The 56,561-nt window shown below is 68.1% G+C and carries 50 protein-coding genes and 1 tRNA gene (2 of these 51 running past the window's edge); 18 read left to right on the top strand and 33 right to left on the bottom strand.

Annotated elements, in window-relative coordinates:
• From ACZYZ3_RS00765 to ACZYZ3_RS00690, 16 genes are all read right to left on the bottom strand, one after another.
• Nucleotides 1–1,825 carry the 5' portion of a DEAD/DEAH box helicase gene (locus ACZYZ3_RS00765; RefSeq protein ID WP_463961960.1) on the bottom strand. The gene continues 1,064 nt to the left of window position 1, outside the view, so 1,825 of the gene's 2,889 nt are visible here — the first part of the coding sequence; it begins with the start codon at nt 1,823–1,825; the stop codon falls past the left edge of the window.
• Nucleotides 1,826–1,849: 24 nt separating this feature from the next.
• On the bottom strand, nt 1,850–2,644 hold the full coding sequence (tatC, locus tag ACZYZ3_RS00760; RefSeq protein WP_463961959.1) for a twin-arginine translocase subunit TatC: 795 nt from the start codon (nt 2,642–2,644) through the stop codon (nt 1,850–1,852).
• 48 nt (nt 2,645–2,692) lie between these two features.
• Nucleotides 2,693–2,962 (bottom strand): Sec-independent protein translocase subunit TatA, encoded by a 270-nt coding sequence (gene tatA, locus ACZYZ3_RS00755; protein WP_463961958.1) that lies wholly within the window; start codon nt 2,960–2,962, stop codon nt 2,693–2,695.
• A gap of 35 nt (nt 2,963–2,997) precedes the next feature.
• Nucleotides 2,998–3,396 (bottom strand): hypothetical protein, encoded by a 399-nt coding sequence (locus ACZYZ3_RS00750; protein ID WP_463961957.1) that lies wholly within the window; start codon nt 3,394–3,396, stop codon nt 2,998–3,000.
• 26 nt (nt 3,397–3,422) lie between these two features.
• A complete protein-coding gene (locus ACZYZ3_RS00745) occupies nt 3,423–5,483 on the bottom strand; it encodes a helix-turn-helix transcriptional regulator (protein ID WP_463961956.1) in 2,061 nt (686 codons plus the stop codon).
• A 194-nt stretch (nt 5,484–5,677) separates the two neighbouring features.
• Complete coding sequence (locus ACZYZ3_RS00740; protein WP_354170650.1) at nt 5,678–6,073, bottom strand: FKBP-type peptidyl-prolyl cis-trans isomerase; 396 nt, start codon at nt 6,071–6,073, stop codon at nt 5,678–5,680.
• A 44-nt stretch (nt 6,074–6,117) separates the two neighbouring features.
• On the bottom strand, nt 6,118–7,050 hold the full coding sequence (locus tag ACZYZ3_RS00735; RefSeq protein ID WP_463961955.1) for an FKBP-type peptidyl-prolyl cis-trans isomerase: 933 nt from the start codon (nt 7,048–7,050) through the stop codon (nt 6,118–6,120).
• 110 nt (nt 7,051–7,160) lie between these two features.
• On the bottom strand, nt 7,161–8,525 hold the full coding sequence (pafA, locus tag ACZYZ3_RS00730) for a Pup--protein ligase (RefSeq protein WP_463961954.1): 1,365 nt from the start codon (nt 8,523–8,525) through the stop codon (nt 7,161–7,163).
• A gap of 1 nt (nt 8,526) precedes the next feature.
• Nucleotides 8,527–9,234 (bottom strand): proteasome subunit alpha, encoded by a 708-nt coding sequence (gene prcA, locus ACZYZ3_RS00725; protein ID WP_463961953.1) that lies wholly within the window; start codon nt 9,232–9,234, stop codon nt 8,527–8,529.
• A gap of 1 nt (nt 9,235) precedes the next feature.
• Entirely contained in the window at nt 9,236–10,069 is an 834-nt protein-coding gene (gene prcB / locus ACZYZ3_RS00720) for a proteasome subunit beta (protein WP_463961952.1), read from the bottom strand.
• 89 nt (nt 10,070–10,158) lie between these two features.
• On the bottom strand, nt 10,159–10,362 hold the full coding sequence (locus ACZYZ3_RS00715) for a ubiquitin-like protein Pup (protein ID WP_024365265.1): 204 nt from the start codon (nt 10,360–10,362) through the stop codon (nt 10,159–10,161).
• A 90-nt stretch (nt 10,363–10,452) separates the two neighbouring features.
• Nucleotides 10,453–12,063, bottom strand: coding sequence for a depupylase/deamidase Dop (gene dop, locus ACZYZ3_RS00710; protein ID WP_463962170.1), 1,611 nt, complete (start codon nt 12,061–12,063; stop codon nt 10,453–10,455).
• 59 nt (nt 12,064–12,122) lie between these two features.
• Nucleotides 12,123–13,898 (bottom strand): proteasome ATPase, encoded by a 1,776-nt coding sequence (gene arc, locus ACZYZ3_RS00705; protein WP_463961951.1) that lies wholly within the window; start codon nt 13,896–13,898, stop codon nt 12,123–12,125.
• 81 nt (nt 13,899–13,979) lie between these two features.
• Nucleotides 13,980–15,092 carry a tRNA (adenine-N1)-methyltransferase gene (locus ACZYZ3_RS00700; protein ID WP_463961950.1) on the bottom strand — a complete coding sequence of 371 codons (1,113 nt, stop codon included), beginning with the start codon at nt 15,090–15,092 and terminating at the stop codon, nt 13,980–13,982.
• A 113-nt stretch (nt 15,093–15,205) separates the two neighbouring features.
• Complete coding sequence (locus ACZYZ3_RS00695) at nt 15,206–16,414, bottom strand: site-2 protease family protein (protein ID WP_463961949.1); 1,209 nt, start codon at nt 16,412–16,414, stop codon at nt 15,206–15,208.
• Nucleotides 16,407–17,186 (bottom strand): HAD family hydrolase, encoded by a 780-nt coding sequence (locus ACZYZ3_RS00690; protein ID WP_463961948.1) that lies wholly within the window; start codon nt 17,184–17,186, stop codon nt 16,407–16,409. The genes ACZYZ3_RS00695 and ACZYZ3_RS00690 overlap by 8 nt, the downstream gene beginning before the upstream one ends.
• A 130-nt stretch (nt 17,187–17,316) precedes the next feature.
• On the opposite strand from ACZYZ3_RS00690, the gene ACZYZ3_RS00685 reads away from it, so the two are divergent.
• Nucleotides 17,317–18,222: a PAC2 family protein gene (locus tag ACZYZ3_RS00685; protein WP_463961947.1), complete on the top strand. Its 906-nt coding sequence runs from the start codon at nt 17,317–17,319 to the stop codon at nt 18,220–18,222.
• On the opposite strand, the gene mshC is transcribed toward ACZYZ3_RS00685, so the two are convergent.
• Nucleotides 18,219–19,499, bottom strand: a complete 1,281-nt coding sequence (mshC, locus tag ACZYZ3_RS00680) for a cysteine--1-D-myo-inosityl 2-amino-2-deoxy-alpha-D-glucopyranoside ligase (protein WP_463961946.1) — start codon at nt 19,497–19,499, stop codon at nt 18,219–18,221. The two genes, ACZYZ3_RS00685 and mshC, sit on opposite strands and share 4 nt — an antisense overlap.
• 15 nt (nt 19,500–19,514) lie before the next feature.
• Entirely contained in the window at nt 19,515–20,348 is an 834-nt protein-coding gene (locus ACZYZ3_RS00675; RefSeq protein WP_463961945.1) for an undecaprenyl-diphosphate phosphatase, read from the bottom strand.
• Nucleotides 20,349–20,400: 52 nt separating this feature from the next.
• Here ACZYZ3_RS00675 and ACZYZ3_RS00670 point away from each other — a divergent pair, with 52 nt between their 5' ends.
• Nucleotides 20,401–21,336 (top strand): aldo/keto reductase, encoded by a 936-nt coding sequence (locus ACZYZ3_RS00670; RefSeq protein WP_463961944.1) that lies wholly within the window; start codon nt 20,401–20,403, stop codon nt 21,334–21,336.
• A 33-nt stretch (nt 21,337–21,369) separates the two neighbouring features.
• On the opposite strand, the gene ACZYZ3_RS00665 is transcribed toward ACZYZ3_RS00670, so the two are convergent.
• The gene (locus ACZYZ3_RS00665) at nt 21,370–21,621 is read right to left on the bottom strand and encodes a hypothetical protein (protein ID WP_463961943.1); all 252 of its coding nucleotides are present in this window, start codon (nt 21,619–21,621) and stop codon (nt 21,370–21,372) included.
• A 39-nt stretch (nt 21,622–21,660) separates the two neighbouring features.
• On the opposite strand from ACZYZ3_RS00665, the gene ACZYZ3_RS00660 reads away from it, so the two are divergent.
• On the top strand, nt 21,661–21,894 hold the full coding sequence (locus ACZYZ3_RS00660) for a DUF5703 family protein (protein ID WP_024366712.1): 234 nt from the start codon (nt 21,661–21,663) through the stop codon (nt 21,892–21,894).
• Between the two features lie 47 nt (nt 21,895–21,941).
• On the opposite strand, the gene ACZYZ3_RS00655 is transcribed toward ACZYZ3_RS00660, so the two are convergent.
• Together ACZYZ3_RS00655 and ACZYZ3_RS00650 are read right to left on the bottom strand one after the other, a co-directional pair.
• Complete coding sequence (locus ACZYZ3_RS00655; protein WP_463961942.1) at nt 21,942–23,129, bottom strand: acyl-CoA dehydrogenase family protein; 1,188 nt, start codon at nt 23,127–23,129, stop codon at nt 21,942–21,944.
• A gap of 20 nt (nt 23,130–23,149) precedes the next feature.
• Nucleotides 23,150–24,454, bottom strand: a complete 1,305-nt coding sequence (locus ACZYZ3_RS00650) for a M20/M25/M40 family metallo-hydrolase (protein WP_463961941.1) — start codon at nt 24,452–24,454, stop codon at nt 23,150–23,152.
• Between the two features lie 163 nt (nt 24,455–24,617).
• On the opposite strand from ACZYZ3_RS00650, the gene ACZYZ3_RS00645 reads away from it, so the two are divergent.
• Nucleotides 24,618–24,700 (top strand) — tRNA-Leu (locus ACZYZ3_RS00645).
• Between the two features lie 601 nt (nt 24,701–25,301).
• Nucleotides 25,302–26,033, top strand: a complete 732-nt coding sequence (locus tag ACZYZ3_RS00640; protein ID WP_463961940.1) for a neutral zinc metallopeptidase — start codon at nt 25,302–25,304, stop codon at nt 26,031–26,033.
• Nucleotides 26,034–26,287: 254 nt separating this feature from the next.
• Here ACZYZ3_RS00640 and malQ read toward each other — a convergent pair whose 3' ends face one another.
• The gene (gene malQ / locus ACZYZ3_RS00635) at nt 26,288–28,459 is read right to left on the bottom strand and encodes a 4-alpha-glucanotransferase (RefSeq protein ID WP_463961939.1); all 2,172 of its coding nucleotides are present in this window, start codon (nt 28,457–28,459) and stop codon (nt 26,288–26,290) included.
• A gap of 9 nt (nt 28,460–28,468) precedes the next feature.
• Nucleotides 28,469–29,008 carry a hemerythrin domain-containing protein gene (locus tag ACZYZ3_RS00630; RefSeq protein WP_463961938.1) on the bottom strand — a complete coding sequence of 180 codons (540 nt, stop codon included), beginning with the start codon at nt 29,006–29,008 and terminating at the stop codon, nt 28,469–28,471.
• A gap of 223 nt (nt 29,009–29,231) precedes the next feature.
• Between ACZYZ3_RS00630 and ACZYZ3_RS00625 the strand changes: the two genes are divergently transcribed.
• The 4 genes from ACZYZ3_RS00625 (at nt 29,232) to ACZYZ3_RS00610 (ending at nt 32,666) form a co-directional block, all read left to right on the top strand.
• Nucleotides 29,232–29,618, top strand: a complete 387-nt coding sequence (locus tag ACZYZ3_RS00625) for a TraR/DksA family transcriptional regulator (protein WP_463961937.1) — start codon at nt 29,232–29,234, stop codon at nt 29,616–29,618.
• Entirely contained in the window at nt 29,615–30,394 is a 780-nt protein-coding gene (locus ACZYZ3_RS00620) for a M50 family metallopeptidase (RefSeq protein ID WP_463961936.1), read from the top strand. Before ACZYZ3_RS00625 ends, ACZYZ3_RS00620 begins: the two co-directional genes overlap by 4 nt.
• 9 nt (nt 30,395–30,403) lie before the next feature.
• Entirely contained in the window at nt 30,404–31,468 is a 1,065-nt protein-coding gene (locus ACZYZ3_RS00615) for a glutathione S-transferase family protein (RefSeq protein WP_463961935.1), read from the top strand.
• A gap of 160 nt (nt 31,469–31,628) precedes the next feature.
• Nucleotides 31,629–32,666, top strand: coding sequence for an FUSC family protein (locus tag ACZYZ3_RS00610; protein ID WP_463962169.1), 1,038 nt, complete (start codon nt 31,629–31,631; stop codon nt 32,664–32,666).
• A 98-nt stretch (nt 32,667–32,764) separates the two neighbouring features.
• Here the strand turns inward: ACZYZ3_RS00610 and ACZYZ3_RS00605 are convergent, their stop codons facing one another.
• The 3 genes from ACZYZ3_RS00605 to ACZYZ3_RS00595 are packed head-to-tail and all read right to left on the bottom strand — an operon-like array spanning nt 32,765 to nt 36,474.
• On the bottom strand, nt 32,765–33,676 hold the full coding sequence (locus tag ACZYZ3_RS00605) for a MaoC family dehydratase (RefSeq protein WP_463961934.1): 912 nt from the start codon (nt 33,674–33,676) through the stop codon (nt 32,765–32,767).
• Nucleotides 33,673–35,028, bottom strand: coding sequence for a 3-oxoacyl-ACP reductase (locus tag ACZYZ3_RS00600; protein WP_463961933.1), 1,356 nt, complete (start codon nt 35,026–35,028; stop codon nt 33,673–33,675). The genes ACZYZ3_RS00605 and ACZYZ3_RS00600 overlap by 4 nt, the downstream gene beginning before the upstream one ends.
• A gap of 9 nt (nt 35,029–35,037) precedes the next feature.
• Nucleotides 35,038–36,474: an acetyl-CoA C-acetyltransferase gene (locus tag ACZYZ3_RS00595; protein WP_463961932.1), complete on the bottom strand. Its 1,437-nt coding sequence runs from the start codon at nt 36,472–36,474 to the stop codon at nt 35,038–35,040.
• 61 nt (nt 36,475–36,535) lie between these two features.
• Here ACZYZ3_RS00595 and ACZYZ3_RS00590 point away from each other — a divergent pair, with 61 nt between their 5' ends.
• Together ACZYZ3_RS00590 and ACZYZ3_RS00585 are read left to right on the top strand one after the other, a co-directional pair.
• The gene (locus ACZYZ3_RS00590; protein WP_463961931.1) at nt 36,536–37,300 is read left to right on the top strand and encodes a TetR/AcrR family transcriptional regulator; all 765 of its coding nucleotides are present in this window, start codon (nt 36,536–36,538) and stop codon (nt 37,298–37,300) included.
• Nucleotides 37,297–39,441, top strand: coding sequence for an acyl-CoA dehydrogenase family protein (locus ACZYZ3_RS00585; protein ID WP_463961930.1), 2,145 nt, complete (start codon nt 37,297–37,299; stop codon nt 39,439–39,441). The genes ACZYZ3_RS00590 and ACZYZ3_RS00585 overlap by 4 nt, the downstream gene beginning before the upstream one ends.
• A 93-nt stretch (nt 39,442–39,534) precedes the next feature.
• Here ACZYZ3_RS00585 and glgA read toward each other — a convergent pair whose 3' ends face one another.
• On the bottom strand, nt 39,535–40,740 hold the full coding sequence (gene glgA, locus ACZYZ3_RS00580; protein ID WP_463961929.1) for a glycogen synthase: 1,206 nt from the start codon (nt 40,738–40,740) through the stop codon (nt 39,535–39,537).
• A gap of 96 nt (nt 40,741–40,836) precedes the next feature.
• Here glgA and glgC point away from each other — a divergent pair, with 96 nt between their 5' ends.
• From glgC to ACZYZ3_RS00565, 3 genes are all read left to right on the top strand, one after another.
• Nucleotides 40,837–42,258, top strand: coding sequence for a glucose-1-phosphate adenylyltransferase (gene glgC, locus ACZYZ3_RS00575; RefSeq protein WP_463962168.1), 1,422 nt, complete (start codon nt 40,837–40,839; stop codon nt 42,256–42,258).
• A 66-nt stretch (nt 42,259–42,324) separates the two neighbouring features.
• Nucleotides 42,325–43,788: an SDR family NAD(P)-dependent oxidoreductase gene (locus ACZYZ3_RS00570; RefSeq protein WP_463961928.1), complete on the top strand. Its 1,464-nt coding sequence runs from the start codon at nt 42,325–42,327 to the stop codon at nt 43,786–43,788.
• Between the two features lie 88 nt (nt 43,789–43,876).
• A complete protein-coding gene (locus tag ACZYZ3_RS00565) occupies nt 43,877–44,347 on the top strand; it encodes a pyridoxamine 5'-phosphate oxidase family protein (RefSeq protein WP_463961927.1) in 471 nt (156 codons plus the stop codon).
• Nucleotides 44,348–44,410: 63 nt separating this feature from the next.
• Here the strand turns inward: ACZYZ3_RS00565 and ACZYZ3_RS00560 are convergent, their stop codons facing one another.
• Complete coding sequence (locus tag ACZYZ3_RS00560) at nt 44,411–44,863, bottom strand: universal stress protein (protein WP_463961926.1); 453 nt, start codon at nt 44,861–44,863, stop codon at nt 44,411–44,413.
• Between the two features lie 368 nt (nt 44,864–45,231).
• Between ACZYZ3_RS00560 and ACZYZ3_RS00555 the strand changes: the two genes are divergently transcribed.
• A complete protein-coding gene (locus ACZYZ3_RS00555) occupies nt 45,232–45,981 on the top strand; it encodes a response regulator (protein WP_463961925.1) in 750 nt (249 codons plus the stop codon).
• Nucleotides 45,982–46,014: 33 nt separating this feature from the next.
• Here the strand turns inward: ACZYZ3_RS00555 and ACZYZ3_RS00550 are convergent, their stop codons facing one another.
• Nucleotides 46,015–47,706, bottom strand: coding sequence for a GAF domain-containing sensor histidine kinase (locus tag ACZYZ3_RS00550; RefSeq protein WP_463961924.1), 1,692 nt, complete (start codon nt 47,704–47,706; stop codon nt 46,015–46,017).
• A gap of 178 nt (nt 47,707–47,884) precedes the next feature.
• Here ACZYZ3_RS00550 and ACZYZ3_RS00545 point away from each other — a divergent pair, with 178 nt between their 5' ends.
• Nucleotides 47,885–48,373, top strand: coding sequence for a pyridoxamine 5'-phosphate oxidase family protein (locus tag ACZYZ3_RS00545; protein ID WP_463961923.1), 489 nt, complete (start codon nt 47,885–47,887; stop codon nt 48,371–48,373).
• Between the two features lie 85 nt (nt 48,374–48,458).
• On the opposite strand, the gene ACZYZ3_RS00540 is transcribed toward ACZYZ3_RS00545, so the two are convergent.
• The 3 genes from ACZYZ3_RS00540 to ACZYZ3_RS00530 form a co-directional block, all read right to left on the bottom strand.
• Entirely contained in the window at nt 48,459–49,310 is an 852-nt protein-coding gene (locus ACZYZ3_RS00540; protein WP_463961922.1) for a transglutaminase family protein, read from the bottom strand.
• On the bottom strand, nt 49,307–50,233 hold the full coding sequence (locus ACZYZ3_RS00535) for an alpha-E domain-containing protein (protein WP_226762129.1): 927 nt from the start codon (nt 50,231–50,233) through the stop codon (nt 49,307–49,309). Before ACZYZ3_RS00535 ends, ACZYZ3_RS00540 begins: the two co-directional genes overlap by 4 nt.
• A gap of 75 nt (nt 50,234–50,308) precedes the next feature.
• Nucleotides 50,309–51,865, bottom strand: a complete 1,557-nt coding sequence (locus ACZYZ3_RS00530) for a circularly permuted type 2 ATP-grasp protein (protein WP_463961921.1) — start codon at nt 51,863–51,865, stop codon at nt 50,309–50,311.
• 106 nt (nt 51,866–51,971) lie between these two features.
• On the opposite strand from ACZYZ3_RS00530, the gene ACZYZ3_RS00525 reads away from it, so the two are divergent.
• Together ACZYZ3_RS00525 and pepN are read left to right on the top strand one after the other, a co-directional pair.
• Nucleotides 51,972–53,003: a YeiH family protein gene (locus ACZYZ3_RS00525; RefSeq protein ID WP_463961920.1), complete on the top strand. Its 1,032-nt coding sequence runs from the start codon at nt 51,972–51,974 to the stop codon at nt 53,001–53,003.
• A gap of 4 nt (nt 53,004–53,007) precedes the next feature.
• A complete protein-coding gene (gene pepN / locus ACZYZ3_RS00520; protein ID WP_463961919.1) occupies nt 53,008–55,635 on the top strand; it encodes an aminopeptidase N in 2,628 nt (875 codons plus the stop codon).
• 58 nt (nt 55,636–55,693) lie between these two features.
• Here pepN and lplAB read toward each other — a convergent pair whose 3' ends face one another.
• Nucleotides 55,694–56,561 carry the 3' portion of a lipoate-protein ligase LplAB gene (lplAB, locus tag ACZYZ3_RS00515; protein WP_463961918.1) on the bottom strand. 239 nt of this gene lie beyond the right edge of the window, so 868 of the gene's 1,107 nt are visible here — the last part of the coding sequence; the start codon falls outside the window, past its right edge; its stop codon occupies nt 55,694–55,696.

The following is a 56,561-nucleotide window of genomic DNA, read 5'->3' as shown; positions in this document are numbered from 1 at the left end:
GGAGCAGCCGGCTCAGGGAGTCCTCCGTCACGGATTTCCTGGCCCGGGAGCTGGTCTGGGAGGCGTTTTTCTCGGCGTCCGAGAGTGCCCGCCGGATCCGGGAGTAGTCGGTGAAGTCGCCCAAGTGGCAGTTCATCGCCTTGCTGAAGCCGGCCAGGGATTCCTCCCGGCTGCGGACCTGTCTGGCCAGCCCGACGACGGAGCGGTCGGCCTGGAACTGCGCGAAGGAGGACTCGAGGATTTCCCGGGCCCGGGGCCGGCCGAATTGCGCCAGCAGGTTGATCGACATGTTGTAGGTGGGCCGGAAGCTGGAGTTCAGCGGGTAGGTGCGGCGCGAGGCGAGGCCGGCGACGGACGCCGGGTCCGTGCCGGGCTGCCAGAGGACGACGGCATGGCCCTCGACGTCGATTCCGCGGCGGCCCGCGCGCCCGGTCAGCTGGGTGTACTCCCCCGCGGTGATGTTGACGTGCGCTTCCCCGTTGAACTTCTCGAGCTTCTCCAGCACCACCGAGCGGGCCGGCATGTTGACGCCGAGCGCCAGGGTTTCGGTGGCGAAGACGGCCTTGACGAGCCCGTCGACGAAGAGCTTTTCGACGACTTCCTTGAAGGTGGGCAGCATGCCGGCATGGTGGGCGGCCAGTCCGCGGAGCAGCCCGTCGCGCCAGCTCCAGAAACCGAGCACGTCCAGGTCGTCGGAGGGGATGTCCTGGGCGGCCTCGTCGACGCGCCGGGCAATGATGAGCTGTTCCTGCTCCGTGGTCAGCCAGAGACCGGCAGCAACGCACTGTGCCACCGCGGCGTCGCAGCCTGCACGGGAAAAGATGAAGGTGATGGCCGGCAACAGGTCCTGCCGGTCCAGGCTGGCGATGACCTGGGGGCGGCTGGCCTTCCGGACCGGGCTGCGGGGGCCGCCCTGGGGTGCGTCGTCGCGCTGGTTCCGCTGGCGCCGGACGCTGCGGCCGCTCTGGCCGAAGCGTCCGCGGAAGTTCATCTGGCTCTCGGCGCGGGCCATGGAAAGCAGCTCGGGGTTGACCTCGAAGCCGGGGCGGGCAGTCAGGTCGGCGGTGTCCGCGGTCGCGGTCACCGCGGCGGACTCACCGGCGGGGGCGATCTCATCGAAGCTGGTGTCACCGGCGAAGAGATCCACGATCTTCCGTCCCACCATCACGTGCTGCCACAGCGGCACCGGCCGGTGCTCGGACACAATGACGTCGGTCTGGCCGCGCACCGTGTCCAGCCAGGCGCCGAACTCCTCCGCGTTGGAGACAGTGGCGCTGAGCGAGGCGACCTGGACTTCGCTGGGCAGGTGGATGATGACCTCTTCCCAGACGGCGCCACGGAAGCGGTCCGCGAGGTAGTGCACCTCGTCCATCACGACGTAGCCGAGGTCTGCCAGGGTGCTGGAGTCGGCGTAGAGCATGTTGCGCAGCACCTCGGTGGTCATCACCACCACCGGGGCGTCGCCGTTGATGCTGGTGTCGCCGGTCAGCAGCCCCACGCGGTCGGCACCGTACTTGTCCGCGAGTTCCGAGTACTTCTGGTTGGACAGGGCCTTGATCGGGGTGGTGTAGAAGGCCTTGAGCCCGCGCTGGAGCGCCAGGTAGATGGCGAACTCCCCCACGATGGTCTTGCCGGCACCCGTGGGGGCGGCGACCAGGACCCCGCGGCCGGCCTGCAGGGACAGGCACGCTTCGCGCTGGAAGTCGTCGAGTTCGAAGGCGAGCGAACGGATGAAGCCGCCCAGATAGGTTTTGGCTTCTGCGGCCCGCTCGACGCTGGCCCGGTAGCGTTCAGACGGCGATTCCGGCCCGGGGATAGAAGACATGGTTCCAGCCTAGTGCGCCAGGGGCTAGAGATTCTCCAGCTCGGAACTGGGAGTCGCCCGGTCCGCGGTCGCTTCGGTCTCCGCGGCCCGCTTGACGGCGCGCCGTTCCCGCCGGCGGTCGTTGAGCAGGCACAGTCCGATGGCGGCGAAGAACAGGAGCAGCATGGGGCCGGCAAGATAGAACATGCTCATCGCGTCGGCTCCGGGCGCGGCCATGGCGGCAAAGAGGCAGACCAGGAACACCGTGATGCGCCAGCTCTTGACGAGCTGCTTGCCCTTGATGACGCCCGCCAGGTTCAGCCCGACGAGGACCACCGGCAGCAGGAATGCGATGCCGAAGGCCAGCAGGAGCCGCAGCACAAACGACAGATACACCTGGGCGCTGATGAAGTTGGAGCCCCCGGAGGGGGTGAAATCAGTCAGTACCCGGACCGCGTTCGGAAGGACCAGCCAGGCCAGCAGGACGCCGCCCACAAACAGCGGAACGGCTGCCGCCACGAAGGACAGCGCCATCCGGCGTTCCTTCTTGTGCAGGCCAGGGACGATGAATGCCCACAGCTGGTACAGCCAGACCGGGCTGGCCACGATCAGGCCCAGGAAGACGGAAACCTGGATCATAAGGTCAAAAGAGCTGGCCACACCATCGAAGTTCAGCGTCGCCTGCCGGCCCTCGTGTTCATTAAGATCAGCGATCGGTTTGATCAGCGCCGCAAGCATGGGCTGGTAAACGAGGAACCCGACGACGGTCCCCAGGACGACGGCGATCGCGGACTTGAAGAGACGGTTCCGCAGCTCTTTTAGGTGATCGAGGAGCGCCATCCTCCCCTCGGGGTTCGACCGGTGGCCCATGGTTACTGCCACGCGGTGTTAGGCGCGGTTCGGCGGCGGAACGTCGGTTCCGTCTCCGGTGCGGGTTTCCGTGCCGGTGGACTTCGGGTGGTTGACGACCCGGCCTTCGACGGGCTCAGAGCCGTCTGCGGTGTCCGTGGCGCCGTCCTTCTTCATCTCCCGGACTTCCGACTTGAAGATGCGCATCGACTGGCCAAGGCTGCGGGCCATGCCGGGCAGCTTGGGTGCAGCAAAAAGCACCAGCGCCAGAACGATGATGATGATGAGATGCCAGCCTTCAAGCCTCATAACGGGAGGTCCTTTCGTTTGAATACATCCTACGTCTAACTCAATTCGATGTCGTGCAGCCGCTGGGGCTGCCCGCGGTCCCGCTTGCGCTGGACGCGGCGACGGCGGCGGGATTCCTGGCGGGCGATTTTGGCCGCGCGGTAGTCATGCCCCATCTGTACGGGAGAGGCGAAAACGGCGGATCCGGGTCCTACGCGCGGACCGGATCCGTCCCCCGCATCGTCGCCGTCCGAGCCTATGCGGCCCGGATGAACACCGGCTGAACCGGAGGTGGCCGGGCCGGCCGGCAACGTGGAAAACCGCCTCCCGGCTTCGCCGAGTTCCTTAACCGTGGCCATGAACTTCCGGAACAACCGGGCGCCGAGCACAACAAAGAACAACAGTGACAGCGCAACGAGCGCTATCCAGATCACGATCCAGGACCACCAAGGCATGCTGAGTAGTCTAGCCGCCGCACTGGCTAGTCTTCATAATTGGCCAGGCCGGCGGCCAGCCATTCGCGGGAAGCTTCCGCCAGCTCCTCGGGCTGCAGGATCCGGGCCGTCCCGCCGTGCTGGGCCACGAACATCGGCAGCCAGGCGGTGCTGCCGAAGCGGATTTCGGCGAGCAGACCGCCGCCGGGAAGTTCCGCCGTCCGCTCCGCGTAGTACTCATCGGCCAGGCCGGTGCCGCGGCGGGTCAGTTCAACCACCACCACGGTGTCGTCGTCGTTCGGGGTGAAGAGCTTGACGGGGAAACTGCCGCCCGGCGCCGCCGTCTCCGAGACGGGCAGGCCCGTGCTTTCCAGTGCTTCGATCCGGTCCAGCCGGAAGTTGCGCAGCCCCAGCGCGGAATGGCAGTAGGCCTCGAGGTACCAGGTGTTGTCCAGCGAGTAGAGCCGCAGCGGATCGATGCTGCGTTCGGAGACTGTGTCCAGCAGTGGCGAGAAGTAGCGCAGCCGCAGCTGGGTGCCGGTCCGGATGGCTTCGCGCGCCGTTTCCAGCGCCGCGGAATTCCCGGGCCCCACTTCGGGACCGGACAGAGCGGCCGCTTTGAGGCCCTCCTCCCCCGCCGCTGCCATGAGTTTGAGCGTGACGGATTCCAGGGCGCTGCCCTCGGCCAGCTCGGGCAGGCCGTTGAGCGTCTCCAGCCCCGTCAGCAGGGCGCAGGCCTCCTCCACGGTGAAACGGACGGGCCGGTTCAGGTCGAGGTGCTCGGAGATCGTGACGTGGTCGTCATCCCACTGGATGTCCAGCAGGTCGTCCGGGTAGCCCTCGGGCAGGCCGGAGCAGATCAGGATCCGCAGGTCCGCTTCCAGTTCCTGGCGGGTGATCCCGAATTTCTGCGCCACGTCGCTGATGTGCAGGCCCTGGTTGTGCACCAGGAACGGCACCAGCTGGAGCATCCGGCTCAGCTGGTCCTCGGAAGTGCGTTTGCGGCCGTGCCGGGGCTTCCCCGGGGAAAAAGCGGGCGCAAGGGAAGAGACCGCCGGGAAAGCGGCAGCCGGGGAGGAGACCGCCGGGAAAGCGACCGGCGGAACGGGCGCCACGGCGAAGTCGGCCGCGGCGGCCAGGCGGCGCCGCACGGAGCTGACGAGTTCGGGCGGGGACACCGCGACAGCCAGGGGACCGTAGGAGGCGAGTTCCTCGGCGAGCGTCTCGATGTCCCGGAACGGCACGCTGAGACGGTCCCGGCCCGTGCCGGGCATCACGGCGCCGGATTCGGCGCCGGTTTCGGCGGCGGGGCCGGGGAGGGCGCGTTTGCGGAGTCCGCGGAGCCTGCCGGGCTGGACATCAACGGCGGCTGTCCAAACCGGCAGCTCCTCGAGTCGGGCCAGTTCTGCACGCATGTTGAAGCCCGCCGGCGGGGTGAAACGCTCCTTCTCCAGGACGGTCACGGCGGACGTGAGGCGGGAGAGGCGGAAGAAGCGCTTCTCCCCCCGGGCCCTGTCGTGGGCCACGAGGTACCACTGGCCGAAGCGGCTGCCGAGCCCCCAGGGTTCCACCAGCCGTTCCTCTTCCCTGCCGGTGCTGCCGGCGAGGTAGCGGAAACTGACGGGGTGCTGGGCGTGCATGGCTGCGACGAGATCCTCGAACGCCTGTCCCGCGGGGCGGATCCGCGGCTGGACCCCGGCGGGGAGTTCGGCGTCGACCAGGCCGCCGGAGGCCTGCAGCTTGCGCACCGCGTTGAGCGCGGCGGAGCCCAGGGCGGCGTGCTCCCAGAGTTGGGCCGCGAGCATGAGCACGGTGCACTCTGCCGGGGTGAGGCTGACGTCCGGAAGCCGGTTGGAGTCCTTGCCGATCCGGTAGCGGGTGGTGGCCGGATCATCCGAACCCCAGCCCTTGTCCGTGACGGTCTCGACGTCGAAGCCGAACCGCCGCAGCTCCCCCTTGTCGCGTTCGAACATCCGGCCGAAGGCGACGTCGGTGCTGCTGGTGTCGTGGTAGACCTTCTCGCGCAGTTCACTGCGGCGCAGGCCGTAGGTGGTGTTGAGCAGGGCAATGAGCAGATTCAGGAGGCGTTCGGTACGGGAGGCTGACACCCCGCAAGGGTACTAAAGTCTCCGCCCGAAACCGACAAAAGCGCGGCAACAGCCGGGAGAACTTTCCCGATTGTTACCGCGCTTCGTGATGCAGGACGGCGTCCGGTCAGGACGGCCGCGGGTGGTTCCGCTGAGTGGGCCCACGCCGGCGAGGGCCCCGGCCCGAGCTTGCGAGGGCAGGGAGCCGGTGGTGACTAGCGGACGGCGACGAGGTCGACGACGAAGATCAGGGCCTCGTTGGGGCCGATCGCGCCGCCGGCGCCGCGCGGGCCGTAGGCCAGCTCGGAGGGGATTTCAAGCCGGCGGCGGCCGCCGACCTTCATGCCCAGCAGGCCCTGGTCCCAGCCCTGGATGACCTGGCCGACGCCGACGCGGAAGTCGAGCGGCGCGCCGCGGCCCCAGGAAGCGTCGAACTCTTCGCCGGTGGACCAGGCCACGCCGACGTAGTGGGTGGAGACGGTGTCGCCGGCCTTGGCTTCGGCGCCGTCGCCCTCGATGAGGTCGGTAATGACCAGTTCGGTGGGCACGGCGCCCTCCGGGAAGTCAATTTCCGGCTTCTGGCGGTCAATGTTGCGCTGTCCAAATGACATGGTTGCTCCTTCTAGCGTGGTGGGGGGTAATGCGGGTGTGGTGGTTACTTGACGCCGAGGATGTCGACGACGAAGACGAGGTCGCCCTTCGCCTCGCCCTGGCCTTCATCGCCGTACGCGAGGTCCTTGGGGATGACCAGGAGGACACGGGAGCCGACCGTCTTGCCGGTCAGGCCCTGGGTCCAGCCCTTGATGACGCCGGTGAGCGGGAAGGTGGCCTTCTCGCCGCGGTCGAAGCTGGAGTCGAAGACCTTGCCGCCTTCCAGTGCCACACCGACGTAGTTCACGGTGAGGGTGTCGGTTTCCTTGACCTCGGGGCCGGTGCCCTTGATGAGGTCCTGGGTCACGAGGGCGGTCGGGGCGGCGACGCCTTCGACGGAGATCTCCGGGATGCCCTTGTCATTGTCCTTGACGGTCGGCAGGCCGGCCGGCGGGGTGACCGTTTCGCCCTCGGGCTTGTCCAGGACCTTGGGTGCGTCCTTGGCGGAGAGCACCTTGACGACGAGGAGCTGGGTGGGCTGCGCCTCGGCGCCTTCAGCGCCTGCCGCGCCGGGAACGGCCAAGGCGAGGTGCGTGCCGATCTTGGCGCCAACGAAGGCGTTGTAGATGACGGGGCTTTCGGTCTTGAGGGCGTCGGTGAGTTCGAGGTCCTCCGGCTCTCCCGGGAAGGTGTCCTCCAGGGTGGAGCCGTCTTTGCCGCTCAGGGCAACGATGGAGATCGAGGCGATCTGGTTGGCTTTGACCCGGTCGCCTTCACCTTCCATGACCACCTTGACGGTGGGTTCCGTGACCTCAAGGGGCTTGGTGAATTCAACACCTGGGGCCTTCTTGTCGCCGTTCTCCGTCAGCTTAAGGGAGTCCAGCTTGGCGGTCTCGCCGGCGGACTGGCTGGTGGGTTCCGGGGCGGCTGGTTCGCCGCCGCCGCAGGCGGTCAGCAGCAGCAGTCCGGGAAGAAGAATTGCTAGTAGTCGGCGCACTTAAGAACTTTCGTCGGGGCAGGATGGACGCCTCGCCGGGCAAGTGCCAGCGGCAAAGCAAGCGTTGGCCGCGAACGGCACCCCTCCAGAATAACGTGGAAAGCTGGGTATCAGCCCATAGAGTCCAGCAGGGCATCCACCCTCTCGTCCACACTGCGGAACGGGTCCTTGCAGAGAAGGGTCTGGTGGGCGCGGTCGTTGAGCTTCAGGTGCACCCAGTCCACGGTGTAGTCGCGGCCCAGTTCCTGCGCCCGCCGGACGAAATCGCCGCGGAGCTTCGCGCGGGTCGTCTGTGGCGGGGCGTCCACCGCATCCTTGACCGCGGTGTCATCGACCACGCGGCGCACGGCACCGCGGGACTGGAGCAGGTAGTAGAGTCCGCGGGTCCGGGAGATGTCGTGATAGGTCAGGTCCAGCTGGGCAATCCGGGGCGCGTCGAGGCCCAGGTTGTGCCGTTCGCGGTAGTTGTCCATGAGCTTTTTCTTGATCGCCCAGTCCACTTCGGTGTCGATCCTGCTGGTGTCGCCGCTCTCGATCGCATCGAGGGTGCGTTCCCAGAGGTCCAGGATCAGCGGTACGTGGGGGTTGTGGGCGCCCTGTTCCGCGACGAAGGCCGTGACCTTGCCCAGGTATTCGCGCTGGATTTCCAGGGCGGTGAGCTGCCGGCCGTTGGCGAGCCGGACCAGCGCGCGGCCGCTGAGGTCATGGGAGATTTCCCGGATGCTGCGGATCGGGTTCTCCATCCGCATGTCGCGCATGATGACCCCGGCTTCGATCATCCGCAGGATCAGGTCCACGGTTCCAACCTTGAGCAGCGCCGTGGTTTCGGACATGTTGGAGTCGCCTACGATCACGTGCAGCCGGCGGTAGAACTCGGCATCGGCGTGCGGCTCGTCGCGGGTGTTGATGATCGGGCGGGACCTGGTGGTGGCGGAGGAGACGCCTTCCCAGATGTGGTCGGCCCGCTGGGAGAACGCGAAGGTGGCCCCGTGCGGGGTCTTGAGGATCTTCCCGGCACCGGCGATCAGCTGCCGGGTCACGAGGAACGGAATCAGGATTTCGGCCAGCCGGGAGAATTCGCCGCGCCGCGGGATGAGGTAGTTTTCGTGGCTACCGTAGGAGTTCCCGGCGGAGTCGGTGTTGTTCTTGAACAGGTATACGGTGCCGTTGAAGCCTTCCGCCGCGAGGCGTTCCTGCGCCTCGTCCACGAGGTCATCGAGGATGAGTTCCCCGGCCCGGTCGTGCGCGATCAGCTGGGCCAGGTCGTCGCATTCCGCGGTGGCGTATTCCGGGTGGGACCCGACGTCGAGGTAGAGCCTGGAGCCGTTGGTCAGGAAAACATTGGAGGACCTCCCCCAGCTGACCACCTTCCGGAACAGGTAACGGGCCACCTCTTCGGGGGCCAGCGGGCGTGACTCCGGGCTCGAATAGGAAATCCCGAACTCGGTTTCGATGCCGAAAATGCGCTTGTCCATTTCAGTTCTCCTCAGCCAGCAATGCCGTGATGTCTGCGTCCTCAAGCCGGCGGAACGCACGGCGGGTGCCGCGGCTGCTTTCCGAGCCGCGGTCCAGCACCGCCACCTCCACGGCCGAGGGCGGCAGGGTGGTGGTCTCCTTGTCCGCCACGAGGCCGGCCAGGGCAAGCCTGACCGCACCGGCGAAGTCCAGGGCGCCCTGCCAGCCTGCTGCGACGGCCTCGGAGACCTTGTCCGCCTGGCCGCCCATCACGATGAAGCCGTTCTCGTCGGCAATCGAGCCGTCGAAGGTCAGCCGGTAGAGGTGGTCCTCTTCCGTGGAGGACCCCACCTCGGCAACGGCCAGTTCGACTTCGAAGGGCTTCTGTTCCGCGGTGAAAACCGCCCCCAGGCTCTGTGCATAGACACTGGCGAGGCCCCTGGCCGTGACATCCTCCCGGTCGTAGGAGTAGCCGCGCACATCCGCGTACCGGACCCCGGCCTGCCGGAGGCTTTCGAACTCGTTGTACTTGCCCACGGCTGCGAAGGCAATCTTGTCGTAGATCTCGCCGATCTTATGCAGTGACGGCGAAGGGTTCTCGGCCACGAGGGCAATCCCGTCGCGGCAGCTGATGACCACCACGGATCGCCCGCGTGCGATGCCCTTCCGCGCGAAGTCCGCGCGGTCCTTCATCAGTTGTTCTGGCGACACGTAGAACTGCTGGGTCATCTCAGGCCTCCCGCTGGGCAACGGCCCTGGATTCGATGATGGCGCCGGCCATTGCCGCGAGCTCGCGCTCCGGGACCCGGAAGGCTCCTGTCCGGTTGACGGTGTAAACGACCGGCCAGAGCTGCCGGACGGGGTCGGGGCCGCCGGTGGCGGAGTCGTCGTCGGCGGCGTCGTAGAGGGCCTCGACGGCGACGGAGACGGCGTCCCGCTCCGGGAGGTTGGGCCGCCAGAGTTTCTTGAGCGCGCCGCGCGCGAACATCGAGCCGGAACCGACCGTGTGGTGTTCCTGCTCCTCGTACCGGCCCCCGGTGACGTCGTAGGAGAACAGGCGGCCAAGCCCCGCGGGACGGTCGAAGCCCGCGAACAGCGGCACGACGGCCAGGCCCTGCATCGCCATCGGCAGGTTGCTGCGGACCATCGCCCCGAGCCGGTTGGCTTTGCCGTCGAGGCTCAGGAGTGTCCCCTCGATCTTCTCGTAGTGTTCAAGTTCAACCTGGAAGAGTCGGGTGATGTCGAGTGCGATCCCTGCCGTCCCGGCGATGCCGAGCACGGAATACTGGTCCGCGGGGAACACTTTCTCGATGTGCCGGCTGGCGATGACGTTGCCCATCGTGGCGCGGCGGTCGCCCGCCATCAGCACCCCTCCGGCGTAGGTCAGCGCGACGATGGTCGTCCCGTGCGGCGCCTGCAGTGGCGTGGCGGGACTCCCCGCGAGGAGCTGCTGGCCGGAGGGCAGGTGTCCGAAGGGCAACAAGTCGGGGCGCTGGCGCTGCAGATGTTCGGTGAAGGAGGACGTGGCGTTGGCTGCTACCTGGTTGGCGGTGGTTTCCTGCACTGGTGCACTCCCTCAACATAGTGAATCAACGACTTCTGGCCCTCAGCCCTGTGCCGGCGCCCCGGGGCCGCCGCGGTCCGGGCGGTGCGCTACTGTCCACCCTTTTGGACAAACGCCCGGACGAATTCCTCGGCATTGGACTCCAGGACACCGTCGATCTCATCGAGCAGATCGTCGACGCCCTGGGTGGCGGCTGACGCCTGGCCCTCCGCGGGAGCCGGCGGGGCGGCCGGGACGTCTTCGTCGACTTCGGTGTCCCGCGACTGCGGCTGCTGCTGCTCCTGGCCTGCCATTGTTCTCTCCTTCTGTCCGTCCCTTCTTAGCAAGGGACTTCCTGTAAGCCATATTGCCACGCGCGGAGCCCCTGCGGGGCTCTTTGGTCCTTAGGAACCGGGAGGGAGTCCCAGCAGCTCGGACAGAAACGGGGCTGCCTCCCGGTGCCGGGCGAACAGGCCACCGGTGAGGGCTTCGGTTCCGCGCAGCGGTTCCCGGGTGGGGACCCGCTGCAGCCGGCCACGGCCGGGCACATCGAAAATTACGGAGTCCCAGCTGGCGCCGACAACGTCGGCCCCGAAGCGGCTGACGCAGCGGCCCCGGAAGAAGGCCCGGGTGTCCGACGGCGGCTCGGTGACCGCCCGCTGGATCACGCCGTCGTCCACGATCCGTTGCATGCGGTCCCGTGCCAGCAGACGGCAGTAAAGCCCCTTCTCCGGCCGGATGTCCGCCCACTGCAGGTCCACGAGGCCCAGCCGCGCGTGGCCCCACTCCAGCCCGTCGCGGTCCCGGTAGCCCTCCAGCAGGGAGAATTTCGCCAGCCATTCGACGGAGGACGCGGCCGCCGCGCGGTCGTTGCCCAGTTCGGTCAGTGTCGCCGACCAGCGTTCCAGCACGTCATGGGTGTGGCCGTCCCCGTCTACGGCATCAGCGACGCCGGTGTCCTGGGCATGCTTCGCGGCCGCTTCAAAGTAGATCCACTGCAGGTCCAGGGCGGTGAGCCGGCGCCCGTCGAGCAGCCGCAGGGTGGCGGTGAGCGAGGTGTCGTGGCTGACGGCCTGCAGCGAGGCGACCGGCTCATGGACCTCCAGCTTCGGGGCCAGGCCGGCCTCGATCAGGCTCAGCACCAGGGCTGTGGTGCCGAATTTCAGGTAGTTGGCTGGCTGGCTGAGGTTGGCGTCGCCGATGATGACGTGCAGCCGACGGTATTTATCCGCCGTGGCATGGGGTTCGTCGCGGGTGTTGATGATGGGGCGGCGGATTGTGGTTTCGAGGCCGACTTCGGTCTCGAAGAAGTCCGCCCGCTGGCTGATCTGGTAGCCGGGCCGGGAGCCGTCCTGTTTCATGCCGACCCGGCCGGCGCCGCAGAAAATCTGGCGGGTAACGAAGAACGGGGTCAGCCCGCGGACGATGTCCCCGAACGGCACCGCGCGGGGCATGAGGTAGTTCTCGTGGGAGCCGTAGGAGACCGACTTGTTGTCGGTGTTGTTCTTGTACAGATTGATGGGCGGCAGCTCAGGATCCGCCGCCAGGCGCCGCACCGCAGCGAGGGCCACGAGGTCTCCGGCGGCATCCCAGGCGACGGCGTCGCGCGGGTTGGTCACTTCCGGGCTGGAGTACTCGGGGTGGGCGTGGTCGACGTACAGCCGGGCACCGTTGCCGAGGACCATGTTCATTAACAGCGTGCCGGGCTCGTCCTCGCCGTCGGCTTCGAGTTCCTTCCGGCCGTAGGCCAGGGCGACAGCCTCGGCGTCGAGGACCGGCGGCTGGTCGGTGAGCTGGTCGGGTTCGGCCTGGCTGCGCTCCAGCGTCCAGCCGCGGGCGTCATGCAGCGGTTCCTCGTCGGTGTAGTCCCAGCGGGTCTCGGCCCCGCCGGCGGCGCGCTGCCGGGTCACCTGGGCGTAGGCCTGGATTACGCGGGCGGACATCATTGTGGCGTTGGCACCTGGTGCGGAGGGCGCGTGGATCCCGTATTCGGTTTCCGAGCCCATCACCCGCATGGCGCCGCCGACCGGCAGGCCGCCGGACAGGCCGGCGGGCCTGCCGGGCGCGGCCGACGTCACAGGTACTGGCCTGTGCTCGGCATCGTTTCGATGGACTTGCCGGGTTCCTGCCCGGCCTTGCCTTGGACGATGGTGCGGATGTAGGTGATGCGCTCGCCCTTCTTGCCCGAGATCCGTGCCCAGTCGTCGGGGTTGGTGGTGTTGGGCATGTCCTCGTGCTCGCGGAATTCGTCGACGACGGCGCGCAGCAGGTGGTCGATCCGGATGCCTTTCTGGCCAACGGTGAGCAAGTCCTTGATGGCGTACTTCTTGGCCCGGTCCACGACGTTCTGCACCACGGCGCCGGAGTTGAAGTCCTTGAAGTAGAGCATTTCGGTGTCGCCGTTGGCGTAGGTGACCTCGAGGTATTCGTTGGACTTGTCGGTGGAGTACATGGCCTCGACAGTTCGCTGGACCATCGCGTCAACGGTGGCCTGCACATCGCCGTGGTGCTCGGCGAGGTCGGACTCGTGGAAGGGAAGGTCGGCGGTGATGTACTTGTTGAAGATGTCCGCCGCGGCCTCAGCGTCGGGACGGTGGATCTTGACCTTGACGTCCAGCCGGCCCGGCCGCAGGATGGCCGGGTCGATCATGTCCTCACGGTTGGAGGCGCCGATCACGATCACGTTGTCGAGCCGCTCGACGCCGTCAATCTCGCTGAGCAGCTGCGGGACGATGGTCGTTTCGACGTCAGAGGAGATGCCGGTGCCGCGGGTGCGGAATAGCGAGTCCATTTCGTCGAAGAACACCACCACCGGGCTGCCCTCGGAGGCCTTCTCCCGGGCGCGGGCGAAGATCAGCCGGATGTGCCGTTCGGTCTCGCCGACGTACTTGTCCAGCAGCTCCGGTCCCTTGATGTTCAGGAAGTAACTCTTCATGTCCGTTTTGCCGGTGCGTTCGGCGGCCCGGGCGGCGAGGGAGTTGGCGACCGCCTTGGCGATGAGCGTCTTGCCGCAGCCCGGCGGGCCATAGAGCAGGATGCCCTTCGGGGCCTTGAGCCCGTGTTCGCGGTACAGGTCCGGATGCAGGAACGGCAGCTCCACGGCGTCGCGGATCTGTTCGATCTGCGGTCCCAGTCCGCCGATGTCCTGGTAGGTGATGTCCGGGACTTCCTCGAGGACGAGGTTCTCCACCTCGGAGCGCGGGACCTTTTCGAGTGCGTAGCCGGTGCGGGAGTCGATCGAGAGGGCGTCTCCGACCCGGAGCTTTTGCGAGAGCAGGGCGCCCGAGAGCCGGATGACACGTTCCTCGTCCGCCCGGCCGACGACCAGGGCACGGTCCGTGCCCAGCATTTCCTTCAGCGTGACCAAGTCCCCGGCCCGTTCGTAGCCCAGGCCGGCTACCACCATCAGCCCCTCGTTGAGGAGGACTTCCTGGCCGACTGCCAGCTGGTTCATGTTGACCAGTGGGCTGATCCCGACGCGCATTTTGCGGCCCGCGTTGAAAATGTCGACCGATTCCTCGGTCGCGGCCTGGCCGCCGTTGCCGGCGGAGGGGTGGCGTTTAAGGTTCAGCTGCAGCACGGTGCCGAAGCTGTACGGCGGCTGGCCCTCCTGCTCGAGGGCATTCTTGAGCCGGAGGATCTCCGCTTTCGCGGTTTCCAGCATGCCCACGAGCTTGGAGTTGTTTTGCGTCGCGGCGGCGAGCTGGCGGTCAATATGCCGGAGTTTGTCCCGGAGGATATTGACCTGCCGCTCGGCGACGGACAGCTCGCTGACGGTGTGCGCCTGCCCCGCGGATGCGGCCGCATCCTCTGCCGGTGTCTGGCCCGGATCGGTGTTCGGAGTCTCCATCGTGCATCAGCCCCTTCCTACGCTTCTATTAAGACATTAGCCCCAAGAAGCCGGACCCCGCTGAAGATTCCGAAATACGGACTAGTTTGTAATATCCGGATCGTCCTTGACATTGGTTCCGGCAATGGCGTCGCGGGCGGCCCGGCGCAGTTTTTTGTCCGAGACGGCGCGCTCCCCCACCGCACCGGGCGTCCAGGCGTTGACGTCCTCTTCCTTGAAGTCGGTCTTGGACGGGCGTCGTTTCATGGAGATGCCCGTGACGCCGTCGGCCAGCCGCCGGGTTACCAGCAGAAAGCCGGTGTGCGCGACCATCCGGTGGTCCGGACGGACCGCCAGGCCCTCGAGGTGCCAGCCGCGGACCATGGATTCCCAGGCGTCGGGTTCGGTGAAGCGGCCGTCGGCGCGGATGGCCTCCGCGGTCCGGGACAGCTGCGTCACCGTGGCGACGTAGTTGATCCACACACCGCCGGGGGCCAGCACGGTGGCCACCGCGTCGAGGCATTCCCATGGGGCCAGCATGTCCAGGACCACGCGGTCCACGGACCCGGGCTTCTCGGTGCGGACGACTTCCTCCTGGAAATCCCCAATGGAGATCTGCCAGGCCGGATGCGGGCCGCCGAAGATCGTCTCGACGTTGCCGCGGGCGATGTCGGCGAATTCTTCCCGGCGCTCGAAGGAGTGCAGGTAGCCGTTGTCGCCGACCGCGCGGAGCAGCGAGATGGACAGGGCGCCGGAGCCGACGCCGGCCTCGACGACGCGTGCGCCGGGGAAGATGTCCGCCATGGTGACGATCTGGCCGGCGTCCTTGGGGTAGACGACTGCCGCGCCGCGGGGCATCGAGAGGACGAAGTCCGAGAGCAGCGGGCGGAGCGTCTGGTACTGCTGGCCGACGTTGTTGACCACCACGGAGCCGTCCGGCCTGCCGATGATCTCGTCGTGGTTCAGGAAGCCGCGGTGCGTGTGGAAGGCGCCGCCGGCTTCGAGGCTGATCGTGTTCATGCGTCCGCGCTCGTCGGTGAGCTGGACGCGTTCGCCCTCCCGGAACGGTCCGCGGCGGCGGGCGGCGCCGACGGGAGCGCCGCCGGCACGTGCCGGGCTGGTCGCCGGGGCGTCGGTGCTGTTGGCCGCTCTGCCGGCCGCGTCGGGTGTGCCGGCGTCGTCGGGGCTGGTGCTGGCGGCGGTGTCGCTGCTCATGAAAGTGTTCCTCGCTCCTGTAAAGCTGTGTGGCCGCGGAAATTGCCGGCGGTCCGGCTGCTCGCGCCCAGGGCCGTGCGCCCAGGCCGGAAATACACGACCGGCAGGTAACTCTACCGGCTTTGCCCGAACATCCGCTTGCCGGACCCGGGATTCCTGCCTGTCAGGGCGCCGAGGACCGCGGACTGGCGCAGCAGGCCGGTTACGGTTCCGTCGCGGTCGACGACGGCGTATTCCAGGCCGTCGAGTTGGGCCAGGTACTGGATCAGTTCCTGTCCTTTGGACCACTCCGGCACGTAGGCACCGTCCCCGAGGGCGTAGGACACGGCCGTGAGGGGCGTCGTGGCGGCGGCGGCCGCGGAGACCGTGGCGACGGCCCCGGCGTCGACCACGGCAGCCGGCCGCCCGTCCGGGCGGTAGAGCACGACGGCGGGACTCGTCCCCGTGGCGGGATCCGGGGCCAGCGCCAGCACTTCGGCCACCGACGCGCCTTCCGGCATGCCCACTGCCGGTTCGGCCAGCGCACCGGCTTCCACGAGCGGCAGCCGGCTCCGCAGCCGGGCCTGCTCGATGGAGGCGGTGGCTCCCATCCAAAGGAAGCTGCCGACGAGGACCGTGATCAGCATCAGGGAGATGTCCGGCCGGTCACCGCTGAGGACGGGCAGGACCACGAACCAGGCCACGAGGGCGATCACGATGATCCGCCCGCCCCAGCCGGCCGCCATGGTGCCCTTTTCCTGGCTGCCGGTCAGTTTCCAGACGGCGGATTCAACGAGGCGGCCGCCGTCCAGCGGCAGCCCCGGCAGGACGTTGAAGATGCCGATCAGCAGATTTGCCCAGACGAAGATGTTGGCCAGGATCCCCGCGACGCCGGTGAGGTCGCCGGCCGTCAGCAGGAGCCAGCCGCCGGCGGCGAGGACAAAGTTGGCGGCCGGGCCCGCCATCGCAACGAGGACGGACCGCCCGGGCGATGCCGTGAAGCTCTCAAACTGGGTGTGGCCGCCCCAGAGGTTGAGGACGATCTTTTCGCTGGGCCAGCGGTAGATCTTCGCGGTCAGCGCGTGCGCGAGCTCATGCACCAATACGGAGATCAGCAGCAGGAGCGCGTAGGCGAACGCGACGAAGTAGGCGCCGATGCCAAGGTAGGGGTTGTTCGCCTGCAGCACGGGGCCGTAGACAGCCACCGTGAAGGCGGCAATGATGAACCACGAATAGGCGAGGATCACCGGGATGCCGGCGATCCGCCCCAGCAGGATTCCTTCCTTGCGGCCCTGCTTCTGCGGATCCTGCCCGCTGCGGCCGCGGGTGTCGGTGTCAGTCATGGACCGGCACCTTTGCCGCGCTGGGTTCCGGCCGGCCGCCGGGGACGGCGCCGGCGGCCAGGCCGAAAGTAGCGTCCGGGAATTCGTGGCGCAGGGCGACCAGCTCTTCGAGATCGGCAACGGTGCGCCCCGCCAGGGTGTCCCACACGGCGTGGCGCGGATTATGCGGCAGCGGCATGATATGCGGTATGGCGACGGTCAGCACGCCGGAGGCGACGGCGGCCGCCACGCCCGGCTCGGAGTCTTCAAGCGCGATGCAGTGATGCAGTCCGAGGTCCGGGTCCTGTTCCTGCAGCAGTCCGACCGCCGTGAGGTAAGCCTCGGGGTGTGGCTTGCCCTGCGTGACGGTGTCGCCGGTGACGAGGAAGTCAAAGTAGGGCCCGGGCAGGCTGGCCACGATCTCGCGGGCCAGCGGGGCCTCGGACATCGTCACCAGGGCGCAGCGGATCCCCGAGGTGTGGAGCTCCTCCAGCAGTTCGCGGGCCCCGGGCCGCCACGGCACGGCGGTGCGGACCTGGCGGATGACGTGGGCGGTCAGGATGTCGATGATTTCCCGGCGCTCCAGCGCCACCCCGGCCTCCTGCAGGATGCCCGCGGAGAAGACCAGCGACTGGCCCACCAGCTGCATGGCCTTCTCATGGGACCACTGCCCGCCGTGGGCAGCCACCAGAGCGTGCTCGGCCTCGATCCAGTACGGCTCGGTGTCCACAATGGTGCCATCCATGTCCCAGAGCGCGGCTTTGAGCAGGGGCTGGGGAGCTGAGGATTGCATGCGTTCCAGTCTACGGGGCGGCCCTGTGAAGGCCCTGATACTACGCCTACGGCGAATATGGGCCGCAGGCCGCCGATTTCCGGCGCTTCATTCCCTGCGGGGGCCCGGTCCTTGGACGTAGGGTGAAGGGATGAATAGCTTCGAGGTAGACCCCGCGGAAACGGGCGACGTGCCCGAGCCGGAACGGCTGCTGCAGCCTGTACCCGAGGGCCGGCGCATCACGGTGATGCTCGCCGCCTTTGAAGGCTGGAACGACGCCGGGGAGGCTGCGAGCGACGCATTGCGCTACCTCAACAAGCTCTGGGGCGGCAAGAAAGTCGGTTCGGTTGACGCCGACGAGTACTACGACTTCCAGTTCACCCGGCCCACGATCCGCCGCACGTCCTCCGGTGAGCGGAAGATCAAGTGGCCCTCAACCCGTATTTTCAAAGCCAGCGTTCCCGATTCCAACGTGGACGTTATTTTCGTCCAGGGCACCGAGCCGTCGTACAAATGGCGGGCCTACACCGCCGAACTGCTGGTCCACGCCGAGGCACTCCGTGTGGACTACGTCATCCTTGTCGGCGCCCTGCTCGCCGACGTCCCGCACAGCCGGCCGATCCCGGTGAGCACGTCGACGGATGACCCTGCGCTACGTGAGCGGATGGACCTCGAGGCCTCGCAGTACGAGGGGCCCGTGGGGATCGTGGGGGTCCTCGCCGAGGTGGCGCTGCTGGCCGGGCTGCCCACGGTCTCACTCTGGGCCGCGGTGCCGCACTACGTGGCGCAGGCTCCCTCCCCCAAGGCACAGCTCGCGCTGCTGCACCGGGTCGAGGAGCTCCTGCAGGTTCCGCTCGACACCCAGGACCTCGTCGAGGAGTCCGACGCCTGGGAACGCGGCGTTGACGAGCTGGCCACCGAGGACCCCGAGATCGCGGCGTATGTGCGCCAGCTGGAGGAAGCGAAGGACACCGCCGACCTCCCGGAGGCCAGCGGCGAGTCGATCGCCCGGGAATTCGAGCGCTACCTCAAACGCCGAGGCAAGGACAAGCCCTAGAGCTCGACGCCCAGCAGGGCGTTGACGGCGTCGGCCGCCAGGGCGGCGTCCGGGGCGGACCCGGCCTGGGCCGCCTGGAGTGCCGCCGCTGCCCACTCGTCCATGGCGGCGACAGCGCCGGGGGCGTTCAAATCGCTCGCGAGTTCGGCGCGCAGCCGGGACACCAGCCCGGCGGCTGAGCCTGCGGGGGCCGTATCGAGGGCAGCCCGCCAGGCGCGGAGCCGTTCCTTCGCCTGGGCAAAGCCGGCCTCGGTCCAGGACCAGTCGCTGCGGTAGTGGTGGGCCAGGATGGCCAGCCGGATCGCGGCCGGGTCCTCGCCGGCGGCGCGGAGTCTGGAAACCAGGACCAGGTTTCCCTTGGACTTGCTCATCTTCTCGCCGTCGAGCCCCACCATGCCGGCGTGGGCAAAGTGTTGTGCCAGCGGCACACCGGTCAGGGAATAGGCATGCCCGGCGCCCATTTCGTGGTGCGGGAAGATCAGGTCCGAGCCGCCGCCCTGCACGGTGAACGGTGCGGGCAGGTACTTCTGGGCGATGACGGTGCATTCGATGTGCCAGCCTGGCCGCCCCTCGCCCAGCCCGCCGCCGGGCCAGCTCGGTTCGCCCTCGCGGGCAACCCGCCAGAGCAGGGGGTCCAGCGCCTGGCGCTTGCCGGCCCGGCCGGGGTCTCCGCCGCGTTCGGCAAAAAGCTCGAGCATCTCCGCGTCGGACAGTCCGGAGATGGCGCCGAGGGTCCAGGCGTCCGTGGCCTCGGCGGAGTGCTTGCCGGCCGCTTCGACGTCGTAATAGACGTCCCCGTCCGGTTCGCCGTCGGTGCCGGCCACCCGGTAGGCCAGACCCCGCTCCACCAGGCGTTTGATCGCGGGAACAATCAGCGGAATGGCTTCCACCGCACCCACGTAGTGGTCCGGGGCGAGCACGTTGAGGGCTTCCATGTCTGTCTGGAAGAGCTCGATCTGGCTGGCGGCGAGATCGCGCCAGTCCACGCCCGTGGCGGCCGCGCGCTCCAGCAGGGGGTCGTCGACATCGGTGACGTTCTGGACGTAGGAGACCTGCTGGCGGCCGTCCCGCCAGGCGCGGTTGAGCAGGTCGAATGCGACGTAGCTGGCCGCGTGGCCCATGTGCGTGGCGTCATACGGGGTGATTCCGCAGGCATACATCGATTGTTCGCCCGCTGCCCCGAGGGTGACAACGCCGCCCTTGGCGGTGTCGAAGAGGCGGAGGGCAGGCATGCTGCCAGGGAGCTGGGGAACGGGGCGGGAGATCCAAGACTTCACAGTCCAAGCCTAGTGCTAGGCGCTGATGACGTTAAAACCGAGCAGCACGTACAGTGCCAGGCCCAGGAGAATGCGGTACCAGACGAAGAGCCGGTAGCCGTGGGTCGAGACGTACTTCAGGAACCAGCCGATGATGATATAGCCCACCGCAAAGGCGACGGCAGTGGCCAGCGCCGTTTCCGGGAGGCTGTAGGGGCCGGTGATGCCGTCCGCGGAGACCACTTTGTAGAGCTGGAACAGGCCGCTGCCGAACACGGCCGGGATGGCCAGCAGGAAGGAATAGCGGGCCGCCGCTTCGCGGGTGTAGCCCATCAGCAGGCCGGCGGTGATCGTGCCGCCGGAGCGCGAGACCCCCGGAATCAGGGCCATGGCCTGGGCCAGGCCGTAGAAGAGGCCATGTTTATAGGTCAGCTGGGTCAGCTCGCGTTCCTGGCGTCCGACGGCGTCAGCGACGGCGAGGATCATGCCGAAGACAATCAGCGTGGTGGCGACGACCCAGAGGCTGCGGAGGACGGACTCGATCTGGTCCTGGAACAGCAGGCCGAGGATGATGATCGGCAGGCTGCCCAGGATCACCAGCCAGCCCATTCTGGCGTCCGGGTGCTGCCGTGGAACCTTGCCGGTCAGCGATCCGGCCCACGCCGTAACGATCCGCACAATGTCGCGCCAGAAGTAGACAATGACGGCGGTTTCCGTGCCCAGCTGGGTGATCGCCGTAAAGGCGGCCCCGGGGTCGGCAGCGTTGGGAAGGAAGGAGCCGACGATCCGTAGATGGGCGCTTGAGGAAATGGGGAGGAATTCTGTCAGTCCCTGCACAAGGCCCAGAAAGGCCGCTTCAAACCAGTTCACGTAGATAGACCCTACGTCATGAAGGCGTCCGAACCCCCGTAAGCTTGCTGACATGCAGCAGCGTTATGTCGGCAACAGTGGGTTGCGCGTGTCCTCCCTTTCCCTCGGCACCATGTCCTGGGCCCGGGAAACCGATGAGCAGGATGCCTCGGCGCTGCTCCGCATCTTTATGGACGGCGGCGGAACCCTGATCGACACGGCCGCGTCCTACAGCGAGGGCCAGGCTGAAGCGATGCTGGGCGGAATGCTGGGCGACGTTGTTGCCCGCTCCGAAGTGGTCATCTCCACGAAAGCCGGCCTGTCGACGTCGGAGGGCCGCCGCGGCGTCGACACGTCCCGGAGCGGGATGCTCTCCGGCCTGGATGCGAGCCTCGCCCGGCTGGGCACCGACTACGTGGATCTCTGGTTCGCCCAGGCGTGGGACCCGAACGTCCCGCTCGAGGAGACTCTGTCCGCGCTCGAATTCGCTGTCCGCTCGGGCCGTGCCCGCTATGCGGGGGTCTCCAACTTCAACGGCTGGCAGACGGCCAAGGCCGCAGCCGTCGCGGGTTTCCCGCTGGTCGCGAACCAGTCGGAATACTCCCTGCTGCACCGTTCCCCCGAAGCTGAACTCATTCCCGCCATCGAGGACGCCGGCCTGGGCATGATGGCCTGGGGTCCGCTGGGGCGCGGGGTGCTGACCGGCAAGTACCGCGGGCACATTCCCGCGGATTCCCGGGCAGCCCATGCGCGGCTGGCCGGCTACGTCGAGCCATACCTCGAGGGGACCTCGTCCAGTGTGGTGGAGGCCGTGGCGATGGCGGCGAAGGGGCTGGGCCGGACAGCCCTCGACGTCTCCCTGAGCTGGCTGCTCTCCCAGCACGGTGTGGCAACGGCGGTCGTGGGACCCCGCACGCCGGTGCAGCTCAAAGAGATCCTGGATTCAACGCTGGCAGCGCTGCCGCCGCAGATCGCCCAGGCCCTGGAGGACGTGTCCAGCCCCGTCTGAGCGGCGTCCCGGCCGGACTAAGTCACTGCAGGGTCACTGCAGGATTTCGAGGTCTTCCTCGTCGTCGATATCCTCTTCCTCGTCGTCATCCAGGACCCCAAGTCCTGTCACTTCGCCGTACGCTTCATAGAGCGAGTCGTCGTAGACTTCAAAGGCGTCGGCAACGGCAAAAAACGCTGCCTCGACCGCGGGGTCCCCGGGTCCCCGTCGTGCTGATGCAGCGGCGAGGTGTTCCTGCAGGGCAGCCGTCAGGGCTTCAAGCGCGACACGCGGATCGATGCTCATGAGTTCACGTTAGCCGCAAAAGGAAGAAAATGGAGAGCAATGAAGGAACATTTTCTCAGCAGTTCAGTCCGGCGGGAGCGGGACTATGTGAGGCAGTACGAGTACCTCGTGCTGACGGTAAGTCCTGAGGATTCCCTGCCTGAAGCGCGCCGCCGGCTGGTGGAACACTCCGAGTACGGCAAGTGGGAACTGGAGCGCAGCGTGCTGTATTTGGGCGGCGGCCGCCGCTTCTGGCTCCGCCGCCGGGTCACCCAGGTCCAGCGCACCGTCTAGGGTCCTGCCCAGCGAACCGTCCAGGGTCCTGGCGACCAGCGGCGCGTCTAGGGCGTCTCAAGCGGCCCCAGCCACGCGTTGGCCACCGTGTTGTGCGCCGATTCGTCGTCGGAGGGGTGGAACATTCCCGCGAGCACGTCACGGTACAGCCGTTCCAGCTCGGAACCGCGGAAGTAGCTCGATCCCCCGGACACCCTGATGGCCAGGTCCACGACCGTGCGGGCCGTCTCCGTCGCACTGACTTTGAGCCCGACCAGCTTCGGGAACCACTGGCTGCCATGATCGGCCAGCGCGTCGACGTCCGCGGCGACGCTCGAGAGTTGGGGGTACAGCGCGTCCATCGCCATGGCCGCGTCTGCCACTTTCCAGCGGATGTCCGGATCCTGGGCGTAACTGCGCCCGCCATTCTTGAAGGACGTCCGCCGCTTAACCGCCTCAACGCCCAGGGCGAGGGCCCGTTCACCGAGGCCCGTGTAGACCGCGGCCAGCAGCGTCTCGAAGCAGGCGAAGATGGCGAAGATGAGCGGGTCCGCGTTCGGGCCGACCGGCAGTCTGCGGAAGATCCGCTCTGCCGGCACGACCGCGCCGTCCAGGACCGTCGTGTTCGACTGGCTGGCCCGCATGCCCAGCGTGTCCCAGTCGGCCAGGATCTCGTACCCGGGGGTCTCCCGGGTGAGGAAGCCATGAATTAGCTGCCCTGCGCCCTCCGCTGCCGCGGCGTCCTTCCCGAAGATCCCCAGCCGGGTCCACGCCGGAGAGAGGCTCGTGAAGATTTTGCGGCCGGTGAAGGCATACCCGCCGCCGGCTTGCGGGACGGCAGCGGTGCGGGAGTCGAAGAGCACCGAGTCGTTGCCCGCCTCCGAGTTCCCGAACGCGAAGATCTCACCCTGCCCGGCCTCCCGGAGGACGAAGCCGAGGGACGAGTCGCCCCGCGCGGCCAGGACGTGCGCGACGCCGGTCCACACCAGATGCATGTTGATCGCCAGCGCGGTGGCGGGGGCCGCCGTCGCCAGCCGCCGCTGCAGCTGCGCCGCCGCTTGGAGCCCGAGTCCCAGCCCGCCGTCGGACGCCGGAACGAAGATTTTCAGGTAGCCGGCCGCCGCCAGCTCGGCCAGGTCCGCGTCGAAGAAGGCGTTGTCCCGGTCATAGCCGGCGGCACGCCCGCGGATCCGTTCCAGCAGGGCATCGGGCAATACATCGTGCAAGTAATCGTGCAGGACATCGTCAGGGCTCATGGGGCGGAGTCTTTCAGATTTCAGTAGTTGGTGAGCAGGGTATCGAGCACCCGGGCGCCGAACTTCAGGGAGTCGGTGGGGACGCGTTCGTCCACGCCGTGGAACATCCCGGTGAAGTCCAGTTCGTCCGGGAGCTGGAGCGGCGCGAAGCCGTACCCGGTGATGCCCAGCCGGCTCAGGGACTTATTGTCCGTGCCGCCGGACAGCGTGTAGGGCAGGACTTTCGCTCCGGGGTCCTCGGCGTGCAGCGCGTCGATCATGGAGTCCACGAGGTTCCCTGCGAACGGAACCTCCAGCGAGACGTCGTTGTGGACGTAACTCACGTCCACACCCTTGCCGGCGAGTTCGCGGACGATTTCGAGGACGTGCTCCTCCTGGCCGGGCAGGGTCCGGCAGTCGATGAGGGCCTCCGCTGACTCGGGGATCACATTGTGCTTGTAGCCGCCCTTGAGCAGGGTGGGGTTGGTGGTGTTCTGCAGGGTTGCGCCGACGAAGCGGGCCACGGTGCCGAGCTCCCTGAGGATCTTGTCCGGGTCGTCGGGATCGAATTCCACGCCCGTGAGTTCCGTCACGCCGTCAAGGAACTGCCGCGTGGTGGGCGTCAGCTCCACCGGCCAGCGGTATTCCCCGATGCGGGACACCGCGCTGGCCAGCCGTGTGACGGCGTTATCCGTGTTGATCTGGGAGCCGTGGCCGGCGCGGCCGTGGGCGACGAGGCGCAGCCAGGACAGGCCCTTTTCGGCGGTCTGGAGCAGGTAGGTGCGCTGGCCGCCGATGGTGGCGGAGAAGCCGCCGACCTCGGAGATGGCCTCGGTGGCGCCGTCGAAGAGTTCAGGCCGCTTCTCGATCGCGTAGCGGGCGCCGTAGGTGCCGCCGGCTTCCTCATCGGCGAAGAACGCGAAGATGAGGTCCCGCTTGGGTTTGCGTCCCGTGCGGGCGAAATTCCGCAGAACGGAGAGGATCATGGCGTCCATGTCCTTCATGTCCACCGCGCCGCGGCCCCAGATCATGCCGTCCTTGAGTTCCGCGCCGAAGGGATCCACCGACCACTGCTCACGGAGTGCGGGGACAACGTCCAGGTGCCCGTGGACCACGAGGGCGCTGGCGGATGGGTCCTCACCGGCCAGCCTGGTCACCACGCTGGCGCGGCCCGGGGCGGCCTCGAAGATCTCGGCATCCAGGCCCACCTCGGTCATCAGCCCGGCGGTGTATTCGGCGGCCGCCCGCTCCCCAGGGCCGGAACCGTCGCCATAGTTGGACGTGTCGAACCGGATTAGTTCCTGGCAGATCCTGACGACTTCGTCCTCGGGCCTGATGTCGGTCATGTGTCACTCCTCGTGGCGGCGGCTCTGTTGCTGGCTTCAGCCTACCCACATGCCCGTTCAGGCCCCGATTATTTGTTTCGGGAAAGTTCATGCTAGAGTCTTTCTCGCTGCTTCGGAGAAAACCGAAACGCTGAAAGGCGAAAAGGTACACCGAATACCACCTGCGCGGGTGGCGGAATGGCAGACGCGCTAGCTTGAGGTGCTAGTCCTCGAAAGGGGGTGGGGGTTCAAGTCCCCCTCCGCGCACTACAGGAAAAGGCCCTGGAATCCCATGGATTTCGGGGCCTTTTTGTGCCCTGCCGCCAGTGGCAGGCCGGCTAATGGGCCGGTCCCGTGCTTCCCTCCACAGATCCCGTTGCCGTCTTCGTCCAGCCCGGCCCCGCCGAATGGTGGAGCCACCCAGCAGGCCCTGGACAGTTCCCCTCTCAGGCCCGCGTTAGGCTCCACTGGGCTTGGCTGTCCTGACGGTTCTGGAGGATAACGGACCGGCCGGGCCACCCCGGACCGGGTCAAGGATGTTGCCGCGGGGAGGACACACACACCGCGTCCCTGGAAGGCCCGCCGGCCGGCTGAGGCGTGGACATGGGGTTCGGGCCGCCCTATCCTTATCCCCTGAAGGGGAACCTCACCGAGCCGCGTTGGAACCGGCAGCGCCCATGGTCGCACTCGTCACCTAGGAGTACCCATGCACCGTCGTCCAGCCGCAGCGTCCGCGCTGCTCGCCTCGCTCTTGCTTTGTACCTCGTGCACTTCCACGCCTGGCGGCCAGGCAGGCGAATCAACGCCGGCTACGGGAGCAAGCGCCCCCCCTGGCGGCCAGGCCAGCGCAACGCCCTCCCCCGCTCCCGTGACGACGGATGTCACCCTCGCCCCCCGGCCGGCGCCCGCTGCGCTGGACGCAGCCACACCGGTATCCGTCGAGGAACTCGAGGCGAGCAGGGCCAGGCTCTACTGCCCGAAAGGGGCACAGGACGGCTGCCATGGCCCCGCCGATATGCCGACCTATCTTGGCCACGTGCTCGCGGTGACAGCGCCTATGTTCGACAGCATCTACGGAGTGGAGAACCGGCCGACGTCGTTCTACTTTGCGGCGACCGGGCTGACCGGACCGACGGCCTGCGTCAAGGATGACGGCAGCCCGGAGGAGTACACCAGCCAGGATTTCTCGTACTGCGCTGAAGACAAGGCAATATACGCCGGCCAGGACGCCCTGTGGCAGCTGTACAACGGTGTGGGGGGTGCGGCGCCCGCCGTCGCCTACGCCCACGAATGGGGGCATCACATCCAGAACATATGGGGCGTACCGGCTCCGGTGACCGAGGCGCAGAACATGCTGATCGAGAACCAGGCGGACTGCATTTCCGGCGCCTGGGTGGCGAACGCGGCACAAGCGGGCAACTTGACGTATCCCGACGACCTGGGCGACTTCAGTACCTTGCTGGCGGGCGTTGCCCCGCCGGGTGAGGGTGAAACGGCGAGCCCGATCCAGGACCGGGTGGACGCTTTCACGCAGGGATACACGAACGGACTCGATGGCTGCAATTCGTACTTCCCGGATACGTCCATTTACGCAGGATGACCTGGTTGAGAAGTCCGCCACGGCCGAGGCCTTCCGGTCGTTGTCCGTCCACGGCTCCTGGAAAAGCTACCAGAAGGGAATCCTTCGGGGTGAACGCCGGCGCGGCGTGGATCGGGAGCCTGCCGGGACAGCCAGTCGCCGCCGGTGCGGACGCAGGGACAGCTGCCAGGGAGGGTCTGCCAATGCGCCTCATCGCTTCCGGCTAGCCGGGCACTCCGGCGCCCTGCCATAGCCCGGTACTTCCGGCAGGCTGGCTAGCCCAGCCGCTCCTGCCCGCCAGGATGAAGCGCGGACCGGATGGTGCCGACGAGTGAGCGGAAACCGGGATCTGCCTGAAGCGCGTCAAGCAGGACAGGTCCCCGCGGACCGGCCAGCGGTACGCGCCAGTTCGGGTACTGCGTGCTGGTCCCGGGCTGGTTCTGCGTCCGGGTCTCCCCCACCGCGTCAACGAGTGCGACTCCGAGCAGGGACGAGGGCGTCAGCGTGGTGAAAGCGTAGAGCGCCTCGACGGTGGCCTGCACGTCCTGGTGCCCCGGCTCCGGCAGGAGACCGCGTTCCCGCAGGAGCCCGAGCACCGCCTGCTGCTCGGCGGCAGCCTCGGCGCGTTCCTCGTCCACCGGACGCTGCAGCAGGCCCAGGGACTCGCGGAGGGTGACGTGTTCGCCGGCCAGGTAGCCGGCCGTCGGGGGCAGGTCGTGGGTGTTGACGCTGGTCAGGCACTGCTGGCGGTACCGTTCCGGCGGGATAGGGCCGTCGGCGTCGTGCTCGAACCAGAGGATCGACGTGCCGAAGATGCCGCGTTCAGCCAGATAGTCCCGGACCCACGGCTCAAACACGCCCAGGTCCTCGCCGATCACGACCGCTCCGGCCCGCTGCGCCTCAAGGGCAAGGATGCCGATCAGCGCCTCGTGGTCGTAGTAGACGTAGGTGCCGTGTTCCGGCCCGGCTCCTGCCGGGATCCACCACAGCCGGAACAGGCCCAGAATGTGGTCCACCCGGATTCCGCCGGCATGGCGCAGCACGGTCCGGAGCATGTCCCGGTAGGCGGCGTAGCCTGATTCGGCGAGGCGGCCGGGGTGCCAGGGCGGCTGGGTCCAGTTCTGCCCCCGCTGGTTGAACATGTCCGGTGGGGCCCCTACCGTGACGTCCCGGGCCAGCACTCCAGCAAGCGACCAGTCGTCCGCACCGCCGGGTTTAACTCCGACTGCCAGGTCGTGGATGACGCCGATTTCCATGCCTGACAGCCGGGCCGAGCGCTGGGCGGCTTCGAGCTGGACGTCGCAGAGCCACTGCAGCCAGCGGTGGAACTCGATCCGGCCGGCCAGCAGGGCGCGTTGCTCCTTGCAGTAGGCGGTGTCCGGCGAGGAGGCTTCCGCCGCCCACTGGGGGGCGTCCGGGGCCAGCTTCTCGGCCAGGGCGCACCACAGGGCGAAGTCGTCGAGTCCCTGCCCCTCCCCGGCGCAGAAGTCCGCGAAGGCGACGGTGCGGGCGGGGTCGCGCGGGACGCCGTAGAGCAGCTCCAGGGCAGCCAGTTTGGCACGGTAGCTGGAGTTCCGGTCCAGCAGCCCGGTGGAGTGGTTCGCGGCGTGCTGTTGATTGGCCAGCCGCTCCACTTCGGCCCGGCCGGCCGGGCCGAGGTAGCCGTATTCGGGGATCTCCTCCACCCGGAGGTAGAGCGGGTTGAAGTAACGCCGGGTGGTGGGCAGGTACGGCGAGTCCTCGATCGGGGGCCGGGGCTCGGCGGCGTGCAGCGGGTTGACCAGCAGGAAACCTGCGCCCTCCTGCCCGGTCATGGCGGCGAGATCGGCGAGGTCGGAGAAGTCGCCGATGCCCCAGGAACGGGAGGACCGCACGGAATACAGCTGCGCGGTCAGACCCCAGTTCCGCCGGCCGGCGAGCGCTTCGGTGGTTCGGAGCCTTCGCGGTGTGACGATGAGCGGGCACTGGGCCACAGTGCCCTCGTTGTCCGCCAGCAGGGTGTGCCAGCCGAGCGGCAACCGGTCCGGGACTACGAACACCGCCCGGCCGGTGAGGACGCCGTCGACGTCGACCGGCGCGTCCCAGTTGTCCCGCTGCGTTGCCTCGTACCGGTCACCGTCTTCGGTGATGATCCAGACGCTGACGGCGCTTCCGTGCGGGACGTGGACGTTGACGGGGAGTTCCTGCCCTTCACGGGCGACGGCAACCGGGGGCAGCAGGCGCCGCCACGGTGCCCGGCCCGCCTCAGCCAGGGACCGTTCCATCTCGTCCGGTTCCCCGGCCTGGACGCCCAGCGCGGCCAGGACGCCGCGCAGGGTGCTGTCCGCGACGGAGCGTTCGACGCCGTCCCAGCCCCAATAGGAGGTCCCGACGCCGTGGGCGGACGCGAGTTCCCGGAGCAGTGTGGGCGCGCCGGGCCCGTTTTTGTGGTTCATTCCATCAGCCATGGGGCAACTCTAGACGCTGCCCCCGTGCCCCGTACCGTGTCGATGGCTGTGGACCTCGCCGACGAGTTCATGCAGGCCCTCGACGGCGCGCGCCAGGGACAGCTCCGGGGAGGCCACGATGAACGGCATCAGGAGCCGGTTCTCCTTCTCCAGGTGCAGGGCGAAGATGTTCCGGATGGAGCCGGCCGCCACGGCGGCGTCCACCCCGGTGGACCCCCGCAGGTCCTCGACCAGTCCGACGATCACCTGGTGCTCGGCCAGCATCCCGTCCACGAGCAACTGTCCCTGCGGCAGGTTCCGGGGCGCGCTGTACAGCGGACCCTCTTCGGCGAGCGCATGCGGGACGAGATCGGTCTCGCACCACTCCACCAGGACCTCGTGGGCGTCGTGCTCCGCCACGGTGTCACCCCTCCGGACGGCGCGGACCAGGGTCGCCGTCAGCGCGCTGAGGCGCTTGAGCATGCCCGCATGGTGCTGTTCCACCGCGGCCAGGGCCTCGGCGTCATCATCGGCGTTCTTCTGGACGGTGCTGGCCGCTGGCTGATCCATGACGTCTCCTACGTCCGCTGTTACGGGTACTGGTGAACACGGTTTGTGCCGGCTCGGTGCCGCTGCCGGCACACCAAAGGGGGCAAGCGCTCTCTTTCCCACTGTACGGGGGAGACCCGGCCGGGCACCGGGCCTTTCGGCCCGGCCAGGTGACGCCGGCCGGCCGCGGACTTCGCCGCCGGCTTTAGACTCGGCCGCGGCGTCCGCGCTAGCCTTGCAGTCTATGGTCGACGTCGAACGGTTCCGGATCCTCCTCCAGGAGGAGCGCCGCCGGAAACTTGTGCTCCTCCCCGCGCTTCGCAGGGACATCTCCTCGGTGAACGCCGCCCGGCGAGATTCCAATGTCGACGACGAACACGATCCGGAGGGCGCGACAATCGCGTTTGAGCTCTCCCAGGCCTCTGCCCTGCTGGAGCAGAGCAGCAAGGGCCTCGCGCAGATCGAGGCGGCCCTGGAACGGATCGATGCCGGCACCTACGGCATCTGCGCCGGGTGCGGGGAACACATCGCGGAGGGCCGGCTGGAGGCCCGGCCCTGGACCCAGTACTGCATCCGGCACAGTGCCGGACCGGCGGGCGCCGCCGGAACTCCGGGCCGAACAAGAGCATGACCAACGCTGCCGAGACCTGGTGGAACCGGATCGTCGCCGGGTTCACCCACTCCCCCGTCCCGCACGTCACCGGCACTGAACTGGCCCTGGTCATCCTCCTGGCCGTCGCGCTCTCCCTGCCGCGGGTGACCTGGCGCTACTTCGGGCTGCTGGCCACCGTCACCCACGAACTTGGCCACGCCTTCGCCGCGCTCATGACCGGGCAACGCCTCGGCGGCATCCACCTGCGCCTGGACCACTCGGGCACGACCACCACCTTCAGCCGGCGACCCCTGGCCGCCGTCTGGTCCACGTTCTGGGGATACCCGGTGCCGGCTGTCGTCGGCGCCGCGATGGTCTGGTGCGGCTTCAACGGGTGGGGGCCGGCGGCGATGTCAGCCGCGACCCTCATCCTGCTGGCCTCATTCCTGTTCATCCGCAACGGCATCGGACTGCTGATCACCGCCGCCGCGGTCCTGGCAGCCGCCCTGCTGGTGCTGTTCGTCCCGCCCGAATTCAACGGCCATGTCATGATCGTGCTTGGCCTGGCACTCCTCGTCGCCGCCGTCCGGGACCTCGGCAAGCTGGCCAACGTGCACCTGAAGCGGCGGGAGCGGCTGGCGACGTCGGACGCGTACCTCCTCTCCCGGGCCACCCGCATTCCTGCCGCCGTCTGGATCTTGCTGTTCGCGGCCGTCGTCGGTGCCGCCTGGTGGGTGGCCTGGCAGCCGATGTCGCAGGTGTTCGCAACCCTGCCGCCGCTTTCGGTGCCCGGACGGGGCGGCACCCCGGCATAGGCTGGGTCCATGAGCACAACACATAGGGACGACCCGGGATTCAGCACTAAGGGTGCCTACGTCACCGGAGGTGCGGAGTTCAACCGGGACACCAACTACATCGAGGACCGGATCACCCGCGACGGCGCCCCCGGCCGGAACGGTGAGCCCGGCTGGCCGGTGGAGCCGGGACGCTACCGGTTGATCGCGGCCCGCGCCTGCCCGTGGGCCAACCGGACCGTGATCGTGCGGCGGCTGCTCGGCCTCGAGGACGCCATTTCCCTCGGCCAGCCTGGCCCCACCCATGATGCACGTTCCTGGACCTTTGACCTGGACCCGGACGGCAGGGATCCGGTGCTCGGCGTGGCACGGATCCAGGAGTCCTACTTTCGCCGGTTCCCGGACTATCCCCGCGGCATCACCGTGCCGGCCATCGTCGACGTTGCCAGCGGCCAGGTGGTGACCAACAACTTCCCGCAGATCACCCTCGACTTCGCGACTGAATGGACCGCGTACCACCGCCCCGGCGCTCCGGACCTCTACCCGGAGGCACTGCGCGCGGAGATCGACGCGGTGAACAAGCGGGTCTTCACCGAGGTGAACAACGGCGTGTACCGCTGCGGTTTCGCCGGCGCCCAGGAAGCCTATGATGCCGCCTACGGCCGGCTCTGGGCCGCCCTGGACTGGCTGGAGGAGCGCCTCAGCGGGCAGCGCTACCTCGTGGGAGACACCATCACCGAGGCCGATGTCCGGCTGTTCACGACGCTGGCGCGGTTCGACGCCGTCTACCACGGGCATTTCAAATGCAACCGGCAGAAACTCAGTGAGATGCCGGCACTGTGGGGCTACGCCCGCGACCTGTTCCAGACCCCGGGGTTCGGCGACACCACCGACTTCGTGCAGATCAAGGCGCACTATTACCTCGTCCACGAGGACATCAACCCCACCGGGATCGTTCCTGCCGGGCCGGAGCTCGGCAACTGGCTGACCGCCCACGGCCGCGACGCCCTCGGCGGACGCCCCTTCGGCGGGGGGACGCCGCCGGGCCCGGTCCGGGCCGGGGAGGAAGTCGCTCCGGGGCACGGCGCGGACTAGGCCGTAGGGCGCCGGGCCGGGGTTCGTCCAGTTGTCGCAGCAACGGCCCCGCCCTAGGGTGGTCCGGGTGACAACTACAGACCGGGCCGCCCACACCGTCGGCCCCTCCCTGCCCCGGCGGCTCCGGGGGATCGTGGGCGGCAACATCCGGGCGGCGCTGTTGTGGCCCCGGCTGCAGCTGGCCCTGAAGGCAGGGCTGGCCGCGGGCATTGCCTTCGCGGTCGCCCCGTTTATGCCCGGCTCAGCGGCCGAGTACCCGTACTACGCCCCGCTGGGTGCCCTGGTGGCGATGTATGAAAACGTCGCCGGGTCCATGAAGCAGGGTGTGCAGACGCTCGCGGGTCTCGCTATCGGGGTGGGGCTGGCCTTTGTGCTGTTCATTCTCGGCAGCCCGACGCCGCTGACGGTCGGAGTCGTGATGGCTTTCGGCGTCGTTCTTGCCGGACTCCCGAAGATCGGCGCGGGCCGGGACTGGATCCCGACGGCGGCGCTCCTGGTCCTGCTGGTCGGCGGCCACAATCCGGACCAGTTCTCCTTCGGCTACCTCCTCCAGATGGCCGCCGGGGTCACGGTGGGCATCCTCGTGAACCTGCTGGTGTTCCCGCCGCTGCACTTCCGCGCCGCCGAGCTCAGCATCGCCGAACTGCGCCTCGCGCTCGCCCGGCAGCTCGGGGACATGGCCAAGGCGCTGAAGGAGAGCTGGCCGCCGGAACACGAGGACTGGTCCCAGCGGTCCGGCGCCCTCGAGGCATCCGCGCGTTCCGTCCGGCTGGCTGTGGAGAAAGCGGACGCCAGCCGGCGGGCCAACCCCCGGCGCCGGCTCCATCCCCGGGACATCGAGCTGGACTACCGCAACCTCCGCGACCTGGAACGGATCACCTTCCACGTCCAGGACGTGACGCAGGTGCTCTCGGACGTCATCTGGGCCAAGGACACACCCTTTGAGGTGCCGGCTGACTACGCTTCGCCCCTCGCCGATGCCATGGCCGCCGTCGGCGACGTCCTGGAGTCCGTCGAAAAGCAGAGCCCGGACCGGCAGTCGGAGCTGAGCGAGGAAGCCGACGCCGCCGTCAGGGCGCTGACGGTACGCGTTGGCGCCGGGGAAGCGGCAACCGAGGCCCCCAGCGCCGTCGAATCGATCCTGTTGAGCCTGCACCGGATGCTGCGCGTGGTGAAGGGTTCCGCGCACAGGGCGTAGCGCGGGGTTCCCCGCAGACCAGACACGACAGACGACGACGGCGGTGCCCTCCCCTTTCCGGGAAAGACACCGCCGTGGCCCAGTACGGCCGGCAGAGTTTAGAGCGCGGCCACCGACCCGCTGAAATGCTTGCGTCCGGACCGCGAATTCCAGGCCACATAGTCCGAGCGCTGCCACGCCCCGTCAGTGTCCTGGCTGGTGCTGATATCCAGCGCCACGCGGGCCGGCAGGAACACCGGCGCCTCGAAGGCCACATCCCAGCTGAAGGCATCGCCCTTGGCGGCCCCCACGTCCGCGAGGGCCCTCGACGCCAGGTACATGCCGTGCGCAATCGACCGCCGCAGGCCCAGTGCCCTGGCCGAGAGCACGCTCAGGTGGATCGGGTTGAAGTCGCCAGACACGGCGGCGTAGGCCCGGCCCGTGTCGACGCCCAGCTGCCACAGCGCGGTCGGATCCGGCGCCGAGAAGTCCGCCGCGGCCGGAGCGGCCGTGGGCTTGTCGATGCCGGGCAGGAACACTCCTTTCGCCAGGTAACCGGAGACACCGCGCCAGCTCACGGTGTCCTCCCCGGCCCGGCGCACCTCCGCGACGAGGTCCAGCTGGGTGCCGGACCGGTGCCCCCGCAGGTTGGTTGCCCACGCCTGGATGTCAAGGGCCTCGGTGAACCGGAGGGGCGCGGACTGCACGACCTGGTTTTGCAGGTGGATCATTCCCAGCAGCGGCAGCGGAAAGTCATCCCGGTTCATCACGCTCATGGCCAGCGGGAACGTCAGCGCATGGATGAAGCCGGCCGGCAGGACATCGCTCGCGGTCTCGCCGATCAGGTGCTGGTACGCGGTGAGGTTTTCCACCGACGCCTTGACGCTGCGGACCTCGTGCCGTGCCCCCGGGAGCCCGTCGCCCGCCTGGGTGCCGAGCACCCGGCGGCGGGCGGCGGTGGCCGCCGCGTTGACGTAGAGCTTGGACAGCGACGGCATCTCCCCCAGGATGACAGGCTGCGAAAGGGTCATGCCCCCACCAGGTTCTGCCCGCAGACGCGCAGCACCTCGCCGGAGATACCCCCGGCGGCGTCGCTGGCCAGGAACGCGATGGCCTCGGCGACGTCGCCCGGCCGGCCGCCCTGCTGCAGGGAATTCAGCCGGCGGGCGATCTCGCGGGTAGCGAAGGGGATCTTCGCGGTCATCTCCGTCTCGATGAAGCCCGGGGCGACGGCGTTGATGGAGCCCCCGTGCGTGCCGATCAGCGGAGCCGTGGCCCGGACCATGCCCATCACCCCGCCCTTGGATGCGGCATAGTTGGTCTGTCCGCGGTTGCCGGCGATGCCGCTGGTTGAGGCGACGGACACGATCCGCGGGGAGCTCCGGAAATGCTCAGATGCGAGCAGGGCCTCGTTGATCCGCAGCTGCGCCGCGATGTTGACCGCGATCACGGAGTTCCAGCGGCCCTGGTCCATGTTGGCGAGGAGCTTGTCCCGGGTGATGCCCGCGTTGTGGATCACGATGTCCAGCCGCCCGTGACGCTCCACGGCGTGGTCGATGATCCGCTGCCCGGCGTCCGCGCGGCTGATGTCCAGCTGCAGAGCCGTGCCGTGCACCTCGTTGGCCACGGCGGCAAGGTGGTCGCCGGCCGCCGGGATGTCGACGACGACGACCGTAGCGCCGTCGCGGTAGAGGGTGCGCGCGATCGCGGCGCCGATTCCGCGCGCGGCTCCGGTCACGACGGCGACCTTCCCCGCCAGCGGGCTCTCGGCGTCGGCCGGCAGCTGCCCTTCGGCGGAGCTGACGGTGAGGAACTGCCCGTCGACGAACGCGGACCGGCCGGAGAGGAAGAACCGAAGCGCGCCCAGGGTGCTGGCGCTGGTGGTGCTGGCGCCGTCGGAGAGCAGGATGCCGTTGGCGGTGGCACCGGCACGGAGCTCCTTGGCCAGCGAACGCAGGAGCCCGTCCACTCCCTGGCGTGCTGCCGCGGCGGCCGGGTCCGCAGTGTCCGGATTTGCAGCGTCCGCCGCCGCGCGGGAGACGGTGATGACGCGGGCGTTGGCTGCCAGGTCCCGCAGTGAGGTGGCAGCGGTGAGCACCGGCTTTTCCAGGTCCTCCGGACGGGCCAGCTCATCCAGTACGAGGATGATGGCGCCGAGCTTCTCCCTGGGCACGGCGTGGCGGCGCACGTCGAGGTTCCAGGCCAGGAGCGTCGAGGCCAGCGCATCGGCGCCGCTGCCGTCTCCCTGGACCAGGACGGGGCCGCTCACGAGCGGCTGGCCCGGCTGGTGGCGGCGCAGTACCACCGGCTGGGGCAGCCCGAGTTTCCTGGCAAGGTCCCTGCCCGGGCCCTGGCTCACGAATTGGGTGTATTTGTCGGTCATCGGATCCCCCTAGTGTGCTTCAAGAATAGCGACGACGCCCTGGCCGCCGGCGGCGCAGATGGAGATGAGCCCGCGGGCCGGGCGGCCGTCAACGTGGCCCTTGGCGTGCAGCATTTTCGCGAGCGAGGCGACGATCCGGCCGCCGGTGGCCGCGAAGGGGTGGCCCGCCGCGAGGGAGGAGCCGTTGATATTGAGCTTGGACCGGTCGATGCTGCCGAAGGCTCCGTCCAGGCCGAGCCGCGTGCGGCCGAATTCCTCGTCCTCCCAGGCGGCCAGGGTGCTCAGCACGGTACCGGCGAAGGCCTCATGGATCTCGAAGAAGTCAATGTCGTCAAGGCTGAGCCCGTTGCGGGCCAGGAGCCGCGGCACGGCGAAGGCCGGAGCCATCAGCAGGCCGTCCTTGCCGTGAACGAAGTCGACCGCGGCCGCCTCACCGTCGACGACGCTGGCCAGCTTGGGCAGATCGTGGGCGTCCGCCCAGTCCTCGGCCGCGAGCAGCACGGTGGAGGCGCCGTCAGTGAGCGGGGTGGAGTTGCCCGCCGTCATGGTGGCCGCGGAGCCCAGGTTCTTGCCGAAGACGGGCTTGAGGGTGGCCAGCTTCTCGAGGCTGGTGTCGGCCCGCAGGTTGGAGTCGCGGGTGAGGCCGCGGTAGGGGGTGAGCAGGTCATCGAAGAAGCCGGCGTCGTAGGCCGCGGCGAGGTTGCGGTGGCTGTTGAAGGCCAGTTCATCCTGGGCCTCCCGGGTGATCTTCCACTGCGCCGTGGTGAGCGCCTGGTGTTCGCCCATAGACAGTCCGGTGCGCGGTTCGCCCGTGTTGGGAGCGTCCGGGGCCAGGTCCTTGGGCCGGAGGCGGCTCAGGGCCTGCAGCCGCTGCGGCAGCGTCTTGGCCCGGTTCAGGTCAAGGAGCACCTCGCGCAGGCCCTCGCTCACGGCGATGGGGGCGTCCGAGGCGGAGTCGACGCCGCCGGCGATCGCCGAGTCGATCTGGCCGAGCTTGATCTTGTTGGCGAGGCCAAGGACCGTTTCCAGCCCGGTGGCACAGGCCTGCTGGAGGTCGTAGGCGGGGGTTTCGGCGGAGAGCGCGGAGCCCAGTACGGCCTCGCGCGTCAGGTTGAAGTCACGGGAGTGCTTGAGCACCGCCCCGGCGGCCACCTCACCGATGCGTTCGTCCTGCAGCCCGAACCGGGCGATGAGCCCGTCCAGGGCCGCGGTGAGCATGTCCTGGTTGGAGGACTTGGTGTAGGCGCCCCCGGTGCGGGCAAAGGGAATGCGGTTGCCGCCAACGATGACCGCCTTGCGGAGCACCGGCATTGTCCGCCCTGTCGGTTCTGCGGCGCCTGCGGCGACGCTTGCCGCGGAAGGGGAGGCGGTTGCCGTGACGGTCCCGGGCGCCGCCGGGGTAGTTGATTCCTTGGGTCCGGGTGCGGACTGTCCGTTGACGGACATGGGCTGTCTCCTTTGATCAAAGCGGTTACCGATACCCAGCGTACCTGATACGCTGGGTATCGTGAACATCCCCCAGACTGATCTTCCCGGCGGCGGCGCGGCAGGCTCCGCCGCTGCCGGTGCCGGCAGCGTGGACGGCCGCGCCTCGCGCTGGCAGTCCCACCGTGAAGGGCGCCGCCGGGAACTGATCAAATCAGCCCGCAAGGCCGTGCACCGGCTGGGCAGCGATGCGTCCATGGAGGACATTGCCGCCGCGGCCGGTACCTCCAAGTCTGTTTTCTACCGCTACTTCGGGGACAAGGCCGGGCTCCAGCAGGCCGTCGGCGAAGTTGTGCTGAGCCAGATGCAGCGCCGCATCCAGGAAGCGGCCCAAAGCGCCCAGACGCCCCGCGAGGGACTGCTGGCGATGGTGTCCGCGTACCTGCAGATGGCCGAAACCAGCCCCAATGTGTACACCTTCGTCACGCGCTACACCCCCGGCGACGCCGCGGGCGGCACCATCGCCACCGCCGGAGCCCTCGGCCATTTTTTCGCGTCGATCAGCAATATGATCGCCCGGCCCATGCGCAGCCACCTTGGCGACTCGGCCGGGCGCGAGGCCGTAATCGGCTACTGGCCGAACGCGGCCATCGGCCTCGTCCGGAACGCCGGCGAACAGTGGCTGGCCAGTCCGGCGTCCCCCGAAAAACCCGACCAGGCGGCTATGGCACGCCAGATCACCGACTGGCTGTGCCTCGGCATCGCCCCGGAACTGCGCACGGCACCACCGACTTCTCCACCAACTTCAGCACCGACCTTGTCAGAACCAACGAAGGAATCGACATGACCGAACTAGCCGACCGCCCCGCGGGCTCCCCCGCCACCGTCCCTGCCAGGACGCCGGCATCCCCCCGCCCGGTGTCCACGCACGGCGCCCCGCCTGCCGCGGCTCCCGCCGTCGACGTCGCCGCGCTCGGCGAGCTGCTGCTGGGCAAGTGGGCCGACACCCGCCGCACCGCACGGACACTCGCAGGCCAGCCGGAACTGCACAAAACGGAGGGGCTGACCCACACCGAGCACCGCCGCCGCGCCTTCGGACAGCTCAAGATCCTGGTGGACAACGGCGCCGTGCACCGCGCCTTCCCGGTGTCCGTCGGCGGGGCCGATGAACACGGCGGCAACGTGGCCGGGTTCCAGGAACTCGTCATCGCCGACCCCTCGCTGCAGATCAAGGCCGGAGTCCAGTGGGGACTGTTCGGCTCCGCCGTGAACCACCTCGGCACGGAGCAGCACCACCAGCAGTGGCTGCCTGGCATCATGAACCTGGATATTCCCGGCTGTTTTGCCATGACGGAGACCGGGCACGGCTCGGACGTCGCCAGCATTGCCACCACCGCCACCTACGACCCCGCCACCGAGGAATTCGTGGTGCACACACCGTTCCGGGCTGCGTGGAAGGACTACATCGGCAACGCCGCCGTGGACGGCGTCGCCGCCGTCGTCTTCGCCCAGTTGGTGACGCAGGGTGTCAACCACGGCGTCCACGCCTTCTACATGGACCTCCGCGACCCGGACACGAAGGAATTCCTGCCGGGCATCGGCGGCGAGGACGACGGCGTCAAGGGCGGGCTCAACGGCATCGACAACGGCCGGCTGCACTTCACGCAGGTGAGGATCCCGCGCACCCACCTGCTGAACCGCTACGGCAGCGTCGACGCCGGCGGCAGCTACAGCTCCCCCATCGCCAGCCCGGGCCGCCGCTTCTTCACTATGCTCGGCACCCTCGTCCAGGGCCGCGTCTCGCTCGACGGCGCCGCCGTCACCGCGTCGAAGCTGGCCCTGAAAACGGCCATCCAGTACGCCACCGAACGCCGCCAGTTCAACGCCTCCTCGCAGACCGACGAGGAAGTGCTGCTGGACTACCAGCGGCACCAGCGCCGCCTGTTTACCCGCCTGGCCACCACCTACGCCGCCGGGTTCGCCAGTGAACAGCTGCTGCAGAAGTTCGACGACGTCTTCTCAGGCCGGGCCGACACGGACGAGGACCGCCAGGACCTGGAAACCCTCGCGGCCGCGCTCAAGCCGCTCAGCACCTGGCACGCACTCGATACCCTGCAGGAATGCCGCGAAGCCTGCGGCGGCGCCGGCTTCCTGATTGAGAACCGCTTCGCCTCGCTGCGCGCCGACCTCGACGTGTACGCCACCTTCGAAGGTGACAACACGGTCCTGCTGCAGCTGGTCGCCAAGCGGCTGCTGGCCGATTACGCCAAGGAATTCCGCACGGTGAACTTCGGTGTGCTGACCCGCTACGTGGTCGGCCAGGCCACCGGCGCCGCCATCCACCGGACCGGCCTGCGCGGTGTCGCTCAGTTCATGGCGGATTCCGGGTCGGTGCAGAAGGCCGCCATCGCGATCAAGGACGAGGCAAGCCAGCGCGCCCTGCTGACCGACCGGGTGCAGACCATGGTCGCCGAAGTCGGCTCGGCACTCAAGGGCGCCAACAAGCTGCCGCAGCAGCAGGGGGCGGCACTGTTTAACAGCCACCAGAACGAACTCATCGAAGCGGCCCAGGCGCATGCCGAGCTGCTGCAGTGGGAGGCCTTCACCGAAGCGCTGGGCAAGGTCACGGACCCGGGCACCAGGAAGGTCCTGACCTGGCTGCGCGACCTCTTCGGGCTGTCCCTGATCGAGGACAACCTGTCCTGGTACCTGATGAACGGCCGGCTTTCCATGCAGCGCGCCCGGACCGTGGGCGACTACATCAACCGCCTGCTCGTGAAGATCCGCCCACACGCCCTGGACCTGGTCGACGCCTTCGGGTTCGGCCCGGAACACCTCCGAGCCGAGATCGCCACTGGCGCCGAGAAGCTCCGCCAGGACGAGGCCCGCGGGTACTTCCGCACCCAGCGCGCCAGCGGCGACGCTCCGGTGGACGAGAAGATCCTGCTGGCGCGCAAGGGCCCCGGGACCAGGGCCTCCGGCGCCTGACCCGGCTGTAATTCGACGACCGCGCAGACGACGACGGCGCCGCCCCCTGAGCCGGGGCGGCGCCGTCGTCGTCTGTTCTTCGGGACCAGGGGGTCAGGACCCCTCGGGGAGCACCGAGCGGTAGACCTCGAGGGTGGTTTCGGTGATGGATTCCCAGGAGAAGTGCTCCTCGGCCCGGCGCCGGCCGGCCTGTCCCATGGCCCGGGCCCGGTCGGGATCGGACACCACCTCGGTGAGCGCGGCGGCGAATTCGGTGACGAACTTTTCCGGATCCAGCGGAGTGCCGGTCCCGTCCGTGACCTGCTCGATGTCCACCAGCAGTCCGGTCTCGCCGTGCTGGACAACCTCGGGAATCCCGCCGGTGGCGCTGGCCACGACGGCGGCGCCGCAGGCCATGGCCTCCAGGTTGACGATGCCGAGCGGCTCGTAGATGGACGGGCACGCGAACGCTGTGGCGTGGCTGAGGACCTGGATGAGTTCGTTGCGCGGCAGCATCCGCTCCACCAGGATCACCCCGCTGCGCTGGGTTTGCAGCTGTTCGATCAGGCGGGCGGTTTCGGCCGCGAGTTCGGGGGTGTCGGCGGCGCCGAGGCACAGCACCAGCTGGACGCCGTCGGGCAGCTTGGCGGCGGCGCGCAGCAGGTAGGGCACACCTTTCTGGCGGGTATTGCGGCCCACGAAGACGACGCTGGGCCGGTCCGGGTCGATCCCGAGGGCCCGGACGACGTCCTCGCCCTCGTCCCGGTTCCAGAGGCTCACGTCGATGCCGTTGTGCACCACCTTGACCTTCGCCGGGTCCACCTCGGGGTAGCTGCGGAGGATGTCCTGGCGCATCCCCTCGGACACGGCGATGATGGCAGCCGCGGCCTCGTACGCGGTTTTTTCCACCCAGGAGGACAGTGCGTAGCCGCCGCCGAGCTGCTCGGCCTTCCACGGGCGCAGCGGCTCCAGGCTGTGGGCACTGAGCACATGCGGAATGCCGTGCAGCAGCGAGGCGATGTGCCCGGCCATATTGGCGTACCAGGTGTGCGAATGCACCACATCCGCGCCGGCGATGTCCGGAACGATCCGCAGGTCCACCCCCAGGGTCTGCAGTGCGGCGTTCGCCCCGCCGAGATCCTCGGGCACGGCGTAGGACGTCACCGTGGCGCCGTGATACCCGGGTTCACGGGGCGCGCCGAAGGCGCGCACCTGCAGATCCACGTGCTGGGCGAGCACCCTGCTGAGTTCGGCCACGTGGACCCCGGCGCCGCCATAAATCTCGGGCGGGAATTCTTTGGTCACAATGTCTATACGCACAAACCCCAAGGTAGTCGTTACGGTGGAACTGATCTAGTGTGAAGACGTTCGGGCGTGCCGGACTGTTTTGGGGAAGTACAAAGGCGTTCAGGAGCGATCACCATGCCGAATAAGAAAGTATTGGCCATTGTTCTCGCAGGTGGCGAGGGAAACCGGCTCATGCCACTGACGGCGGACCGGGCCAAGCCCGGCGTCCCGTTCGCCGGAAGTTACCGGCTCATAGACTTTGCATTGTCGAACCTGGTCAATTCCCGCTATCTGCAGATCGTCGTCCTGACGCAGTACAAGTCGCACAGCCTGGACCGCCATATTTCCGAAACCTGGCGGATGTCCACGCAGCTGGGCAACTACATCGCCTCGGTCCCCGCGCAGCAGCGGGTGGGCAAGAGCTGGTTCCTCGGCAGCGCCAACGCCATCTACCAGTCCCTGAACCTCATCCACGACTCCAACCCCGACATCGTCGTCGTCGTGGGCGCAGACCACGTCTACCGGATGGACTTCGCCCAGATGGTGGACCAGCACGTCGCCAGCGGCGCCAAAGCCACCGTCGCGGCCGTCCGCCAGCCGCTGCACATGGCCGACCAGTTCGGTGTGATCGAAGTGGACCAGGACAACCCGGAGCGGATCGCCGCCTTCGTCGAGAAGCCGTCCTCCACCCCGGGGCTGGCCGCCGACCCCACCCAGTTCCTCGCGTCCATGGGCAACTACGTCTTCGACGCCGACGCCCTCGTCGAGGCCCTGCACGTCGACGCGGAACGGCTGGACACCAAGCACGACATGGGCGGGGACATCATTCCCTACTTCGTCGACAAGGGCGAGGCCGGGGTCTATGACTTCACCCTGAACCAGATCCCCGGCTCCACCGAGCGCGACCGCACCTACTGGCGCGACGTCGGCACCATCGACTCGTTCTACGACGCGCACATGGACCTCATCTCGCCCGTGCCGGTCTTCAACCTCTACAACTCGGAATGGCCGATCTACACGCGGCAGAGCATCTCCCCGCCGGCCAAGTTCGTCCGCGGGGTGAAAAACACGGTCGGCACGGCGCTGGATTCGATCGTTGCCAGTGGCACCGTGATCTCCGGCGGCATCGTCGAAGGCTCCGTGCTTTCCAACGACGTCTATGTCGGCACATCCAGCCGGGTGCTCGACTCCGTGCTGATGGACAAGGTCAATATCGGTGAAGGCGCCGTCGTCAAGCGGGCCATCATCGACAAGAACGTCCAGGTCCCGGCGGGCGCCGCCATCGGGCTCGACCACGAGCTGGACCGGGCCCGCGGCTTCAAGGTCACCGATTCCGGCATCACCGTGCTGTCCAAGGGGCAAGTCGTCCCGGAGCCCGGGGAGCAGGAGCGCGCCCTGTCGGCCGCCAACCTGATCCTGGTGCCGGACGCGGTCAAGGCCGCCACGGAACACTGGCCCGCCCTGCGGGAATCCGTGGACAAGGTGGCGGAAGTCCAGGCCGCCGCCGTCGGCGTCTCGGCTCCGCAGTCAAGCAACGGCCCCTGGGCCTGAACCGCCGCAGCGGGAGTCCGGACCCGGCGTCGGGCCGGGCTCCCCGCAGGCTGTAAAATTGGGGCAATGAGCTCCCCCGATCTGCCCCCCGATCTGACCCCCGAGGAAATCCAGGCCTGCCTGAAGGTCCTGAACAGCATCCACGTCTACGACGAGGAGCACCCGGACTACGTTTCGGTGCGCCGGGCCACCGGCAAGATGTTCAAAGCCGTCAAGCGCCACCGCCGGGTCAGCAAGCGGGACCTGATCGCCGAAGCCGACCGCGCCGTGATCGCCCAGACCGCGACGGCGGCCCCGGACCGGATCGACGACGAAACCCGCGGCAACAAGCTCGCCCCCTCCACGACAGGGAGCGTCGCCGGGCACCTGATTAAGTCCAGGCCCTGCTATATCTGCAAGCAGCACTTCACCCAGGTGGACGCCTTCTACCACCAGCTATGCCCGGAATGCGCCGCCTTCAGCCACAGCAAGCGCGACGCCCGGACGGACCTGAGCGGACGCCGCGCCCTCCTGACCGGCGGCCGGGCGAAGATCGGCATGTACATCGCGCTGCGGCTGCTCCGCGACGGCGCCCACACCACCATCACCACCCGCTTCCCCAAAGACGCCGCGCGTCGCTTCGCCGCGATGGAGGACAGCGCCGAATGGCTGCACCGGCTGCGGATCGTCGGCATTGACCTGCGCGATCCCTCGCAGGTGATGGCGCTCACCGACTCCCTCGACGCCGCCGGCCCGCTGGACATCATCATCAACAACGCCGCCCAGACCGTGCGACGGTCCGGGAACGCGTATAAGCCCCTGGTCGACGCCGAGGACGAGCCGCTCCCCGCGGCCCTCCAGGCGGCCAACGGCGGCCCGGAACTGGTGACCTTCGGCCACGCCCACGACAAGCACCCGCTCGCCCTGGCGAGCACCGTCCTGGAGCATCCGGTGCTGGCCGGGGACGCGATCACATCGCTGGCGCTCTCCACCGGTTCCGCCTCGCTGGAGCGCATCGCTGCCGGCACCGCCATCGACGCCGGCGGCCTGGTTCCCGACCTGGCCAGCATCAACAGCTGGACCCAGGTGGTCGACGAGGTGGATCCCCTCGAAATGCTCGAAGTTCAGCTGTGCAACGTCACCGCACCGTTCCTGCTCGTCAGCCGGCTCCGCGGGGCGATGAAGCGCTCCACCGCCCGGCGCAAGTACATCGTCAACGTCAGCGCCATGGAAGGCCAGTTCTCCCGCGCCTACAAGGGTCCCGGGCACCCGCACACAAATATGGCCAAAGCGGCGCTGAACATGATGACCAGGACCAGCGCCCAGGAAATGCTGGACGAGGACGGCATCCTGATGACGGCCGTGGACACCGGCTGGATCACGGATGAGCGCCCGCATTACACGAAGGTCCGGCTGATGGAGGAGGGCTTCCACGCCCCCCTGGACCTGGTTGACGGGGCCGCGCGGGTGTACGATCCGATCGTCATGGGCGAGTCGGGCGAGGACCAGTCCGGCGTCTTTCTGAAGGACTACAAGCCGAGCCCCTGGTAGGCGTCCGGCGCTACCAGAGACGGCTGGCGGGGGCTACAGGCCTAATGGCCCTAATGGGGTCACGGGCCAGAACGTAACGTGGGTCCACATGAACACAGAGACGACGCCTGCGCCCGATTTCGGACTGACCATCGACCAGTGCTGGGTGCTGCTGGACACCGAGGTTGTGGGGCGGATCGCCATGATCGTGGACGGGCATCCGGAGATCTTCCCGGTGAACTACGCGCTCGAGCGCCGCTCGATCGTGTTCCGCACCGCCGGGGGCACCAAGCTGTGGGCGGCGATGACGGCCAAACCCATCGCCTTCGAAATCGATGGCTATGACTCCCACGAACAGCAGGCCTGGAGCGTGGTTGCCCGCGGCGAGGCCGTGCTGATTGAAAGCCCGGAGGAGAAAGCCGCCGTCGACGCCCTGCTGCTTGAACCGTGGCAGCCCGGAAACAAGGACTACTACGTCCGGCTCTCCCCCAAGGCCTTGACCGGACGCCGGTTCAAGGTCAACAACCCGGACCTGTGGAGCACCCGACTCTCCGATCCCCGCCGGGCCTCGTTCGAATAAGGCTTCGTTCGAATAAGGCTTCGTTCGGTCAGGACGCCGTTCAATCGAGCGGCCGGGCGGTGCCTACTTGGCGGCCTTCACTTCCGGGGAATGGACGACCAGGACGGGGCAATGGGCGTGGGCCACCAGGGCAGAGCTCACGGATCCGATCAGCATCCCGCCGAAGCCGCCATGCCCGCGGCGTCCCACCACCACCAGGTCGGCGTCCTTGCTGGCCTCAATCAGGGTGTGCCGAGGGTGTCCCTGGACGAGGCGGCTCTCGACGTTGGCGGGGGTCTCCGCCCCGAACGCCTTCTCCACCGTCTCCTGAAGGATTTCCCCGGCACGGACGTCGAAGTCATCGATTCCCATCGCGACGTAACCGTCGTACACCGGAGGAACGTCCCAGCTGGCCAGCGCCACCAGCGACGCCGAGAGCGGCACGGCAAGGCTTTGGGCCTGGCGGAGCGCCTCCACCGACGCATCGGAACCATCAACCCCCACCACAATGGTCCTGATGTCCCTGGCTTCGGTCATGGCAGATCCTTTCGTCATACGGCTGTCGCGTCCCGCCTATAGTGCCGTGCGGGCCGCGGAAGCAGCTAGGGCCGAAAGTCATCGGCGACAGCCCGCCGGCGGGGTCCCGGCGGGACCAATGACCCTTGCCGGGGCCCTGGACACGGAGAAGAATTGCAGTCGCCGGGACGGAACGGGTTCCCGGCGTGGACAATGTTTCAAGGGGACAATGTATCAACGGGGCCAGGCGGCAACGTCGGCAGCGACGGCGGCACCTGGGCCAGCTCCCAATGGACTTAACAGGCACGACCCGCAGGCGCCATCTGCGAAAATCAGGCTGGGGAGCACCTCACCATTCATGGCAGCGAAAGCCGCCGGACAGGAGAATCATGATTGCCTGGGCAGACGCAGGTCTCACTGCACCCGACGGAGCGCCGGCCGTTATCCGGGTTTTCATCCTGGATGACCACGAGCTCGTCAGGCGCGGTCTTCAGGAACTCCTCGAGGGTGAGGGCTTCCTGGTGGTCGGGAGTTCGGGCTCCGCCGTCGAGGCGACCCGCCGTATTCCGGCGCTCCATCCGGACGTCAGTGTTCTCGACGCCCGGCTGCCGGACGGGACCGGGATTGAGGTCTGCCGGGACGTGCGCTCGGTTGACCCGTCGCTGAACTGCATCATCCTGACCAGCTTCGATGACGAACAGGCGCTGCGCGGCGCCGTGCTGGCGGGCGCAAGCGGCTATGTGCTCAAGGAAATCGGCGGCACCGACCTGATCGGGGCACTGCGCCGGGCGGCCGCCGGCGAGTCTCTCTTCGCGGAGGGCGTCGCGGCGGGAGTCGTTGACAGCCTTGTCGAGGCTGAAGAGGTGGACCCCCGGACGTCCTCCCTCACGCCGCAGGAGCGCCGGGTCCTGGAACTGGTGGGCGGCGGGCTCACAAACCGCCAGATCGCTGCGGAAATGTTCCTCGCGGAGAAGACAGTCAAGAACTACGTTTCGTCCCTGCTGGCCAAGCTGGGCTTCGAACGCCGGACCCAGGCCGCTGTTTTCATCGCCGGGCCCGCCTCACCGATGGCGCCCGGAGCCATGCCGAAACAAACCGGCCACATAGTGTCAGCCAGCCGCACAGGGTCCGCAGGTTGACGTCGTGATGGTTGTGCCTGCCGGCGCCGGCGGCTAGAGCGGCACCGACCACTCAAGGCTCGTGCCGGCGTCCGGCGCACTGGTGATGGTGCATTCGCCGTCGAGCATCCGGGCGCGGTCTTCGAGATTGGCGAGTCCCCTGCGTTTTTCGGGTTCGGCGAAGCCGGCTCCGTTGTCCGTGATGACCACCGTCACCCGGCCCTTGACCACGCCCACCGACACAGAAATTGTGTCCGCGCCCGAATGCCTAATGGCGTTGCTGAGCCCCTCCGAAACCACGGCCACGACATTGTCCGCCTTGTCCGGGGTGACGGCGTCCACCGGGCCGGTGATGATCAGGCGCGGCGTGAAGGGCATCGATTTCGCCGAACTCCGCGTGACCCGCCGGATCCGTCCGCTGAGCAGTTCTGTTTCGCCGCTGCTGCTCTTGAGCGAGTAGATGGTGTCCCGCAGGCTTCGGATCGCCTCGTCGAGCTCGTTGGTGATGTTCCGGATCCGCTCGGTCGCGAGCTCATCCTTGGTAAAGCGGGTCAGGCTCTGGACGCTGAGACCGGCCGCGAACAGCCGCTGGATCACGAGGTCGTGCAGGTCGCGGGCGATCCGGTCCCGGTCGGTGAAGACCAGCAGCTCCTCGCGGAGCCGGTGGACGCGGGCGAGTTCCAGGGCGAGTGCGACATGCGAACCGAAGACGGCCCCCATCTCGATGTCCGTACGGGCATAGGGCAGTGCGTTCGGGTCCCGGATCAGCAGCAGGAGCCCGTGGTGCGCTCCCTGGGTGCTCAGGGCAACCGCCAGCAGCGGGCCGGTGATCCCGCCGTCGATCCCGCCGAAAAGGTCGGAAGCGTGCTCAAGCACCACGGGCTCGCCGCCGTCCAGGACACTTTCCAGCAACGGCGAATCGAGCCTCAGCGAACGGCCGGAAAACAGCGGACTGCGCTCGCCGGCGGCGCCGGCGACAATATGCCCGTAGCCGTCGGCGGCGGGCGCCACGAGCAGGGCCAGCTGCGACCCCGACTCCTGCAAGGCCCGGCTCGCGATGGGATCCAGCCCACCGGAGGTGTAGTCGCGGTCGCTGCTGAGCATCAGCCCGGAGACGTCCATGCAGGCTTCCAGCCAGCGGGCCCGGCGCCGTGCGTCATCGTAGAGACGGGCGTTCTCAATGGCGACGCCCGCGGCGGCCGCCAGGGCCACGGCGAGGCCCTCGTCCTCGGCCGTAAAGTCGCTGCCGTCTTCTTTTTCTGTCAGATAGAGGTTCCCGAAGACCACGTCCCGCACCCGCACGGGGACGCCGAGGAAAGACTTCATGGGGGGATGGTTCGCCGGGAAACCGTAGGATTCCGGATGGTTGTGCAGGTCATGAAGCCGGAGGGGGCGGGGATCGGAAATCAGGAGGCCCAGTACTCCGTGGCCTGTGGGCAGCGGCCCGATCCGGTGGGCCATCTCCTGATCGATGCCGACCGTGATGAAGTGGCTGAGCGCGCGGTCGTCGCCGATGACGCCCAAGGCGCCATAGCGCGCATGGAGCAATCGGCAGGCGGACTGCACCACGCGTTCCAGCACGGCATCGAGGCTGAGGTCCTCGGCGACGGCGACGACTGCCTCCAGCAGCCCGGCCATCCGTTCCTGGGACTGGAGCAGTTCCTCGGCCCTGGAAACGAAGCCCCTGAGGACACCGTCGATCATGGGTTGTGGCTCAGTGGCGGTCTGGTCTGGTCGTTCCCCCATTGAATGCATGCTCAAGCCCCAATTCAGTACAACAAACACAACAATCGTCCGCGCTGACGATAGTGATGCCAGAATACCCCGAAGCGGCGGCAAAGGCCCCGGACGTCGGAGGATATTGCTTCGGATTGTGACCTTCTCCCCTACCCCGTCGCCGCGTGGCTGGCGTAGGCTCGCCGGCATGAGTACTGATCCGAAGCCGGGAAAAACCCAGCCGGCACACGAAGTTGAAAACCTTGACCATCACGAATGTTGGCGTTTGTTACGCAGCGTCAGCGTGGGCAGGCTCGCGGTCTGGGTGGACGACCATCCCGACATTTTCCCGATCAATTACAAGGTGGACCACGGTACCCTGGTGTTCCGCACGGCGGACGGCACCAAGCTCCAGGCGGCCACGTCCGACACCCCGGTGGCGGTGGAGGCGGACGGCGTTGACGCCGAGAGCGGCATCGCCTGGAGTGTGGTGATCAAGGGACAGGCCGCGGCGGTGCAGAACCAGCAGGAGGTCCTGGACACCGTGGGGCTGCTGCTGTTCCCGTGGCAGGCCGGCAAGAAGGAGCACTTCGTCAGGATCACCCCGGAAACCGTGACGGGACGTCGGTTCAAGGTGGTCCCCCCGCTGACCTGGTGGACACCGCTGGACGACGCCACCCGCTCCGGACTCGAATAGCCCCTCGGCTGACCCCCGGATGCGCTTTCAGACAATGCTGTTCCGGGGCCCCCGGAACAGCTGCAAGTGATAGCGCATCCGGGAATCAGGCCAGGCGGGTGATCTCTACGCTCACGCTGAGGGCGGAACCGCCGCCGCCGGACAGGATTCCCTTGAGCGGAGGCACGTCGCGGTAGTCCCGGCCCCTCGCCACCGTCACGTGGAAGTCTCCAGCCGGCTTGTGGTTGGTCGGGTCCCAGCTGCGCCATTCGCCGTCCCACCATTCCAGCCAGGCATGGGACTGCCCGGCGACCGTCTCGCCGAGTTCCGCCGTCGACCGCGGGTGCAGGTAGCCGGACACGTAGCGGGCGGGGATGCCCCGGCTGCGCAGCGCGCCGATGGCCAGGTGTGCCAGGTCCTGGCAGACGCCCTGGCGCTGGTTCCAGGCCTCCTCGGCGTTCGTGGTGACGCCGGTGGAGCCCTTCATGTAGGTCATTTCGCCGCGCATCCAGTCGAAGACGGCCAGGGCGGCCTCGTGCGGGTTGCGGCCCTCGACGACGCCGGGAATGATCCCCAGCACCTCGGCGCCCGGCCCGGTGAGCTGCGACTGCGGGATCCAGTCGCTGAACTTGTTGAGGGTCTCCGGTGCGTTGAGGACGTCCCAGCCGGCAATGTCGGCCTCTGCCGGGATCCTTTCCGCCCGGTGCACCTCGACGGTGGTGGTGGACAGGACCTCGAGGTGCTCGTGCGGCATCTGCATGTCAAAGGCCGTGACGCGGGTGCCCCAGTAGTCGCGGTAGCTGCTCAGTGCGGCCTGGGACGGCGAGACCTTCAGGGAGGATTCCAGCACCACCTGCTGGGGATCCGTCAGCGGGGTCATGCGGGCCTCGTTGTAGGAGAGCGTGACGCGTTTGTTGTACTTGTACGCCGTCTTGTGGATGATGCTCAGCCGGGTCATGAAACTTCTCCCACCCAGGCCAGTTCGTCTGCCTGATTGAAGTACTTACGGGAAATGGCGTCCGATGCCTGCGAGACGGCCTTCTGCACGCGCTCCATGTGCTCCGGCAGTTCCGACATGAGGTCATCGGTGCGGTGGAACTCAAGGAACGTCCGGGCCTGGCCCACGATCCGGCGGGCGTCGTTGATGAAGCCCACTCGCTGGGCCGAGGGGTCCAGCATGGCGAGGCACTCGTCGGCGTCGCGCAGCGCGTACACGATGGACCGCGGAAACAACCGGTCCAGCAGCAGGAATTCGGCGGCGTGCTGGTCGCCGAAAGCCGCGCGGCGGGTCCGGAGGAACGACTCGTAGGCCCCGGCGCAGCGGAGCATGTTCACCCACGACATGCCCGCGGAGAGGACGTCCCGGGTGGAAAGCATCCGCGCGGTCATGTCGGCGCGTTCCAGCGAGCGGCCCAGGACCAGGAACTGCCAGCTCTCGTCGTGGCTCACGGTGGTGTCCGCGAGCCCGCTGACCATGGCCGTGCGTTCCAGCACCCAGTTGCAGAAGCGGTAGGTGCCAACGACATCCTTGCGGTGCTGGTTGAGCCCGTAGTACGTGGTGTTCAGGCTCTCCCAGAGCCCGGACGACACGGTTTCCCGGGCGCGCCGGGCGTTCTCCCGCGCCGCGCCCAGCGAACCGGCAATGGACGTGGCACTCTGCTTGTCGTACGCCAGCGCGTTCAGCAGTTCGGGGAGGCCGAAATCCTCGCTCTGCGCCCGGGCGCCCATGACGGCGAGGAGTTCCTGCGCCACGCTGCGCTGTTCCTCCATCGGCAGGTGGTTGAGCCGCTCAAGGTGGACGTCGAGGATCCGGGCAGTGCCGTCAGCCCGTTCCACGTAGCGGCCGATCCAAAACAATGACTCGGCGATACGGCTAAGCATTCGCGGTTACCTCCAGCGCATCGGAAATCTGAAAAGAATAGGTCGGCGGAACAATGATCGACACGGTGCCGCGGATCACTGCTGCTGCTCCTTCTGGCTGTCACGCCAGTTGCTCTCGACGGGCCAGACCGAGACCCGCTCGCGGACCGTGATGGCCGGGCGTGGCAGGGCCTCCACCGGAACCTCCGGGGAATCCGCAAGCACCCAGGTGTCCTTGGAGCCGCCGCCCTGGCTGGAGTTGACGATCAGGGAGCCTTCCTTGAGCGCCACCCGGGTCAGGCCGCCGGGCAGGACCCACACGTCGTCGCCGTCGTTGACGGCGAAGGGGCGCAGGTCCACGTGCCGCGGGCCGAACCTGTCGCCGCTGAGCGTGGGAACCGTGGACAGCTGCAGCACCGGCTGCGCGATCCAGCCGCGCGGGTCCGCGATGACGCGCTTGCGCAGGGCCTCCAGCTCGTCCTTGGTCGCGTCCGGGCCGATCACCAGGCCCTTGCCGCCGGACCCGTCCACGGGCTTGACCACCAGTTCGCCGAGTCGGTCCAGGACCTCTTCCCGGGCTTCCTTTTCTTCGAGCCGGAAGGTGTCCACGTTGGCGATCACGGGTTCTTCATTGAGGTAGTAGCGGATCAGGTCCGGGACGTAGCTGTAGACGAGCTTGTCGTCGGCGACGCCGTTGCCCACGGCGTTCGCGATGGTCACGCCCCCGGCGCGGGCCGCGTTGACCAGGCCCGGGCAGCCGAGCATGGAATCGGCGCGGAACTGCAGCGGATCCAGGAACTCGTCGTCGATGCGTTTGTAAATCACGTCCACTCGCTGTTCACCGGCGGTGGTGCGCATGTAGACACGGTTGCCGCGGCAGATGAGGTCGCGCCCCTCGACGAGTTCCACGCCCATCAGGCCGGCGAGCAGGGTGTGCTCGAAGTAGGCGCTGTTGAAGACGCCGGGGGTCAGGACCACGACGGTGGGGTCGTCGACGCCGGTCGGTGCCGTCTTGCGCAGGGCGGACAGCAGCCGGCGGGGATACTCTTCGACCGGCCGGATGAGCTGCTGGCCGAAGGCCTCGGGCAGACCCTTGGCCATCGCTCGGCGGTTCTCCAGGACATAGCTGACACCGGAGGGGACGCGGACGTTGTCCTCCAGGACCCGGAACGTCCCGGCGGCGTCGCGGACAACGTCGATGCCGGAGATATGGACGCGGACGCCGCCGGCGGGTTCGAAACCATGCACCTGGCGGTGGAAGTGGGCGCTCGTGGTGACGAGCTGGCGCGGGATGACGCCGTCGGCGACCACGGTCATCTTGTCGTAGACGTCATTGAGGAACGCCTCCAGGGCCCGGACGCGCTGCGCCACGCCCTTCTCCAGCACGGTCCACTCATCGGCCGGGATGACGCGGGGAACGATGTCGAGCGGGAAGGGACGCTCCTCCCCCGCGAAGTCGAACGTGACACCGCGGTCCAGGAAAGTCCGGGCCATCGAATCGGCGCGGGCGGTGACATCAGCCAGCGAGAGTTCCCGCAGGGCCTCGGCAACCTGCCCGTAGGACTGCCGGGGGTGCTGCTCGGGGGTAAACATCTCGTCGTAGGCGCCGGAGCGTTCGGCGGCCACGGAGTAATCCTGGAATAGGTCAGACATGTCATTAGACAATCACCTTTTTGTTGCGAAATCATTTCGGCGCGCTCCCGGCGGCGGACGTCGTGGCGGTGACAGCTTTTCCCGGTGGCTGCGCCAAGGTAGACACGTGCCACCGTTTACGCTCACACCGTTCCTCCGGGCTGACCCGTTGCCGCGCCTGCTTGCCGGCCTGCTGTCAGCGGCAGCCGCCGTCGTGCTTGCCCTCGCCGTCCACAACATGGTGCCGGTGCTCCCGTCCATGACGCTGGCCGTAGCGTTCGGACTCCTCGCCGCGAACGTCCCGGGGCTGTCCGGCTGGACCGCAGGCCCGGGCCGGCCGGGCCTGGATTTCGCGGGCAAACACCTGATGCGCGCCGGGATCGTGGTCCTGGGGCTGAAGGTCAGTCTCGTCGATGTGCTTGGGCTCGGCTGGGCCGCGCTGGTGCTGATCACCGGCGTGGTCCTGGCCGCGTTCGCCGGAACCTACGGCATCAGCCGCCTGTTCCGGCTGCCACCGCCGGTAGCCCTGCTGATCGCCACCGGCTTTTCCATCTGTGGGGCCTCCGCGATCGGGGCGATGGCCGCGGCGCGCCGGATCCGGCAGCACGACACCGTGCTCCCGGTGGCCCTCGTGACGCTGTGCGGCACGCTCGCCATCGGGGTGCTGCCGCTGCTTATCCGGCCGCTGGGCCTCAGCCCGGCAGTCTTCGGCGCCTGGGCCGGGGCGTCCGTGCATGACGTGGGCCAGGTGGTGGCCACCGCGCAGACCGCCGGGGCGTCGGCGCTGGCCGTCGCCGTCGTCGTCAAGCTCACCCGGGTGATCCTGCTGGCGCCCATGGTCGCCGCCGCCGGGCTGCACCACCGCAGCAGCGCCGGCGCCGGCGCCGGACCGAACCGGCCACCTGTCGTCCCGTTATTCGTGCTCGGTTTCGTGGCCCTGGCAGCCCTGCGCACCACGGGCTGGCTCTCCCCCGGCATCCTCGACGCCGCAGCGGTCCTCCAGGACGTGCTGCTGGGGATGGCACTCTTCGGCCTGGGCTCGGCGGTGCGGGTGGGCGAGCTGCTGCACACCGGAGTGCGGGCCCTGCTGGCCGCCCTGGCGTCCTGGCTGCTGATCGCCGGGCTGGGGCTGGGCGCCGCGTTCCTCATGATTAGATAGCGGAGTGTCGAACCAGAACCTGCGCCGCGATGAAGCCGCAACCCGCTCAGCCCTGATCACCACCCACAGCTACGACGTGTCCCTGGACGTCCGGCAGGCGGCGGATCCGGACGTCGCCGGCTACACGAGCCGCAGCGTGATCACCTTCTCCGCTGGCGCACCCGGGGCCTCGACCTTCCTGGACTTCATCAGCGGCGAGGTGCACAGCGTCTTCCTCAACGGCAGCGAACTCGCGGTCACCGACGTCGTGGACGGCTCCCGGATCCGGCTCGACAACCTGCAGGCGGACAACCAGGTCACCGTCACGGGCACCGCGCGGTACAGCACCTCCGGCGAGGGCATGCACCGCTTCTTCGACCCGGCCGACGGCCAGTGCTACCTCTATACCCAGTACGAGCCCGCCGACGCCCGCCGGGTCTTCGCCAATTTCGAACAGCCTGACCTCAAGGCGGAATTCACCTTCCACGTCATGGCGCCCTCGGCCTGGCAGGTGGCCTCGAACGGCATCGAAACGCAGCGGACGGTCCTCACCAGTGACCCGGACACGAGCCGCTGGGACTTCGCCCCGACGAAGGCGATGTCCACGTACATCACCACGGTGCTGGCCGGCCCGTACTTCAAGGCCGAGGACTCCTGGCGCAGGGAGCTCGACGACGGCACCCGGCTGGACGTGCCGCTGGCCCTCTACTGCCGCGCCTCGATGGCGCCGTCCTTCGACGCCGAGGCCCTCTTTACCCTCACCAGGAACGGCCTGGACTTCTTCAACGAACTCTTCGACTTCCCGTACCCGTGGGGGAAGTACGACCAGGCCTTCGTGCCCGAATACAACCTCGGCGCCATGGAAAACCCCGGACTGGTGACCTTCACGGAAAGCTACGTCTTCACCTCCCGGGCCGCCGATTCGCAGTACCAGGCCCGCGCCAATACCCTCCTGCACGAGATGGCGCACATGTGGTTCGGTGACCTCGTCACGATGCAGTGGTGGGATGATCTGTGGCTGAAGGAGTCCTTCGCGGACTACATGGGAACCCTCGGCGTGGACCGCACCACGGACTGGGCCACGGCCTGGGTGAACTTCGCGAACAACCGCAAAGCCTGGGCCTACGTCCAGGACCAGCTGCCGACGACCCACCCGGTCGTCGCCGACATCCCCGACCTCGAGGCTGCCAAGCAGAACTTCGACGGCATCACCTATGCCAAGGGCGCCTCGGTCCTCAAACAATTGGTCGCCTACGTGGGTTTTGAGGCCTTCGTGGCCGGCTCGCGCCAGTACTTCAAGGACCACGCCTACGGCAACACCACCCTGGCGGAGCTGCTGGCCGCGCTCAGCGCTGCCTCCGGCCGGGACCTCGCGGACTGGGCCCGCCAGTGGCTGCAGACCTCCGGGATCTCCACCCTCTCCAGCGAGATCGAGGAGCACGACGGTGTCCTCGGCACGGTCACCGTCATCCAGGACGCCGAGGACCCGAGGACGGGCCGGCAGGAACCGCGGCCGCACCGGCTTCGGATCGGCCTGTACGGGATGGATGACGCCGGCGCCCTGGTCCGCACCGACAATGTCGAGACCGACATCCGCGGTGCCCGGACCGAGGTGACAGCCCTGTCCGGGAAGGCGCGGCCGGCCCTGCTGCTGGTCAACGACGATGACCTCAGCTACGCCAAGGTACGGCTGGACCCGCGCTCCGAAGCCACCGTCCGGGCCTCCCTGGGCGCGCTCAGTGATCCGATGGCCCGTGCCCTGTGCTGGACCGCCCTCTGGGATTCGGCCCGTGACGCCGTCACGCCGTCGTCCCTGTACGTGGACGCCGTCAAGCGCTTCGGGCCCGCGGAAGCCGGCATCGGCGTGCTGCTCAATGTCCTGGGCAACGCGGCCACCGCGATCGAACGGTACGTCCCCGTGGCCGAGCGGGCCGCCGTCCGCCTCGGATTCCTGTCCCTCGCGGCAGAGCAGCTCCAGCAGGCCGCGCCGGGATCCGACCATCAGCTGGCATGGGCGCGCACGCTTGCCGCCGCCAGCCGCTATGACGGCAGCCGCCTGGACCTGGTCCGCGGCATTCTGGCCGGCAGCACGGTCCTTGAGGGTCTGGCCGTGGATGCGGAGCTGCGCTGGAACTTCTGGCACGCCCTGGCGGCCAACGGGGAGGCGACCGTTGCGCAGCTCGACGGGGAACTGGCCCGGGACAACACCGCCGCCGGTAAGTCCGGACACGCCACCGCCCTTGCGGCCCGCCCCGATGCCGCCGTCAAGGAAGCGGCCTGGACGGAAGCGGTGCGCGGCACCTCGCTTTCCAACCAGCTGCTCAGCGCGACGATCGCCGGTTTCAACACCGGCCCGGCACCGCTGCTGCGCGGCTTCATGGACCGGTACTTCGAGTGCCTGGCGGAAGTATGGGCCGGGCGCAGCATCGAAATCGCCAGCCGGATTGTCCGCGGGCTCTACCCCGCCGGGCAGGACCTGGACGGCGGTACTCCCCACACGCACCCGGTCATCGTCCGGACGGACAACTGGCTGGCCGAACACCCGGACGCCCCGCGGGCGCTGCGCCGCATCATCATCGAACAGCGCAGCCACCTGCACCGTTCCCTCACAGCGCAGACCCTGGCCGCGGACCCACGACCGGCTGCTCCGTAACCGCCCTTTTGGGGACCCTAAACGGCCGCTACGGAGCAATCGACGGGGTGGTGGGGGCTCAGGGGACCCGGTGCAGCCACTCCGGCGTGCCGAACTTGGCATCGACGCGGTGGTGCGCGGCGGCGAGCTCGGCGTCGGTGAGCTCCGAGGGGGTCGCACCGTAGCGTTCGGCGAAGACGTCCATCATGGCGGCGACGATCTCGGTGCGGGCCAGGCCGGTCTGGCGCCGGAGCGGGTCCACCCGCTTCTTGGCGCTCCGGGTGCCCTTGTCGGAGAGTTTCTCCTTGCCGATCCGCAGGACCTCGACCATCTTCTCCGCGTCGATGTCATAGCTCATGGTGACGTGGTGCAGCATGCCGCCGTTGGCGAGCCGTTTCTGCGCGGCGCCGCCGATCTTGCCGTGCTCGGTGGCGATGTCGTTGAGCGGCACGTAGAAGGCGCTGATCCCCAGCTTCCCAAGGGCTGCCATCACCCAGGCGTCCAGGAAGCCGTACGAGTCGGCGAAGCTGATGCCGTCCACCAGGGTCTGCGGCAGGTAGAGCGAGTAGGTGATGCAGTTGCCGGCCTCCATGAACATCGCCCCGCCGCCGCTGATCCGGCGGACCACGCTGATGCCGTGGCGTTCGACGCCGGCGGGGTCCAGTTCGTTGCGCACGGACTGGAAGCTTCCGATCACCACGGACGGTTCCTCCCAGTCCCAGAACCGCAGGGTCGGGTTGCGGCGCCCGGCGCCGACCTCCTCGGCCAGGACCTCGTCCAGCGCGACGTTGAGGTGGGTAGGCAGCACCGACGGCGCGATGATGTTCCAGTGGTGGTCCGCCCAGCCGGTGGCCTTGGCGAGGGCTCGCCGGACGGTGACCGCCACGGCGTCGGCGGAAAATCCGAACAGGACGGCCCCGGCGGGCAGGGCCGCTGTTACCGCGGCG

The sequence above is a fragment of the Pseudarthrobacter linnaei genome (genome assembly GCF_055412825.1).
Note: the sequence above shows the minus strand (reverse complement) of the source record. Positions and strands in the feature narration are given on the sequence as shown.

Excerpts from the sequence above, each read along its gene's own strand:
- ACZYZ3_RS00550 (WP_463961924.1), bottom strand. The coding sequence starts at position 47,706 with ATGGGGGAACGACCAGACCAGACCGCCACTGAGCCACAACCCATGATC.
- ACZYZ3_RS00560 (WP_463961926.1), bottom strand. The coding sequence starts at position 44,863 with ATGACCGAAGCCAGGGACATCAGGACCATTGTGGTGGGGGTTGATGGT.
- ACZYZ3_RS00620 (WP_463961936.1), top strand. The coding sequence starts at position 29,615 with ATGACCAACGCTGCCGAGACCTGGTGGAACCGGATCGTCGCCGGGTTC.
- ACZYZ3_RS00545 (WP_463961923.1), top strand. The coding sequence starts at position 47,885 with ATGAGTACTGATCCGAAGCCGGGAAAAACCCAGCCGGCACACGAAGTT.
- ACZYZ3_RS00660 (WP_024366712.1), top strand. The coding sequence starts at position 21,661 with ATGAAGGAACATTTTCTCAGCAGTTCAGTCCGGCGGGAGCGGGACTAT.
- dop (WP_463962170.1), bottom strand. The coding sequence starts at position 12,063 with ATGCGGGTGATGGGCTCGGAAACCGAATACGGGATCCACGCGCCCTCC.
- malQ (WP_463961939.1), bottom strand. The coding sequence starts at position 28,459 with ATGGCTGATGGAATGAACCACAAAAACGGGCCCGGCGCGCCCACACTG.
- ACZYZ3_RS00630 (WP_463961938.1), bottom strand. The coding sequence starts at position 29,008 with ATGGATCAGCCAGCGGCCAGCACCGTCCAGAAGAACGCCGATGATGAC.
- ACZYZ3_RS00540 (WP_463961922.1), bottom strand. The coding sequence starts at position 49,310 with ATGACCCGGCTGAGCATCATCCACAAGACGGCGTACAAGTACAACAAA.
- ACZYZ3_RS00625 (WP_463961937.1), top strand. The coding sequence starts at position 29,232 with ATGGTCGACGTCGAACGGTTCCGGATCCTCCTCCAGGAGGAGCGCCGC.
- tatA (WP_463961958.1), bottom strand. The coding sequence starts at position 2,962 with ATGAGGCTTGAAGGCTGGCATCTCATCATCATCATCGTTCTGGCGCTG.
- ACZYZ3_RS00530 (WP_463961921.1), bottom strand. The coding sequence starts at position 51,865 with ATGTCTGACCTATTCCAGGATTACTCCGTGGCCGCCGAACGCTCCGGC.
- ACZYZ3_RS00650 (WP_463961941.1), bottom strand. The coding sequence starts at position 24,454 with ATGACCGACATCAGGCCCGAGGACGAAGTCGTCAGGATCTGCCAGGAA.
- ACZYZ3_RS00595 (WP_463961932.1), bottom strand. The coding sequence starts at position 36,474 with ATGTCCGTCAACGGACAGTCCGCACCCGGACCCAAGGAATCAACTACC.
- ACZYZ3_RS00565 (WP_463961927.1), top strand. The coding sequence starts at position 43,877 with ATGAACACAGAGACGACGCCTGCGCCCGATTTCGGACTGACCATCGAC.
- ACZYZ3_RS00700 (WP_463961950.1), bottom strand. The coding sequence starts at position 15,092 with ATGAGCAGCGACACCGCCGCCAGCACCAGCCCCGACGACGCCGGCACA.
- ACZYZ3_RS00605 (WP_463961934.1), bottom strand. The coding sequence starts at position 33,676 with ATGACCCTTTCGCAGCCTGTCATCCTGGGGGAGATGCCGTCGCTGTCC.
- ACZYZ3_RS00685 (WP_463961947.1), top strand. The coding sequence starts at position 17,317 with ATGAATAGCTTCGAGGTAGACCCCGCGGAAACGGGCGACGTGCCCGAG.
- ACZYZ3_RS00740 (WP_354170650.1), bottom strand. The coding sequence starts at position 6,073 with ATGTCATTTGGACAGCGCAACATTGACCGCCAGAAGCCGGAAATTGAC.
- ACZYZ3_RS00750 (WP_463961957.1), bottom strand. The coding sequence starts at position 3,396 with ATGCCTTGGTGGTCCTGGATCGTGATCTGGATAGCGCTCGTTGCGCTG.
- ACZYZ3_RS00715 (WP_024365265.1), bottom strand. The coding sequence starts at position 10,362 with ATGGCAGGCCAGGAGCAGCAGCAGCCGCAGTCGCGGGACACCGAAGTC.
- ACZYZ3_RS00570 (WP_463961928.1), top strand. The coding sequence starts at position 42,325 with ATGAGCTCCCCCGATCTGCCCCCCGATCTGACCCCCGAGGAAATCCAG.
- arc (WP_463961951.1), bottom strand. The coding sequence starts at position 13,898 with ATGGAGACTCCGAACACCGATCCGGGCCAGACACCGGCAGAGGATGCG.
- ACZYZ3_RS00585 (WP_463961930.1), top strand. The coding sequence starts at position 37,297 with ATGACCGAACTAGCCGACCGCCCCGCGGGCTCCCCCGCCACCGTCCCT.
- ACZYZ3_RS00615 (WP_463961935.1), top strand. The coding sequence starts at position 30,404 with ATGAGCACAACACATAGGGACGACCCGGGATTCAGCACTAAGGGTGCC.
- ACZYZ3_RS00555 (WP_463961925.1), top strand. The coding sequence starts at position 45,232 with ATGATTGCCTGGGCAGACGCAGGTCTCACTGCACCCGACGGAGCGCCG.
- ACZYZ3_RS00600 (WP_463961933.1), bottom strand. The coding sequence starts at position 35,028 with ATGACCGACAAATACACCCAATTCGTGAGCCAGGGCCCGGGCAGGGAC.
- tatC (WP_463961959.1), bottom strand. The coding sequence starts at position 2,644 with ATGGCGCTCCTCGATCACCTAAAAGAGCTGCGGAACCGTCTCTTCAAG.
- ACZYZ3_RS00655 (WP_463961942.1), bottom strand. The coding sequence starts at position 23,129 with ATGAGCCCTGACGATGTCCTGCACGATTACTTGCACGATGTATTGCCC.
- prcA (WP_463961953.1), bottom strand. The coding sequence starts at position 9,234 with ATGACCCAGCAGTTCTACGTGTCGCCAGAACAACTGATGAAGGACCGC.
- ACZYZ3_RS00690 (WP_463961948.1), bottom strand. The coding sequence starts at position 17,186 with ATGCAATCCTCAGCTCCCCAGCCCCTGCTCAAAGCCGCGCTCTGGGAC.
- ACZYZ3_RS00670 (WP_463961944.1), top strand. The coding sequence starts at position 20,401 with ATGCAGCAGCGTTATGTCGGCAACAGTGGGTTGCGCGTGTCCTCCCTT.
- ACZYZ3_RS00535 (WP_226762129.1), bottom strand. The coding sequence starts at position 50,233 with ATGCTTAGCCGTATCGCCGAGTCATTGTTTTGGATCGGCCGCTACGTG.
- pafA (WP_463961954.1), bottom strand. The coding sequence starts at position 8,525 with ATGGACAAGCGCATTTTCGGCATCGAAACCGAGTTCGGGATTTCCTAT.
- ACZYZ3_RS00695 (WP_463961949.1), bottom strand. The coding sequence starts at position 16,414 with ATGACTGACACCGACACCCGCGGCCGCAGCGGGCAGGATCCGCAGAAG.
- ACZYZ3_RS00665 (WP_463961943.1), bottom strand. The coding sequence starts at position 21,621 with ATGAGCATCGATCCGCGTGTCGCGCTTGAAGCCCTGACGGCTGCCCTG.